Below are 56118 nucleotides of genomic sequence, written 5' to 3' on the forward strand. Positions count from 1 at the left end.
CACCGGCTCGGCGACCACCGGCTCGGCCTCGGCTTCGCCTTCGGCCGAGTCGTTCCCACCCGCACCACCCGTGCGGCTTTCGTTGTCGGCTGCCGGTGGCCCCTGTGGGGTCTCCTCGCCGTCGGCGGCTGCGGGCTCGTCGACGACCGGCTCCAGTTCCGCGACCGGCTCCGCCTCGACCACCGGCTCAGGTTCCACGGCCGCCACCGGTTCCGGGGCTGCCTCTGTCACCGGCTCGGGCTCGGGCTCGATGGCCGGCTCGGCTTCCACTGCCACGGGCTCGGGCTCGATGGCCGGCTCGGCTTCTGCCGTCACCGGCTCGGGGTCGATGGTCGGCTCGGCTTTCGCCGGCACCGGGTCCGGCGTTTCGGTCGTCGGTTCCGGGTTCGGCTCGACCGCCGGTTCCGGTGTTTCTGTCTGCTGCTTCGGGACCGTGACGTTGTCGAAGGCTGCCGCTACCAGCTCATGCTCGTCGTCGTCCGACGACTGGCGGGGTTCGGGGACTGCCGCCGGAGTCGGCGTCGGAGTCGGAGTCGGCGTCGGTTCCGGGGCGGGGGACTGCGTAGGCGTCCTGTCCGCACCCTCTGCCTCGGCCGTGCGGCCCTTTCGGGAGCGGCCGAACGCGTTCCGCAGGAGAGTGAGAATGCCCATGTGCGCAACCCTTCGCATGAGTTGAAGCCCGTCAATCCCTGGCCAGGACGGACACGTAAGGTTAGCCGCCCCGGACGGTGATCTTCGGCCGGGATCCCCCGAGCGGAGTCCCGCGCGTCAACTCAGGTTCCGATACCTCAGGTTCACCCTTCGTTCATCGGTCGTCCCCGCTTTCGCACAAACATCCCCCTACCGTCCGTCACGCTGGATACAAGGGGAAGCAAGGGGAGAACAAAATGCGCATTCCGCTGCCGCTCATCAGAACGTCGTCCGGTTCACATCCCGGCGGCCGTTCCGCCATGACCTGCCGATTCCGGTGTGGTGACGCCTGTTTCCACGAGGTGCCCAACACCACCGACAACCCGTACGTCGGCGACGTCATCGCCGGCGCCCTGAGCCGCCGTAGCGTGATGCGTGCCGCCGCTGTCGTGACCGCCGCTGCCGCCGCCGGTACCGCCGCCACCGTCGCCGCCGCGCCGTCCGCCGAGGCCGCGCCCGCCACCACCGACAAGCCCACCAACAAGGGCGCCCGCGGTCTGCGCTTCACGCCGGTCGCGCCCAACACCACCGACGCCGTCACCGTGCCCGAGGGCTACGGCCAGAACGTCGTCATCCGCTGGGGCGAGCCCATCCTCCGCGGTGCCCCGGCCTTCGACCCGGAGAAGCAGACCGCCAAGGCGCAGGCCCAGCAGTTCGGCTACAACTGCGACTTCCTCGCCCTGCTCCCGCTGCCCGGCGAGTACAACCGGCAGATCCTCGTCGCCAACCATGAGTACACCGACGAGATCCTGATGTTCCGGGGCTACGACGCCGCCAACCCCACCCGCGAGCAGGTCGAGATCGCCTGGGCCGCGCATGGGCTGTCCGCTGTCGTGGTCGAGGGAGAGCAGAAGACCGGGCGTCTCAAGCCCGTTCCCCGGCATCCGCTCAACCGGCGTATCACCGCCACCACCGAGTTCCGGATCACCGGCCCGGCCGCCGGGTCCGACCTGCTCAAGACCTCCGCCGACCCCTCCGGCACCAAGGCCCTCGGCACCCTCAACAACTGCGCCGGCGGCACCACCCCGTGGGGCACCACGCTGCACGGCGAGGAGAACTTCAACCAGTACTTCGCCAACTCCAGCCGCGCCACCGACAAGCGGTACGGCATCGGCACCGGCGCCACCGAGCGCAAGTGGGAGCTCTTCGACAAGCGCTTCGACGTGGCCCAGGAGCCCAACGAGGTGCACCGCTTCGGCTACGTCGTCGAGCTCGACCCGTACGACCCGCACTCCACGCCGCGCAAGCACACCGCGCTCGGCCGCTTCAAGCACGAGGGCGCGACCGTGCGGCTCACCGACGACGGCCGTCCCGTCGTGTACTCCGGTGACGACGAGCGCTTCGACTACTTCTACAAGTTCGTCGGCAGCAAGCGGATGAAGAAGGGTTCCAGCCGCGCGGTGCGCGAGCACAACCTTTCTCTGCTCGACGCGGGGACCCTTTACGTCGCCAAGCTCACCGGTGACTCCCCCGCCATCGAGATCGACGGCACCGGCAAGCTCCCCTCCGACGGTGAGTTCGACGGCTCCGGTGAGTGGATCCCGCTGGCCACCGCCACCGCCGACGGTGCCGTGTCGCACGTCGAGGGCATGACCGCCGAGGAGGTGTTCGTCTTCACGCGGCTCGCCGGTGACAAGGTCGGCGCCACCAAGATGGACCGTCCCGAGGACATCGAGCCCAACCCGCACACCGGCAAGGTGTACGTCGCCCTCACCAACAACTCCAACCGCGGCAAGACCGGCTACGCCGGCGTCGACGAGGCCAACCCCCGCAACAGCAACAAGCACGGCCAGGTCCTGGAGCTGACCGAGCGCTGGAACCGCGCCGACAGCACCAAGTTCGCCTGGAGCCTCTTCCTGGTCGCCGGTGACCCGAACGACCCGGCCACCTACTTCGCGGGCTTCCCGAAGGACCAGGTCAGCCCGATCTCCTGCCCGGACAACGTCGCCTTCGACCCCTACGGCAACCTGTGGATCTCCACCGACGGCGCCCAGCTCGGCTCGCACGACGGCCTGTTCGGTGTAGCTACGCGCGGTGACCGCCGTGGTGAGCTGAAGCAGTTCCTGACCGTGCCGAAGGGCGCCGAGACCTGCGGCCCGATCGTCCAGGACCGCCGGGTCCTGGTCGCCGTGCAGCACCCGGGCGAGATCGACGGCGCGGACGTCGAGAACCCGGCCTCCACCTGGCCCGACGGGCCCGGCACCTACGTCCGCCCGGCCGTCGTGGCCGTGTGGCGCAAGGACGGCTGCGACATCGGCGTCTGACCCTCGCGGGTGAACCGGAGAAGGGCTGGGACCGGCGGTCGTCCACCGTCGTGTTCCAGCCACTTCCGGTGTACGGGGGCGTGCCGCGCCGCCTCCCGAAGGCCGTCCGACAACTCCCTCAGTTGTCCGGCGAAGGTTGCCGCCGCCGTGTGAGCAGCCAGGTGCCGAGCGCCACCGCGAGGCCGACGGCGACCAGCAGCCAGGACACCGTGCGCAGGGTCGCGGTGAGCGCGTCGTACACCGCACCCGCGGCCGGGCGGTGCACGTCCTCGGGCAGGTCGGCCAGGGTCAGTCGGCGGCCGAGGGCGACGGCCAGGGCGAGGAACGCGCCGCCCAGCGCCGTACCGAGCGCGGTCGCGGTCACCGCGCGACGGCGGCAGGCGGCGACGGCGATCCCGGCGACGGCGAGCACCGCGGCCGTGACGGGCAGCCAGAAACCGGCGACCTCCAGCACATGGAACCCCCGTCGCAGTCGGTCCAGTTCATCGGCCGGAAGCACGGCGACCTCGGTGCGCTCGACCGGGATACGGCTCGCGAGCGGCATGTTGTCGGCGGCCAGCCGCTCCTTCACATCGGCGGCGACCGGAGCCAGATCGACCCGCACCTCGCCCCCGCCGCCGTCGCGTACGGCACGCAGGATCGCGTCGTGGACGGCCCGGTTGCCGCTCTCCCAGGCGGTGCGGAAGGCGTCGGTGCCGGTGAAGGACCGCACCGCGTCACGGACGAAGGGCCGCATCCGGGCTCCGGCGTCCGTCTCCCGCACGATCCCGTCCCCGACCGTGTCCACGACCGCCTCCCGCACGGCCGGATCGGTGGCCAGCGGAGCCATCGCGGTGACGTACCGGCCGGTGTCGGCGAGCCCGTACGACGCCCAGGCCGCCAGCGCGCCGAACGGCACCAGAAGGCAGGCCAGCGCGATCAGCGCGGCCGAGAGGGCGTTCCGCGGACGGGAGGACACGCCTTCAGGCAAAACCGCGCCGACCGGGCGGGCCAGTGCTGACGGCCGTATGGCCGAGGGCCCGCACCCCTTGGGGGAACTGGGCTCCCGGCTCTCCGGTGGAGGGTTCACCCGAACGGGTGTTTCCTGGTGCTGGGGAGAAGGAGGCGATCATGCGCACCACTCCGGCCCTGCGGACCCTGGCCGTGGCCCTGCTCACCGGCGGCTCCCTGATCGCCGCCACAGCGGGCGCGACGGCCGCCGCGGCAGCCCCGCCGACCTACGCCGACGGACATGGCGGAGACGGTGGCGGCCATGGCGGTCCGATCTGGGGCACAGTCATTTCCCACACGAAGCTCAACGTCAGGGAGGCGCCGACCACCCACGCGGACGTCGTCACCCGGCTCTCTCCGGGCAGCCAGGACCGCGTGGACTGCAAGGTCCGCGGCCAGAGCGTCAACGGCAACCCGGACTGGTACTGGCTCGTGGGCGCCCAGGGCTGGGCCAGCGCCGTCTTCGTCGACGTCGGCAGAGCGCACGTGCCGACCTGCGCGGACCCCTGTCCGGAATGGAAGGACGGGGCCTGGACCAACTGGGACGAGCCGTTCACCAACGACTCCTGGAGCGCGTCCTCGTCCGGTTCGTGGAGCGCGTCCGGTTCGTGGAGCTGGAGCGTCTCCGGATCGTCGTCCAGCGCCTGGAGCTGGCTGGGCGGCTGGTGAGGGAAAGGTGAGGGAGCGCGTGGGCCCCGGCACTGCCGCCGGGGCCCACGCGTGTGCGTCAGCGGGGCAGCGGATTGCCCACGGCGTCCTCGTGTGTGTAGTAGCGGTAGAAGAACACCGCGAAGATGGCCGCCGTGACCAGCAGACTCATGGTCACGGACCGCAGGACGCTGGCGCCGGTCTGGCTGTAGAGGAAGCCGAAGGCCGCGCCCGCGAAGGCGGACTTCGTCAGCGAGTGCAGCTCCCTCTTCAGCTTGGGCGCCAGCACGGCCACCGCGATGCACAGCACCATGAAGGCGATCGCGGTGACAAAGCCGAACAGGATGTTCCAGCCGGTGATCTCACCGCCGCCGCGCCGGTTGGCGGCGGCCCAGTAGCCGTAGATCAGGCCGAGGACGACCGGGATCCCGAACCGCGCGATGGTGTGGGTGCGCTCGCTGAAAATGTCGGGTGTGACCGTCACTCTGACCGTCGGGCGGCGGCCGGGTGTGGGTGCCGCATGAGCCATGGGAGCACCTCCTCCTTGAGGTCTGTCGCCCCCGACATCCAGAGCACACCCGGGGAAGGTGCCCTGGCAAGTCGGAGATGCGGTGCGCACACCCCCGTGTTTCGCTGGCGGCATGAGCGGGCGAGGACTGAGACCGGTGAACGGTTCCCCGGCCCGCCTGGGACGTCTTCCGGCCCTCGTTCCCCGGGACCGGCTCCAGCGGCACCAGATGCTGCGCGTGGGCGGCCGGAGCGTGGCGTGGGTGCCGCCGTTGCTGCTGCTCATCGCGATCGTGGTGACCGACTGGAACACCACGGAGGACTTCCGGATCATCTCCTGGGTGGTCCTCGTCCCCGGCATCGCCGCGGCGATCTGCGGGGTGTGGGGCACGGCCGCCTTCGCGCTGCTCACGACGGTCACCTATCTCATCGTCGACAGCACCTGGCCCGGGGAGTTCCAGGCCGGGCTCCCCGACTTCGTGCTCTCCGCGATCGGCGGCGTCCTCGCCGTACTGGCCTGCGCGGTCCGGGTGCGCGGCGAGCAGCGCATGCTGCACATGCGGGACGTCACCGACACCATCCGCCGTACCGTGCTGCGCCCGCTGCCGCCCGGCTGGGGCGGCCTCGACCACGCCGCCGTGTATCTCACGGCCGACGTCGAGGCGGCGGTCGGCGGCGACTTCTACGACATCCAGCCCGGACCGCACGGCACGCGCGTCCTCCTCGGCGACGTCCAGGGCAAGGGCCTCGGCGCGGTGGAGGCGGCCGCGGCCCTGCTCGGCACCTTCCGCGAGTCCGCCTACCACGAGCCGGACCTCGCCACCGTCGCCGAACGCCTGGAGACCCGCATGGTCCGGCACGCCCGCCACTGCGCGGCCCTGGGCCGCGACGACGCCGACCGCTTCGCCACCGCCGTCCTGCTGGACTTCCCCGCCCACGACCCAGGCACCCTGGAATCGGTCGTCTTCGGCCACGACCCGCCCCTGGTCGTCGGCCCCTCGGCGATACGACAGCTCCCCCCGGGCGACGCCCTCCCCCTCGGCCTCGGCGAACTCACCGGCACCCCCGACCCGCCCTCGGTCCTCCGCACCCCCCTGGCCCCCGGCGAGACGGTGCTGCTGACCACCGACGGCGTCACCGAGGCCCGGGACGCCATCGGCGCCTTCTACCCCCTCGCCGACGAGGTCACCCGAGCCGTGGCCGCCGACCCCCGCCTCACCGACCCCCACCTCCTGGTCGCCTTCGTCCGCGACGGCACCCTGCGCCACTGCGGCGGCCTGCTGGCCGACGACACCACGGTGTTCGCGGTACGGCGGGCGGGGTGAAAGGGACGTTTGCACTCCTGAGGCTCGCCTTTGCTCTCCTGGGGCCCACCTTTGCAGCCGCAGCGGTTACGGTGCTGCCGTACGTGATCGACGGGGGATGGGGAGGGACCGATGCCCGGAACCGTGCTGCTGCTCGCCGCCTCGCCGGCGGGCAAGGGCTGTCTGGTGGACGCGGCGTCCGTGCTCCCCGTCCTCGCGGCGGTACCGCCCGCGGTGCTCGCGGGAACCGACACGGCGAACGTCGTCGAACTCGCCGACCCCCTCGAACCGCAGGCCGTCCTCACCCGCCTGCGCGCAGCCGCCGCGGCCCCCGGCCCACTCACCGTGTTCATCACCGGACAGCTCCAACTCGACCGCCGCCAAAGGCTGGTTCACCTGGCGCTGGCGCGCACGACCGCGTCGACGGTGCGCTATACGGCGCTGCCGTGGCACTGGGTCCGGGAGGAGCTGCGGCTGCGGGCGCCGGGCACGACGACGCTGGTGCTCGATCTGCACGCGGACGCGGAGACTTGGGAGCTGATGCGGACCCGGCCGCTGGACTCGGGGCGGAACAGCGCCGTTTACGGACGCATCGCGCCGCCGCCGGGACGGCGGACGGTGGCGGCGCCGTCGTACATGAAGGCCGTCGCGACGATTCTGCGCAGCGGACGCCGCCCCGCGCTCGCGGAGTTGCATCAGCAGGCGCTGGCCAGGGTGGGCAGCGAGGGTTACGCGGACCTCGTCCTCGGGGCACCCGGGGCAGCCGCCCCGGACCCCCACTCCGCCATCACCGCCGCCGTGCAGTCCGGACGCCACCTCGACGCCGACGCGCTCGCCGCCCGCCATGAGCAGGCGGCTCTGCAGACCCACGGCCCCGGCTCCTCCGAGGCCCTGCACTGGGCCGAAGTCCGGGCGGATCTGGCGATGTTCGCGGGGGATGCCGTCCGCAGTTGCCGTGCCTGGCTCGGGGTGGCGTCCGCCCGGCTGGCCGCGGGGCAGTCGGCGGCGGACCCGGACGTGGAGTCCGCCGTGGACCGGGCCCACCACCAGTGGGGCCGCATCACCGACCCGGCGCGGGCCCGTGAACTGGGGCCCGCGCTGGCCGAGTTGAGGACGCGGGTGCCGGGGCCGCAGGGTGCGCTGGACCATGTCCAGCGGCAGTTGCAGCGGCTCAGCTAGTGAAGGACAAGAAGGAGAGCGCCCCCGACACCAGGGTCCGCACGCCCGTCGGCACGGTGGCCAGGTCGGGCGCGAACAGGGGGCTGTGGTTGCTCGGCACCGACTCCGACCGGCCCAGCGGATCGTCCCCCGGCGCCGCGTCCCAGATCGCGGGCGGGGTGCTCGTCACGAACCAGTAGGAGTACGGCAGCTTGCCCTCGGCGAGATGCGAGAAGTCCTCGCTGCCCATCGCGGGGCCCGGGTCGAACACGGCGTCGGCGCCGAAGACCTCGCGGTGCGCCTGCGCCACCCGACGGTCGGTGTCCGCGTCGTTCACGGTCACCGGGAACTCGCCGCCCACCGTCACCTCCGGCTCGCGCGGACACCCGGCGGCCAGGCACTCCCCGGCCGCCACCCGCCGGATCGCGGCGACCATCCGGTCCCGGACGCCCTCCGACTGCGTACGGAGATTGAGGGAGATACGGGCGGTGGACGGAATGACATTGGCCGCCGTACCCGCCTCGATCCGTCCGACGGTCAGCACGGCCTGCTCGCGCGGGGCGAGCTCCCGGCTGACGACGGTCTGCAGACGCGTGACGAGAAACGCGGCCGTCACCACCGGATCGACGGTCGTCTCGGGCCGCGACCCGTGCCCGCCCCGCCCGTGCACCACGATCTCGACGTCCGTCGTGGCCGACATGATCAGCCCCGGCACATGCGCGATGCCGCCCACCGGACCCGGCGCCACGTGCTGCCCGAGCAGCACGTCCGGCCTCGGGAACCGGTCGTAGAGCCCGTCCGCGACCATCGCCGCCGCCCCACCACCGGACTCCTCGGCGGGCTGCCCCACCACCATCAACGTCCCCGACCAGGCATCCCGCCCACCCGCGAGCGCCTCGGCGGCCCCGACCAGCCAGGTGACATGCATGTCATGCCCACAGGCATGCATCACACCGGGCACGGTGGAGGCATACGGCAACCCGGTCTCCTCGCCGACCGGCAGGGCGTCCATGTCGGCGCGCACCAGCACGGTGGGGCCCTCGCCGTTCCTCAACAGCCCGACAACCCCGGTACCGCCGACCCCCTCGACGGTGTCGAACCCCGCCGCGCCGAGCCGTGCCGCGAGCCGGGCGGCCGTCCGGTGTTCCTGGAAGGACAGCTCGGGATGCCGATGCAGATCCCAGTACAGATCCTCCAGTTCCGCGACGCGGAGACCGGCGGTGAGTTCCAGCGCGGCGCGGGCTGCGGCAGAGGTCGTCATGGGGCCAGCGTGTCACTAGGAGTTTGGTGATTTCCATCACGTGGATGTAGCGGACTGATTACTCTCGGCTACATGGCTCACATTCGTGAACTGGACCCCAGTGCGTCTCCGTTGGACTACTTCGGCTACGAGTTGCGCAGGAAGCGGGAAGAGGCGGGGCTGACCCAGAAGGAGCTCGGGGACATCCTCTTCTGCACAGGCTCCTTGATCGGCCAGATCGAAACCACGCTGAAAGTGCCGACGCGGGAGTTCGCCGAGCGGGCGGACGCGGCGCTGATGACGGACGGGATGTTCTCGCGGCTGATCGGGCTGGTGCTCCGGTCCCAGTTGCCGAGCTGGTTCCAGCCGTACGCGGAGATGGAGGCGACGGCGACGTACATCTCCACGTATCAGTGCCAGTTGGTGTACGGGCTCTTGCAGACGCCGGAGTACGCGCGAGCGGTGCTCTCCGTCGACCAGGATGATCGGCTCGACGAGATGGTGGCCGCACGGATGGAGCGCCAGCGCATCCTGAGCCGTGACGAACCGCCGGTGCTGTGGGTGGTGCTGGACGAGGCGGTGCTGTACCGGCAGATCGGCGGCCGGGAGGTCATGCACGACCAACTCGCCCACCTTCTCCGGCTGTTCGAGAAGCCGTGGATCCAGATCCAGGTGCTGCCGTTCTCGGTGGGCGAGCATGCGGGGATGATGGGGACGTTCACGCTCCTACGCTTCGCCGATCACCCTGACCTGCACTACAGCGAGAGCTACGACGCCGGGCACATGACGGCCAATCCGCAGGTGATCAGGGAGCGTTCGGTCGGTTACGCTCGCCTGCAGGCCGAGGCTCTCTCCCCGAGGGAATCGGCAGCCCTGATCGCTCGCGTGATGGAGGAACGCTATGAAGAGCAGCCTGGATCTGACCCGCGCTGAGTGGCGTAAGTCCTCGTACAGCGGAAGCAGTGGCGGCGAATGCGTCGAGGTCGCCGACCTGACCCCTCTGGTCGCCATCCGGGACTCCAAGAACCCCGAGGTCGGCATACTCACCCTCTCCCCGGTTTCCTACGCCGCCTTCGTAAGGCACGTGGCCGGAGCCTGAATCGAGTCCCACTTCGCGGCGCGGAAACGTAACAGCACACTCGTTCGAGTGAACGGCTCCAGGTTTCGGATCCGCGGTGCCGGTCTACGCTGGGATCGTCGCGCTGAGCGAAGGAGGTCTGTCATGGCGGTGGCGGAGCCGATCATCATGCCGGGGTATCAGGGCGAGGCCATTCATGGGCCTTACGACGACCCTGACGGCGACAGTGACGCGGACAGCGGCGTGCCCGACAACTCGGACACGAGCGTAGAGGCGGCCTTCGAGCTCTTCGGTGCGGCGGCCCCCCGGGGTTGGCGCGTGGAGCTGATCGAAGGGGAGATCTACGTGACGCCACCGGCCAACGGGGAGCACGAGGAGATTGTGTCGCGGCTCAACCGCCAGATCATCCGGAAGGACCCCGACGACTTCTTGTTCACCTACACGGGCATCGGTCTCACCGTTCCCGGGGCGTCCAAGACGGGTCATGTCATCCCCGACCTCGTTGTCGCACCCGAAGGCAGCTTCGATGACGAGAAGCAGTGGCACGACACTCAGACCGTCCTGCTTGTCGCCGAGGTAACCTCCCCCGGCACCGCTGATCGTGATCGCGAGAAGAAGATCCGCGGCTATGCCCGAGCAGGTATCCCCGTCTACCTACTGATCGACCGCGAGGAAGCGGAGATCACCATCTACTCCGAGCCGTCCGGCGACGACTACGCCCAGGCCCCCAAGTGCAAGATCGGCCTCACTGTCCCGCTGCCCGCCCCCTTCGGGTTCGAGCTGGACACGACGAAATTCTGAGCACACTCGACGTTCTGGACGTCAAGGGCCGCCGCCCTCGCCGGCCCCGCGTTCGCTGCCAGGACCAGCGTGGCCACGGCCACGATCGCGGCAGCGATGCCTCGGGCGTAACGCTCGCTTGTGCTGGTTCGTTCGAGCACGGCGACCTCGCAGCAGCGGTGTATTGACGTGATGTATTAAGCGGGTTGGGTAATCAGGCTTAATTCCCGGTTTAACCTAGAGGCTGTCGGAGTCGAACGGCAAGGGGCACCAGGGGAGTTGGGCAATGTCGGAGCGCGACGACCCGGTGACCATCGGGCGCAGGGTGCAGCAGTTGCGCGGCGAACGAGGGCTGACGCAGAAGCAGTTGGCCGAGCCGGCCTACACGCCCGCCTACATCTCCACTCTGGAGGCCGGCCGGGTGCGGGCCTCCGACGAGGCGCTCAGGCATATCGCCGAGCGGCTCGGGGTGGCCTACGACGAGTTGATCACCGGCCGGTCCGCCCGTCTCGCCACCGAGTTACGGCTCCAACTCACCGGCGCCCAGCGCACCCTGGCCACCGGCGCCACCGAGGCCGCCGCCGAGGCCTTCAGCGCCGTCCTCGGCGAGGCGGAGGCGAACGGACTCGTCGAGGAACGGGTCGCCGCGCTGCTCGGGCTCGGGGAGTGCGGTCTCGACACCGGTGATCTGGACGACGCCCGCTGCCACTTCGAGCAGGCCGAGCGGGAGCTCGCGGCGGCCCCGCTGCCGGTGCGTGTCCCGGCCCTGCGCGGACGCGCCGTCGCCCACTACCTCGCCGGTGAACTCCGGTACGCCGTCTATCTGCTGGAGTCGACTCTTGACGAGCTGAACCGCGGTGGAATGCACGATCCCGACGCGCTGCTCCTCCTCTACGCCAGCGTCATCGGCCCGTACATGGACCTCGGCGCCCACGCCCGCGCCGCCCAGGCTGCCGAGCTCGCCCTCGCTCTCGCGCCGCAGGCCGGGGACCCGGCACTGGTCGCCCGAATGCATCGGTCCGTCGCCCGCACCCTGCTCGCCGAGGGGCGGATCGCCGAGGCCGACGCCTCCCTGGCCAAGGCGGCCGAGCTGTACCGGGGGCTCCAGATCCGTACCGAACTCGCCCACTGTCACTGGATGCGCGGGTACGTCTGTGCGCAGAACGGCGAGCTGGACCGCGCCGAGGCCGAGCTGCGGGAGGCGCGGGCCATGCTGTCCGCCAAGCGCGCCGGCCTCTACACCAGCCAGGTCGCCGTCGAGCTGGCCGACGTACTGCACCGGCGCGGCAAGTCCGACGGGGCCGCCGCCCTCCTGCGCGAGGTCCTCAGCGACCTCAGCCCCGAACGCGGCGCCCTGCACTCCGCCGCCGCCCACCGCCTCCTCGGCATCATCGCGGAGGACGCCCGCGACACCGAGGCCGCCGAGGAGCACTACGTCCGCGCCCTCAGCCTGCTGGAGCGGGCCGGCGCCGCCGGTGACCTGGCCGACCTGTGCCGGCTGCTGGGCGATCTGCTGCGCCGTACCGGACGGGTGGAGGCCGCCCTGGACGCGTACCGGACGGGTCTCGGGCACCGTACGGCCCCCGGCACCACCACCCTCGGACCCGCGCCCGCACAGCCGCCTCTGTGACCGTCCCGGCTCTGCGCACGGCCCCGTACGGTTAGCCTGCCCGTGGCACAAGGCGAGTGGGATCCTGGGGCAGGCGCGTGGCGAATCAACGGACGGTGGTCTACGGCGGCCTGCGCGCGGTCGTGTACGTCGTGGTCGGCGGTGCCGCGCTGCTCGCCGTCGCCACCGTCGCCTCCGTGCTGGGGCCCGCCCTCGCGTTCGACCTGTACACCCCGGCCTTCGCCGCCTGGTGGACCGTGTTCACCGCCATCGCCGTACAGGGCGTGCCCTTCCTGCTGCTCGGCACCGTGGTGTCGGCGGCGATCGGGGCCTTCGTGCCCGAGCGGGTGTTCACCCGGCTCCTGCCGCGCAGTCCGGCGCTCGCCGTGCCGGTGGCCGGTGCGGCCGGGGTGGTGCTGCCGGGGTGCGAGTGCGCGTCGGTGCCGGTGGCCGACAGCCTGATGCGCAGAGGGGTCGCCCCCGCGGCGGCGCTCGCGTTCCTCCTGTCGGCCCCCGCCATCAATCCCGTGGTGCTGGTCGCCACCTCCGTCGCCTTTCCCGGGCAGCCCGAGATGGTGCTGGGCCGGCTCGTCGCCTCGCTGGTCACGGCGGTGGTGATGGGGTGGCTGTGGGTGCGGTTCGGGCGCGAGGAATGGCTCCGGCCGGCCAGGCGCCGCGGGCATGACCACGGCTCCGGTCCCGGCGCCTTCGTCGCCGGGCTCCAGCACGACTTCCTGCACGCGGGCGGGTTTCTCGTGGTGGGCGCGGCCGCCGCGGCCACCTTCAACATCGCCGTACCGCGCTCGCTGCTGGACGTCCCGGGATGGGCGGCCGTCCTGCTGCTCGCGGTGCTCGCCGTGGTGCTGTGCGTGTGCAGTGAGGCGGACGCCTTCGTCGCCGCCTCGCTGAGCGGCTTCTCGCCGACCGCGCGGCTGGCGTTCATGGTGGTCGGGCCGATGGTCGACCTGAAGCTGTTCGCGTTGCAGGCGGGCACCTTCGGGCGGTCCTTCGCGGTCCGGTTCTCGGCGGTGACCTGGGTGGTCGCCGTGGTGTGCAGTGTGCTGGTGGGGTGGTGGCTGCTGTGAGGCGGTACGGACCGGCCGTTGTGTTGCTGCTCATGGGCGGCGCGGTGCTGCGGATCTCGCTGTTCGGCGAGCTGTATCTGCGGTATGTGCAGCCCGGTCTGCGGCCGTACCTGGTCGTGTCGGGGGCGGCGCTGGTGGTGCTGGGGCTGGTGGCGGCGGGACGTCCGGCCCACGCGGGACACGGTCCCCGGGTCGCCTGGCTGCTCACCCTCCCCGCCCTCGCCCTGCTGCTGTTCCCGCCGCCCGCCCTCGGCTCCTACAGCGCCGAGCGCGAGGCCGCCGAACGGGCCGCGCAGGGGATCGGGACCTTTCCGGCGCTGCCCTCGGGGGATCCGGTCGCCCTGACGCTCGGCGAGTTCACCTCCCGGGCGATCTACGACAGCGAACGCTCGCTGAAGGGCCGCACGGTCCGGCTCACCGGGTTCGTCACGCACGACGGCGACGGGAGCTGGTACGTCACCCGGCTGATGGTCTCCTGCTGTGCCGCCGACGCCACCACCAGCAAGGTCGAGATCCGGGGCGCGGACGCCCTGCCGGACGACACCTGGGTCACGGTCACCGGCACCTGGCACCCCGAGGGGGAACTGGGCAGCGACGAGGCCTGGCCGCCCGTCCTCGACGCGGGCTCGGTGCGGCGGGTCGAGCAGCCTGCGAACCCCTACGAGAAGCGGTAGCGGGTTTCGCCCCCTGCGCCCCGGGTAGTCGGGCGGAGTCCGGGGCGGGCGATCCAGGGCCTGGGGCCGCCGAACCCGTGGGACGGTGTGCGCCGCGCTGGAGGTGTGAGGAGGCGGTGACCGTGCGGCCCAGGGACGACCACCGTGGTGCCGTCGGCGGCGACCACCGGTCGAGGGACCGCGAGCAGGACGCGACCGCCGCGCGGGGCATGGGACCCGGTGAGATTCCGCGGCGGCTGTGCGCCGTCGCGGTCGAACTGCTGCCGGTGACCGGGGCCAGCGTCTCGCTGCATGACGACGAGATGCCGATGCGCCTGTGCGCGAGCAGTGCGCAGGCCGCGTATGTGACGGACATCCAGGCCACCTTGGGCGACGGGCCCTGCCACAGCGCGGTGCGCAGCGGGCGGCCCGTGCTCGCCTGCGATCTGACGGAGGGGCAGGACGTGGACCGCTGGCCGGTCTTCGCCGAGGAGGCCACGCAGGCCGGGGTGCGGGCGGTGTACTCACTGCCCCTCGGCGACGAATCGGTGTGCGTGGGCACGCTCGACCTCTACCGTGACACCCCCGGCGTACTCACCGCCGACGAGCTGCGTACGGCGCGGGCCCTGGCCGGGGCCATGACCGTGGCCGTGATGGCGCTGTCCCGGGAGGCGGAGGGCGACGACCGCGACCGGGACCGGCCCGGCTGGCTGGACGGCCTGGCCGCCGACCACGACGGCATCTACCAGGCCATCGGCATGATGATGGCCCAACTCGGCGTCGGCGCCCACGAGGCCCTGGCCCGCCTCCGCGCCCACGCCTTCGCCCACGGCCGCACAGCGGCGGACGTGGCGAGGGACGTGGTGGACCACCGGCTGCGGTTCCGACGGGAGAGCTAGCCTCTTCGCTTGCGGAGCAGAAGATTCCCTGTGTGGCGATTTGGTGTGGAAGCGTGAACTCCACCTGCATTCCCGCAGGTTGACAGGGCATCAGCGACGCGACCACCATGGGCTCAGCGCTGTGGCACATGTGACCAATGAGCCCAGTGTTTCTTCGACCACCACCCCGGCACGGCACGGCCCCGCCGTCGATGCGCGCTGCCCTGCTGCCGTCACCCGGGTTCTGCTCACGTCAAGATGGGGAATCGCATGTCCATAGCGAGACGTGTCATCGCACGACGCCTGCTGGGGACGGGCGCCGCGTCGCTCGCCCTGTGCGCCGCCAGTGTCGCCGCCGCCTCCGGCGCCTTCGCCACGGGTGCTCCGGGCGGCGACGGCTGGAAGTCGGGCGGCCAGTACCAGCCCGGTACCGGGGCGGGCACCGAGACCGCCACCGACCGGTGCCAGTTCTCGCTGGACGGCACGGACTTCTACGACTCCGTCAAGGTCGACGACCAGAACCTCAGGCCGACCGACGACGGCAAGGTCCACATCCAGGTCCGCGTGGCCGGCGACGCCACCACCTGCACCGCCTCCCTCGCCTCCTACCTCGCCCACGGCCCCACGTTCGCCACCTCCGGCGAGCAGGTCTTCGTCGACTTCGACACGGTCACCGTCAAGCCCGGCCAGACCGACACCCTCGACATCGCCGTGCCCGACGCGGGCTGCTTCGCGCAGATCGACCTCTACCGCGGCGCCGTGAAGTTCGACGGCCGGCTCGACGCGAACGACGGCTTCGTCCACGGTGACGTGCCCAAGGGCCCGGACCGCCCGGTCATCAAGGACAAGCTGATCGCGGCATGGAACGGCGGCACCAAGGACTGCACGACCACGGAGTCGAAGCCCCCGGCCACGCCGACCCCGTCCACGCCCGAGGAGTCCGTCCCGGCCACGGAGACCCCGGCGACCGAGCCCCCGGCCGAGGAGACCCCGGCCACGGAGACCCCCTCCGAGCCGACCCCGACCCCCGCCGACTCCACCACCGCCCCGGCTCCCAGCCCGAACGGTGGCGGCGGTGACCTCGCCGAGACCGGCGCCGACAGCAGCACCCTGCCGATCACCATCGGCGCGGCGGTCCTCCTCGGGGGCGGCGGCGCGATCGTGGTGGCGACCCGCAGGCGCCGCGCGGCGCGGTCGTAGGACGACGCAGAAGGGGCGGGCAAATCCCGGAAGAAGACCCTCGCCCGCCCCTCCTCACCGTCCCGCTACTCGCCCTCCACCGCCGACAGCCACAGCTTCACGTATCGCTCGACGTCGACGTCCAACGCCACGTCCACCAGCCGCTGTTCACGCTCCCCGTGGTGGATCTCCGCCTCGCCCGGACGCGGACGCCGGTCGACGATCGTCTGCCCTCGGGTCGGGCCCGGCGCCAACGAGACCTCCACCGGCAGGAGTTCGGTGGTGATGCCGCCCGGGTCGACGACCGCGCAGACCGCCCCCGCGTCACCGAGCCCGCCGGACGGGTCGTCGCCGTCCGGGTCGGGGGCGGAGGGGCGGTGGGCGAGGAGTTCACCGGCCAGCCGCAGCCGCGGCTCCGAACTGGCCCGCAGGCGCTGCACGTCCGCCGCCGGGACGAGAACCCGGCTGAAGACGTCCAGCCCGTACATGGTGATCGGCACCCCGGCGGTCAGCAGGATCGCGGCGGCCTCGGGGTCGTGCCAGACGTTGAACTCCGCGACCGGCGTGGCGTTCCCGACCTCCACCGCGCCGCCCATGAACACGATCCGCTCGATGTTCCGGACCACCTCGGGGTGTGTACGGAGCAACAGCGCGATGTTCGTCAGCGGCGCGGTCGGGATCAACGTCACGGGCCGCGGCGACGCCAGGATCTCCCGCCGCAGCAGCGTCACCGCGTCGACGTCCACCGGGCGCCGGGTCGGCGCGGGCAGGCCCAGGTCGCCCATCCCGTCCTGCCCGTGCACATGCGACGCCGCGCGCACCGGCTCGATCAACGGCCGCTCGGCACCCCGCGCGACCGGGATGTCACCGGCCCCGGCCTGCTCCAGCACGGTCAGGGTGTTGCGTACGACCCCGTCCACGCCGGTGTTCCCGGCCACGCAGGTCACCGCCCGCACATCGAGCCCCGGATGCCGTACGGCGAACAACAGGGCCAGGGCGTCGTCGACGCCGGTGTCGCAGTCGATGATCACCGGGATGGGCTGACCGGTCACGGGCGCTCCCTCTTCGACAGTCACTACGCAACCGACCTTACGCAGCCCCCCACAGTTCGGCCCCGCGAGTCCGCACAGCCGCGTCGATCCGTCGCAGCAGCTCTGCCACGGGCACCGCCCCGACCCGGCTCCCGTCCCTCAGGCGTACGGCCGCCAGGTCGCCGTCGGTCTCCCGGTCCCCGATCACCGCCTGGTACGGCACGAGCCGGGCCGCCCGGATCCGGGCGCCGAGGGTGCCGTCGCCGGGGCCGGAGAGCTCGGCGCGGAGTCCGGCCGCCCGAGCCCGCCGTACGACCTCGTCCGCCTGCTCCACCTGGGCGTCCGCCACCGGTAGCACCATCAGTTGCACGGGGGCCAGCCAGGCCGGGAAGGCGCCGCCGTGGACCTCGATGAGGTGGGCGACGGCCCGTTCCACACTGCCGATGATGCTGCGGTGCACCATGACCGGACGGTGTTTCGCACCGTCGGGGCCGATGTAGTGCAGATCGAAGCGTTCGGGCTGGTGGAAGTCGATCTGGACGGTGGAGAGGGTGGACTCGCGGCCGGCGGGGTCGGTGATCTGCACGTCGATCTTGGGGCCGTAGAAGGCGGCCTCGCCCTTGACCGCTTCGTGCTCGACGCCGTCCAGCGCCTCCCGCAGCAGCGCGGTCGCCCGCCGCCACAGTTCCGGGTCGGCGACGTACTTGCCGCCCTCGCCCGGGAGCGAGAGCCGGTACCGGGACGCGCGGATGCCGAGGTCGGCGTAGGCCCGCCTGATCAGGTCCAGGGCGGCGCGGGCCTCCTGGGCCGCCTGTTCCAGGGTGCAGAAGACATGCGCGTCATTGAGGTGGATCGCGCGCACCCGGGTCAGACCGCCGAGCGCGCCCCACAGCTCGGAGCGGTACATGTCGCCCAACTCCGCCATACGCAAGGGGAGTTCACGGTAGCTGTGGGAGCGGGAGCGGTAGATGAGGGCGTGGTGCGGGCAGAGGCTGGGCCGCAGGACGACCTCCTCCGCGCCCAGCGGCATCGGCGGGAACATGTCGTCGCTGTAGTGCGACCAGTGCCCGGAGATCTCGTACAGCCGACGTTTGCCGAGGACGGGCGAGTACACATGCCGGTACCCGGCGGCGCGCTCCTCCTCGCGGATGTACTCCTCCAGTTCGTGGCGTACGACGGCGCCGTCGGGGAGCCAGTACGGCAGTCCCGCGCCCATGAGGGGGTCGGTGTCGAAGAGGTCGAGTTCGCGGCCGAGTCGGCGGTGGTCGTGCATGTCGTACTCCCTCGCTCAGGGGGGCGAGGAGTCCGGAAACGCTGAAGCCCCGGGGCGCTCGCCCCGGGGCTTCGTTCGCTGCTCAGCTTTCAGCGCGCCGGGACCGGATCCGGCGTCGTCGTGAGAGACATGGGGGCGCGCTGCATGAGGTGACGGTAGCGAGGGGTGACGGGGGCGGGCGAACGTTTTTCGCTGACCCCGCTCACCCGGACGGACCGGCGCACTGGTGGACCGCCCCGCTCGGTGGTGCCTTGAAAGCACGCACTTCGATCATGGCAGCGCCCCCAGGAGGCCACACGATGCCCCGCGTCCCCATCGCCCCGGCCCTCGCCCTGGGCGCCCTGCTGACCGCGACCGCCTGCGGCGCCGGCGGATCGGACACCACGGCCAGGCCCCCGGCATCCGCCTCCCCCACCGCGTCACCGCCCACGTCCGCCCCGTCCCCGGCGTCCGCTCCCGCCCTCACCGAGGCGCAGGCCCGGGCGGCCCTGATCACCGAGGCGGACCTCGGCGAACCCTGGTCGGCGACCCAGGGCGCCGCCACCTGGCGGGACGGCATGCTCAAGGCGAGCACCGACAAGGCCGACTGCCGACGGCTGCTGGACGTCCTCTACACCGAGGAGTTCTTCGGCCCCGACGCCCGCACGCGCGCGGTGACCGGCCTGGACGACGACTGGGACGGGGCCCAGATCCGCTACCAGGTGGTGGCCCACCCGTCCAAGGACGTGGACCGCACCCTGTCCTGGCTGAAGTCCCTGCCGAAGAAGTGCGGTGAGTTCACGGCGGTGACCGGGACCGGGGCTCCGGAGTACGGCGAGGTCTACGAGACGGAACTCCCCGAGGTCGGCGACGCCCGTCAGGGCCTGCGCATCACGCTGAGCGCCGACGACGAGACCACGCTCACGCTGGACGTGGCCGCGGTCCGCGTCGGCGACGACGCGATGGTCCTCACCAACGGCGGCCTCGGTGACGTACCGGCCGACGCGACCTGGGTGGCGACGGAACTCGGGGCAGAGCGGCTGGCGGAGGTGCGGAAGTCGGGGCGCGCGGAGGTCTGACCGCGCCTTGGTGGTTCGGATACGACCGTATGGCTCACCCGAGACGTCCGTACGGCCGAGCCGTACGCGTCAGCGGCGGTGGCGGCCGGAAGAATCGCAGGCAGTTGTGTCGCCCTCCGTTCGAGGAGCTCTGCCGACCATGAACAGGTTCAGCAAGATCGTGTCCGGGCTCGCCCTCGCCGGTGCCGTGCTGTCGGGGGCGCCGGGGCAGGCCGTGGCGGAGGGCGGGCGCGAGCTGTGGGGCGCCGCCACCATCGAGCCCGGTCGGGAAGGCATCGTCGAGGTCGCCGGGTACACCGGGCCCGGCCTCGGCGCCGGATCGGCGCTGACGCTGACGGCACCCGCCCCGGCCGTCGTCACCGGCACGCCCCTCGACGCCCGCGGCTACCGCGGTGCCGTCGCCTCCGGCGGGCGCAGTGGCACGTACACCTTCACCGGGCCCTCGGCGGACGAGTCGTGGCGGGGCCGTGGCTTCCCGTTCGTGCTGTCCGTGCCCGCGAAGGCGGTCCCCGGCACCCGGCTCACCGGCTGCACGATGGTGCTGACGGACGCGAAGGGCGTACCGAAGGAGCGGGGCGCCTGTACGGTCACCGTCGGCCTGCCCGCACCGACGCTGCTGCGGCCGCAGTCGGGCGTACCGCTGACCGCGCGCCCCGAGGCCTCCGGCACCGCCTACCCCGGCGCGCAGGTCAGCGTCAGGGACGCCCTGGAGAACGAGGTCTGCTCCACGACCGCCACCGCCGAGGGCCGCTGGTCCTGCGTCCCGGCGCTCCCCCTCACCCCGGGCCCGGGCCTGCTCCAGGCGACGGCCACGCTGAACGGCGTCGCGGCCGTGAGCGACCAGATCGCCGTGACCATCGAGGGCGCCTGAGCGCGGGCGCTCTCACTCCACGAACGCCATCTCCCGCGAGGTGTTGTTCAGCCGCCGCCCCCCGTCCTCCGTGCACGTCACGATGTCCTCGATGCGCACCCCGAACCGGCCTGGCAGATAGATCCCCGGCTCGATCGAGAAGCACATCCCCGGCACCAGCGGCAGTTGCTCCCCCTCGACCAGGTACGGCGGCTCGTGCGTCGTGACGCCGATGCCGTGGCCGGTGCGGTGCACGAAGTACTCGCCGTACCCCGCGACCTCGATCACCGTCCGGGCCGTCCGGTCGATGTCCTGGCAGGCCACTCCGGGGCGCACCGCCTCGAAGGCCGCCTGCTGGGCCGTGCGCACGATGTCGTGGACCCGGCGTTCCTCGTCCGTCGCCGGGCCGACGTGGACCGTGCGGGTGGTGTCGGAGCCGTAGCCGCCGAGGAGGCCGCCGAAGTCGAGGACGACCATGTCGCCGCGCCGGATGACCCGGTCGCCCGCCTCGTGGTGCGGGTCGGCGCCGTTCGGGCCCGAGCCGACCACCGTGAAGTCGACCTGGGAGTGGCCGTGTGCGCGCAGGAGGCGGGCCAGGTCGGCGGCCACGTCCCGCTCACGGCGGCCGGTGAAGCGTACGGAGAGGATCTCCTCGTAGGCCGCGTCCGCCGCGGCGCCCGCCGCCGCCATGCGGGCCACCTCGTGTTCGTCCTTCACCGCGCGGAGCATCGGCAGCACGGTGGTCAGGGCGCGGTAGGTGGTGAGCGGCAGGGCTTCCTGGAGGCCCAGCAGATGCAGGGCCCAGGTCGAGTCCGAGATGCCGTAGCGGCCCTGCGGGCGCAGCAGTCCGGCCGCCGCCGCGTACGGGTCCTGTCCGTCCCGCCAGTCCGAAAGACGCAGCGCGCCCGCGCCGGGGCAGGCCTCGGCGTCGGGGCGTTCCAGTGCCGGGACCAGCAGCCGGGGTTCGGACTCGGGGGTGAGGACGAGGAGGGTCAGCCGTTCGGTGATCGCGGTCGGGCGGTAGCCGCACAGCCAGGTCAGATCGGGGCCCGGGGTGACCAGCAGCCCCGAGAGCCCGGCGGCGATGGTGTCCCGGGTGGCCCGGTCCATACGGTCCGCGTGGTCCTGCTCGGTGAAGGCCGAGGGTGCCTCGGTCATGGTCCAACCCCGTCGCCGTCGGTTGCGCTGACCTGTCCATTGGAGGCGGGGGCGCGGGGCGCCGCCCAGAGGGGCTCGGCCGTTCGGGTGGTCACCCGTTCGGATCGGCTCGCCCTGCGCGCGCCCGCACAGCCGCAGATCGTGGACGTATCGACGTCATCGGCGGGTCGGCGCGCAGGGTGCCGTCCGCCCCGGACGGAACGGGACGGTTCCATGACTCAGCAGCCGCACGCGAAGCCGCCGACCGCCGAGGAGGGGCAGAAGCCCCCGGTCTGGGAGGAGAGCAACCGCCCGGCCGGACCGGCACCCGGCACCGCCGGCCGGCAAGGTCCCCCGGCCGACACCGCCTGGCAGACCGCCTGGCAGACCGGCGGACTGGTCTTCGCCGGAATCCTGATGCTGGTCAACGGCATCGTGGCGATGCTCCAGGGCATCTCCGCGCTCGCCTCGGACGATGTGTACGACAGGGTCACCGAGTACGTCTACGAGATCAGCCTCACCGGCTGGGGCGTGATCCTGCTGTGCCTGGGCGCGCTGGCCGCGGTGGTGGGCTGGGGCATCCTCAAGGGCATGTGGTGGGCCCGGATGACCGGTATCTTCCTGGCCTCCTTGAACATGGTCGCCCACTTCCTGTTCATGCCGTACTCGCCGGTGTGGTCGGTCCTCATGGTCGCGATCGACTTCTTCGTGATCTGGGCCCTCGCCACGGCTCCCGCCAAGGCGGACGCCTCGAAGCGCCCCGCCGCGTCGGCGGGGCGCTGATCCGGCTTCCCCGGAGTGGGGGCTGCCCCTGATCGGCGGGGCAGCCCCTGGTCGTGGCTCAGACGTGGCCCAGGCCACCGCTGCCGAAGGACCCGCTGGACCCCGGGAGCCAGCGCTTGCGCTTCTGGTCCTTGCCTCGCTTGCTGCCCGCGTGCCGGAGGTCGTACGGCATGAGCCGCTCGCCGCCCTCCGACAGCGGCACTTCGTCCGGCTCCCGCATCTCTCTCATCTCGCGGACCGGCCCGCCCTCGGGCAGCTTCGGCTGCTCCTCGGGGCGAGGATGCGGAAGCTCCCGGTCCATGACCCGCATGCCGTACTGCACGGCCCACACCAGTGCACCGGCGATGAAGAGGCCGCCGGCAAAGGCGGCGATCACGTTGAGTACGTCACTCGACGTGGCCGCTAGTTCAAGCGTTGTCGCACTCATGCACCAATTATCCCCGAAACGGCCGAATGCACGCCCCTTGGGGAGGGCCGGATTCCGTCGCCGTCAGTCCGTCTCGGCCGCCGTGCGCCGGGCGTAGGCACGGGCCGCTCGGGCGCGGTCGCCGCAGCGGGTGGAGCACCAGTGCCGACGGCCGTGCCGCAGCAGATAGCGGGTGCAGGGCGGTGAGCCGCAGGCTGTCAGGCGCTCCGCGTCGGCCCCGGTGAGCAGGTCGGCGGCGTCGGCGGCGAGGGCCGCCAGGGCGTGGTCGAGGATCTGGTCGGTGGGGTGGGCGACGGCCCGGTACAGCCCACGGGTGGCGTCCCAGCGCAGCAGGGGCGCGGCCGGCGCCCGGGTGAGCGCGTCATTGACGGCGGCCAGAGCCCCGGTGGGCGCGGGCGCCCCGTCGAGACGGGCGGCGAGCAGTGCCCGGATCTGCTCGCGCAGGGACCGCAACTGCGCGGCGCACATCTCCCGGATGCCCGCGTCGGCGGGCGCGAGACCGTGCTCCTCCAGCCACTGCCCGGCGCCCTCGGGGGTGCCGAGGAAGTCGATGTAGTGCCCGCCGGGCAGGGCGATGGCGCTGTTGGCGAAGTCGAGCGCCGGGTACTGCTCCGCGCCGGGGGCGGGCGGCAGCGCACTGCCGTCGACGGCAACGGTCTCTCTCATGAGCCTCATGGTACGTCTTGCGCCCATCCGTGAGAAAGGTCTACGGTCTCTCACGGATGGCCTATCTCTTATCCGTGAGGAGCCTTGATCCATGTCCAAAGACCTGCCCGTTCGCGTCCTCGGCGGCCCGACCGCCTTCTTCGAGTACGGCGGCCTGAACTTCCTGACCGACCCGACCTTCGACGCCCCCGGCGAGTACGGAGGACCGGGCCGCCCGACGCTGCGCAAGCTGGCCCCGTCACCGGTCGCCCCCACGGATCTGGGCCGCATCGACGTGGTCCTGCTCTCCCACGACGAGCACGCGGACAACCTCGACCACGCGGGCCGCGCCCTGCTGGCCGACGTCCCGCTCACCCTGACCACGCCCAGCGGCGGCAGCCGGCTCGGCGGCAACGCCAAGGGCATGGCGGACTGGGAGACGGTGCAGCTGGACCGGCCCGGTGGCGGCACGGTGACGGTGACGGCCGTACCGGCGATCCACGGCCCGGGACCCCGGGAGGCGGTGGAGCCGATCACCGGCGAGGTCGTGGGCTTCGTCCTGACCGGCGAGGGCCTGCCCTCGGTCTACGTCAGCGGAGACAACGCGTCCCTGGACGCGGTGAAGGAGACAGCGGACCGGTTCGGCCCGGTCGACACGGCGATCCTGTTCGCCGGTGCCCCCCGCTTCCCGGTCCTCTTCGACGGTGCCCCGCTCGTCCTCGACAGCGCTCAGGCCGCCGAGGCCGCGCGGATCCTCGATGCCCGCCGCGTCGTGCCGGTCCACTGCGACAGCTGGGCCCACTTCACGGAAGGGCGCGAGGACGTGGTGGCCGCGTTCCAGGCGGCCGGTCTCGCCGACCGCCTGGACTGAACCCGGTCACGGCTGAAGCGGCATGCTCCAGCAGTTCGAGTGGGCCGACCTGCCCTTGAGGCGGTCCGTGAGCCAGTCGACCGCGTCGCCCTGGTCGGTGAGCAGCGGCGTGACGTGGTTGAGGAGCGGGCTGCCCGTGTTCGGGATGATCTCGGCGTCGTAGGTCACGTTGACGCCCTTCGCGCACCAGTCCGTCGCCAGCCGGCGGGCCTGGGCGTGGGGGACCAGGTCGTCGCTGACGCCGGTCACCACGCGGACCGGGGTCGTCGGCTTGAGGGTGCCGATGCGCTGGGTGTTCAGGAAGGACGTAAGGGCCGGGGTGGCGGCGATGATGTCACTGACCGAGCGGCCGTCCGTCGTCCACGCCGTGCTCTTGGCCCGGCCGTACTTGAACAGCGCGTCGCCCACGCACATCGTCGACAGGTCGGCCAGCGCCGCCTTGCCCGCCGTGTTCAGGTGGGCGTCCGCGATCGGCTTGAGGGTCGGGTCGGACTGGAGGAAGCCGTTGAGGGACCAGCCGATCGCGCCGGCCAGTTCGCTGCCGTCGATCGCCCGGGTGACCTCGGTCAGGTCGGCGGGCGGGGCACCGGAGTACGTTCCGGCGAGGTTGACGTCGGGGGCGTAGGAGGGCTGGAGTTCGGCTGCGGCCGCGCTCGCTCCGCCGCCCTGGCTGTACCCGAAGAGGCCCACCCGGGACCCGGCGGTCACCGAGGCCCCGTCCACCGCGCGCGCGGCGCGGGCGGCGTCGAGCAGGGCGTGGGCCTCGTCGACGCGGTTGACGTAGGTGTGCAGCCGGTCGGTCGCGCCGAGCCCTGCGTAGTCGGTGACGACGACGGCCGCGCCGGTGGCGAGGAGGCGGTAGATCGCCAGGTCCTCGTAGCCGACGGAGACCGTCTCGCCGTTGAGCTGGAGGGGATGCTCCAGGCCCATGGACGCGGAGCACTGGTCGCCCTGGCCCATCGTGCCGGGGGCGAGCGCCACCAGGGGGCGTGGGCCCTCGCCCTTCCAGGCGGCGGTGGGTTCGATGTAGGCGCCGGTCACGGCGACCGGGCGGCCGCCCGAGTCGGTGGACTTGTACATCAGCCGGGTCGCCCTGCCCGGCAGCGGGCCGTTCAGACTCGGCAGGCTCAGGGCCAGCTTGAGCGGCTCGGTGCGGACGAGGGCGCCGTCCGCGGCGGGCAGGGTGGTGGGCGGGTTGTAGAACGCCGGGATGGTGACGCCTCGGGACACGACCTCGTCGGCCGCCGTGGCGGGGGCGCCGGCGAGAGTCTGGGCGCCGAGACATGCGGCGGCGAGGACGCCCCCGGCCACGAGCCGTCTGCGTGCGGGCATGGCGAACCTCCTGTTGAAGCGGCTGGCAGGAAGGTGCGGTGATACGGCGGCCCGCCGCACGCGCGTCGTCCGGAGCGCGTGCGGGGGCCGCCGGTGAGGGGCTCGCCAGACCGTACCGCCGGTAACCCTCTGGTTGATACCGGCCGGTAGGTTACGGTTCAGTAATTTAAGTTCTCACGAGAACAGCAGACGCCACGTGAGGGGCCCCGGATGCCCGTCGGCGTCGCCCCGCAGCTCCGGCCGCGATTTCTGGAAGTCCCGCACGTTCAGCCGGTCCGCCTCACCCCAGGTCTTGCTCGGGCCGACCTTGTAGTGGTCGCCGAAACCCCGCTTGACCAACTGCTTGCCGAGCCGCAGGACGTGTTCGTTGGAGGCGCCGGCGCGGAAGTACTTGCGGCCGGGGAAGGCCGGAACCTTCGGCTTGGTCTGCTCGGGCTTGGTCTCCTCCGGCTCGTCCCCGTCGTCCCCGAGGTCCAGGTCGGACTTCGCGTGCTTCAGCAGCCGGGCGAAGTCGATCGCGCCCGGGTCGCCGTGCGTGTTGTGGCAGAGCAGACCATCAGCTACGTACGTGTGCGTGTCGGTGGACAGTGAAGCGATCGGCTGCAGGCCGATGTGCTCGACCTGCAGCACTGCCGTATCGCCCGTCGTTTCGCCGACGGCGGCTCCCTCCCACATGCGAGCGGCAACCGGAAGCAGTCGCTCGGGGCGCGGCGTGAAGTCCTTCGGGTTGTTGGCGACGGAGGTGCTCGTGGCGGCCGTCGCCGCCGCGGTCACCCTGCCGGCCTCCTCCCGGGCGCCGTGTCGGCCCCCCGCAAAGGCATGTCCGTCGGCATCGAGGACGCCCGCCATCCACCCGGCGACGCGGGTGTCCTCGGGTACCCATGGGCGGCCGATGCTGACGATGCGGTGCTTGAGCGGGTCGAGATCTTTGCTGGCCACCCAGGCGATTCGGGGGCCGCGATTCGCGTGGGGGAAACGCACCAGCCACGGATGATCGGCCGAAGCCACGACCTCGCCTTCGGTAGTCGTGATGCGATACGAGTCCTTCGTGCCCGGCTCGTTGCGGGTGACGGTGCCCCGCCGGTATCGCCGCCCACCGTTGGCGTTGCCGATCTTTACGGTCTCCTCGTCGAACGACACGATCTCGTCGCCGACTTGGAGATCACCGGCCCGTCGCCACGTCAGATCGCCGCACAGGATTGGAGTGTCCGGGTGGACGCAGTTCTCCGGCACGTGCATGTGCCCGCACACGCCCTTGAACCCCTCCCACTTCGCCCCGGACATCCGCTGACCGCCGCCGTTGGCGTACGACGACGGATACGCCGGCCACGCCCGCGGACCGGACAGCGGCACCCCGTGCTCCTCGTGCATCCACGCCAGGAACCGCGCGACCCCGAGCAGCGCCCACTCCGGCGCCTCGGGCCAGTAGACGTGCGCGTCGCCGGAATTCTTCCACTTGGTGTGGGTCTTGGGGTCACAGGTGCCGACCAGTTCGACCTGGCAGACGTTCAGGGTGTTGGTCTCGACGCCGCCGCCCAGGTTGACCAGCGCCCGGGAGGAGGTCTCCACGTCGAAGTGCTGGTACCACTTCAGCTTCTTCGCCCCGAGATCCGGCACCGCCGTCAGGTTCGGCGCGGAGGTCCCGCCGCCGTAGCCGGGCAGCGAGCGGCCCTCGGTGGTGTGCAGGACGACGACGTTGACCTGCATGGCGTCGCCGCCGAAGTCGTCCTGGTACCAGTTGGCCCGACTCGCGCCCGGGTATCGCTGGGGTCCTGTCTTCGTGCTCATGGCCGCCTCCTGCGTTCGAAGGGCTGTCGTGCCCAACCACGAGGAAACTTAAGGTACTTGGAGGTCGACGCGAGGGCGGCACGAGTATTTCGCCGCCTGTGAATCCAGTCCCCGGGAGGGGCCCGCGAACCGGGGCGTACTGCGTTTTCAGTACGGCGCATTGTCGGCAGCCGCACGACGACACGGCACCCCTCTCCCCGAGAGCCTGGACGCACCTTCGACGTCCAGATGTGGAGACCTCCCCTCGTGGCTACTTTCCTTTATCGATGGGGCCGCCTGGCCTTCCGGCGGCGCTGGTACGTCGCCCTGGTGTGGGCGGCCGTGCTGGCCGCCGTCGGACTCGGCGCCATGAAGGCCCCGGGCGCCGCCGACGAGGAGTTCTCCATGCCGGGGATCGAATCGCAGAAGGCGTTCGACCTGCTGGAGGAGCGCTTCCCCGGCACCACGGCCGACGGCGCGACCGCCCGGGTCGTCTTCGTCGCGCCGGGCGGCGAGAAGGTCACCGCCACCGAGAACAAGGAGGCCGTCGAGGCGGCGGTCGCCGAACTCGGTGACGGCTCCCAGGTCGCGAGCGCCGTGGATCCCTTCCGGGCCGGCGCCGTCAGCGAGGACGGCTCCACGGCGTACTCGACCGTCACCTACAAGGTCGGCCGCTCCGACCTCACCGACGCGAGCAGGACGCACCTGGAGGAGGCGCTCGAACACGCCCAGGACTCCGGGCTCACCGTCGAGGCCGGCGGCGACGCCATGGAGGACACGGGTGGCCCCGGGGGCGCCGCCGAGATGATCGGCATCGCCATCGCCGCGGTCGTGCTGCTGGTGACCTTCGGTTCGCCGGCCGCCGCCGGACTTCCGCTGCTGACCGCCATCATCGGCGTCGGCGTGAGCATGGCCGCGATCCTGGCCCTGTTCAGCGCCCTCGGCCTGTCCACCACCACCGGCACGCTGGCGATGATGCTGGGCCTGGCCGTCGGCATCGACTACGCCCTGTTCGTTGTCTCCCGCTATCGCGAGGAGCGCGCCAAGGGCCGGGCGCCCCAGGAGGCCGTCGCCCTCGCCACCGGCACCGCAGGATCCGCGGTCGTCTTCGCGGGCCTCACCGTCGTCATCGCCCTCGCCGGACTGTCCGTGGTCGGCATCCCGATGCTCACCAAGATGGGTCTGGCCGCGGCGGGCGCGGTCGTCGTCGCCGTACTGATCGCGCTGACGCTGGTCCCGGCCTTCCTCGGCTTCTGGCCGGGCGCCGTGCTCGCCCGCAAGGCCCGCCGCCGCGGCCGTGTCGAGGAAGCCGCCAAGGACAACGGCGGCACCCGCTGGGCCCGGTTCGTGCTGCGCCGCCCGCTGCCCGTGCTGCTGCTCGGCGTCGTGGGCCTCGGCGGCCTCGCGATACCCATGACCGACCTCCAGCTCGGCATGCCCGGCGACGAGGCCAAGTCGACGTCCACCACCGAGCGCCGGGCCTATGACGCGCTCGCCGAGGGCTTCGGGCCCGGCTTCAACGGGCCGCTGACCCTCGTCGTCGACGCCAAGGGCGCCGAGGATCCGAAGGCCGCCGCGGCCTCCGTCTCCGAGGAGATCGGCGGCACCGAGGGCGTGGTCTCCGTGTCCCCCGCCCGCTTCAACGAGGCCGGAGACACCGCCGTCTTCTCCGTCGTACCGTCCACCGCGCCGACCGACGAGAAGACCAAGGACCTGGTGACGACCATCCGCGGCGAGCGCCCCGCCGTGGAGTCCGAGACCGGGGCGACCTTCGAGGTCACCGGCACGACCGCGCTGAACATCGACATCTCCGACAAGGTGCAGTCCGCGCTGGTGCCGTATCTGATCGTCGTGGTCGGGCTCGCCGTCATCCTGCTGCTCGTGGTCTTCCGGTCCCTCCTCGTCCCCCTGAAGGCGGCCCTCGGCTTCCTGCTCTCGGTGCTCGCCTCCCTCGGCGCGGTGGTCGTGGTCTTCCAGCAGGGCCACGGCTCCGAACTCCTGGGCGTGGAGACCACCGGCCCGATCATGAGCCTGATGCCGATCTTCCTGGTGGGCATCGTCTTCGGACTCGCGATGGACTACGAGGTCTTCCTCGTCTCGCGGATGAGGGAGGCATACGTCCACGGCGAGAGCCCCGCCCGCGCCGTGTCCGGCACCTCCGCGAGCTGCGCCGACCCCGGCCTCGCCGCGACGAAGGTGCTGATCCTCACCACCTTCGAGACCGAGGACTACGTCGCCCAGGCGCTGCGGGCCGGGGCGAGCGGCTTCCTCGGCAAGGACGTCACCGCGGACGCCCTGCTGGCCGGCATCCGCACGGTGGCCTCCGGTGACGCCCTTCTCTCCCCGGGCGCCACCCGCACCCTGATCACCCGTTTCCTCACCTCCCCGGCGCCGGGCACCCAGCTCGCGCCCCCGGAGCGGCTGGCCGAACTCACGGGCCGCGAGCGGGAGGTGATGGCGCTGGCGGCGGAGGGCAAGTCCAACGGAGAGATCGCGGAGCTGCTCACGGTGAGCCCGCTGACGGTACGGACGCACATCCACCGGGCGATGACCAAGCTGAACGCCCGTGACCGGGCCCAGCTGGTCGTCATCGCGTATCAGACGGGTCTGGTGCAGGCGGGGCCGCACGGGTGAGGGGACCGGCGTATTCCCGGAGTGCCATTGGAATTCCAATGCCAGGGATAGGAATCCTCATTGGAAATCTATGGGTCGACGGGCCTACCTTCGAGACACCACCGAACCCCCTGGAGCTCACACCATGTCGAAGATCCTCTTCGTACTGACCGGCGTCGACTACTGGACGCTCGCCGACGGCACCCGCCACCCCACCGGCTTCTGGGCCGAGGAAGCCGTCGCCCCCTACCGGCGGTTCAAGGCCGAGGGCCACGAGATCGTCGTCGCCACGCCCGGTGGAGTCGTGCCCACCGTCGACCCGGGCAGCCTCGCCCCGGAGTTCAACGGCGGCCAGGAGGGCGCGGACGAGATCGCGCGGGCGCTCGACGCGATGACCGAGCTGAAGAACCCCATCAGCCTGGCGGACGTCGACCTCGACGACTACGCCGCCGTCTTCTACCCCGGCGGCCACGGCCCCATGGAGGACCTGTCGGCCGACGCCACCTCCGGCCGGCTCCTCGTCGACGCCCTCGACTCCGGCAAGCCGCTCGGCGTGGTCTGCCACGGCCCGGCCGCGCTGCTCGCCGCCACCCGCGAGGACGGCGCCAACGCCTTCGCCGGCTACCGGATCGCCGCCTTCACCGACGCCGAGGAGCTCCAGGCCGGTCTCGGGGACAAGGCGAAGTGGCTGCTGGAGACGCGGCTCGTCGAGGCGGGCGTGAACGTCCAGGCGGCCGAGCCGTGGGCGCCGCACGTGATCGTCGACCGCAACCTGGTCACCGGCCAGAACCCGGCCTCCTCGGCCCCGCTCGCGGCCGAGCTGCTGAAGAAGCTGGGCTGAACGGCCCATACGACCGGATTAGGCTCCTGGGTGTGAGCCATAAGGAACCCAATGGCACAGGCCCGGGAGCCCAGGATCTCAACCTGATCCGGACGTTCCTCGCCGTCTACCGCTCCGGCTCCTTCACCGCGGCCGCGCAGATGCTGGGCATCTCCCAGCCCACGGTGACGACCCAGGTGAAGGCCCTGGAGCGGCAGTCGGGCCGCGAACTCTTCGCCCGCCTGCCGAGGGGCGTCACGCCCACGCCGTACGCCCATGACCTGGCCGCCAGGATCGCGGCCCCGCTGGACGCCCTGCTCGCGGCCACCGGCCACGACCCGGCGGAGGCGGGCCCTCCGGCCCCGGTCCATCTGGCGGGCCCCGCGGAAGTCCTCTGCCTCCGCGTCCTGCCCGCACTGGCCCCCCTGGTCGCGGAGGGCGTACGCCTGAGGGTCACCCCGGGCCTGACGGACCCCCTCCTCGACGAACTCCGGGCGGGCCGCCACGACTTGGTCATCTCGACCACCCGCCCCAGAGGCCGAACCCTGACCGCGACGCCACTGGTGGACGAGGAGTTCGTCCTGGTGGCGGCACCGTCCTGGGCGGCCCGGATCGGCGACCGAGTGACCACGGAGGGCCCAGGCATCCTCCACACGGTCCCCCTGATCGCCTACGCCGAGGACCTCCCCATCCTCCGCCGCTACTGGCGCCATGTCTTCGACCAACGCCTGAACTGCCGGGCGGCGGTCACGATGCCCGACCTACGAGGCGTCCTGACGGCGGTGACCGCCGGCGCGGGCTTCTCGGTCCTGCCCCGCTACCTGTGCGAACAGGAACTGGCCACAGGCACCTTGGTCCCCCTCCACATCCCCGAGGACCCACCCATCAACACGGGCTATCTGGTCCAACGCCCGGGCACTCCGGAGAACCCACACGTCACAAAGGTCCGGGACCAGCTGCTCCGCCTGGGCCCCACCTGGTGACACAGCGGGGCCGATCGGGGTGTGGGCGGTGGCCCACACCCCTCCGTTTCAGAAGTCCTCGGCTTCAGAAGTCCTCAGCGATGATCTTCTCGATGTTGCGCTCGGCGAGCGCGGTGATGGTCACGAAGGGATTGACGGAGACGTTGCCGGGGATCAGCGCACCGTCCATCACATAGAGGCCCGAATGGCCGTGCAGACGGCCGTAGTTGTCAGTGGCCTTGTTGAGGACCGCGCCACCGAGCGGGTGGTACGTGAGATGGTCGCCCCAGATCTTGTAGGCGCCGAAGAGGTCCGTGCGGTAGATGGTCCCCTCGGTGGCGTTGATCCTTTCGAAGATCGACTTGGCCATGGTGATCGACGGCTGCTTCCACGCGGTCTGCCAGTCCAGTTCCACCTTCCCGGTCGACGCGTTCCAGGTGAACCGGCCGCGGTGGGGGTTGTCGGTGATCGACAGATAGAACGACGCCCAGGTCTCGATGCCCGTCGGAAGCGGCGCCACCTCGGCGAACGCACCGCCCGCGGTCCAGTTGTCGATGCCCGCCGTAGGGATCGACGACTGGAGGGCTCCGGTCGGATCCCACAGATGGTTGGCCCGGCCGCACATGACGTTGCCGTTCTCGCCCCAGCCGTTGCCGACCTCGCTGTTGAGGCCGGGCAGCGCGCCCGTGGCCTTCAGCCGGACCAGCAGCTTGCTGGTGCCGACGCTGCCCGCGGCGAAGAACACCCTTTGCGCGCGTACGGACTTGGTGGCCCTGACGGCTCCGCTCGTGTCGAGCTGCTCGACGGTCACGGAGTAGCCGCCGGTCGCGGGCGTCACCGAGGTGACCCTGTGCAGCGGTGAGATGCCGACCCGGCCGGTCGCGCGGGCCTGCGCGAGATACGTCTTCGGCAGGGTCTTCTTGCCGTGGTTGTTGCCGTAGAGGATCTCGCCGGCCAGGGCCGACCTGGGCACGGCTCCCGTGGCCTCCTGCTTCATGTAGTCCCAGTCGTAGACGCTGGGGACGAACATGAAGCGGAAGCCCGACCGTCCCGCGTGTTTGCGGCCGACGCGGGCGTACTGGTAGCACTCCGCCGACTCGAACCAGACGGGGTCGATGGTGGTGGCGCCGAGCGTGCTGTTGGCGCGCGGGTAGTAGACGTCGTACATCTCGTCGACGTCGACGGACGGGAGGACGGCGGGGAAACGGGACCGCTGCGGTGTCACCGCCATCCCGCCGTTGACGAGCGATCCGCCCCCGACTCCCCGCCCCTGGTACACCACGATGCCGCCCATGTCCTCGGCGTCCAGGATGCCCGTGTACCGCGGCACGTCCTTGTCGAGCGGGTAGCCGAGGAAGTTGCTCAGCGGCTGCTTGGTCCGGGTGCGAAGCCAGAAGGAGCGGTAGTCCGGGCTGATGGTGTTGGCGAACACCTTGCCGTCCGTCCCCGGGCTGTCCCAGGCCATACCCATTTCCACCATGTGCACATCCACACCGGCCTGCGCGAGTCGCAGCGCGGTGACGGACCCCCCGTACCCGGTGCCGATCACGAGTGCGGTGACCTGCGCGCCGGGTTCGAGCGCGGCAGCATTCGGCAGATCGAATGCACCCAGTGCTGCGGCGCCAATAATAGAACCAGTTCTACCAATGAATCGTCGGCGGGAAAGACCTCTTCCTTCCAGTGTGATGACAGATCTGGAGCCCATGTAGATCCCCTTTCTCTTACACAATCGAAACGGGTTCTACTAAGAAGCGTGAAACAAGTCACGAGAAACCTACGGGTAACTTGAGAGCTGTTCCGTGGGATTTCCGTCAGTCGCCGGCGATGGAGATCTGGCTCTCCTGCATCGGGTTCTTGTCGGCGTACCGCACCAGGTCGAGGAAGCGCGAGTCGCCGACGACTGCCAGCAGTTCCTCGCTGGTGACCGGGGCGGAGGTCGTGGCGTTTGTGTCCGGGGTGACGGTGAGTGCGACATCGCTGTTCCCGTAGGAGAAATAGACCATGGTGGCCGTGGTCTCCGGTGAGTCGGAGAGCATGCGGTACGAGATCGCCTCGATGCCGCCGGGCAGGGTGGTCCGTTCACAGCTGCCGCCCTTGAGGGCGCCCGGCTCGTCGGGGCAGGGCTTCGGGCCGGAGCCGCCGCCGGACGGCCGTACGGAGAAGATGACGGGGAACACCTTGCCGTCGTCGGTCTCGCCCTGGTAGCGCCGCACTTCGAGGTCGACCGGCCGGATCAGGCCGACCGCGTCCGGCAGCAGCTCGTCGAGGAGGACGGCCACCCGCTGCTGGAAATCCTCCCGCTGTTTCCGCTCGGCGGGCGGCAGGTCGGCCATGGCCGTTTCCTCATCGCTCGTGGGTTCGATGTGCACCGGCGTGCGGTACGCCTCCGGCTCCTGCACCGGGGTGGGCGACTCGCTCGGCTCGGGGGTGCCGCTCGCGGCGGGTCGGACCGTCGTCCCACCGTCGCCCCCGGCCGGCAGCCCCACGGCGCCGACCACTGCTGCCCCGGCCACACAGACGATCCCGGCGGCGATAGCGAGACGGGCACGCGCCCTGCGGCGGCGGCCCTGGGTGACCGCGGTGGGCACCAGGTCGTGCACCGGCGGCAGTTCCGCCACCGTCCGTTCCATCGCGTCCCTGACCAGCAGGGCGTTCCGCTGGTCGTCCTCGGGCATGTTGTCTCCCATGGCGGCTCCTCAGCTCTCCGTGGTGTAGATGTGGGCCTCGCCCAGTTGCGCGCGCAGCTTGGCCAGGGAGCGTGAGCACTGGCTCTTGACCGTGGATTCGCTGCAGTTCAGAAGCTCGGCGACGGACTCGACGCTCTGGTCCTCCCAGTACCGCAGCACGACCATGGCCCGGGCCCTGGGCGGCAGCACGGCCAGTGCCGACAGCAGGGTCACCCGCCGATCGGCGTGCTCGGGCGCGGGCCGGGAGCCGGGGCGGGAGTGCGCCAGCAGATCACGCAGCCGACGCCGCCGCTCGGCCAGATAGGTGCGGGTCAGCACGGTCCTGGCATAGGCCTCGATGTGGTCGGCGGCGCTCGCCCGCCGCCAGTGCTGGAACAGCTTGGCGAGCGTGGTCTGCGTCAGGTCCCGGGCCGTCTCCGGGTCCCCGCACAGCAGGTACGCGGTCCGGTACAGCCGTCTCTGGCGCGCCCGGGCGAAAGTCTCGAAGCTCTCGGGCGCCCGGGAGCGCCCTGGTGCTTCGGAGCCCCGGCCGTTCTCCGGCATCTGTTCTCCTCTCAGAAGCCCTGTCAAGGGGCTCTGTTCCTGTCACCCCTCTTCAGAGCGCTGCCGCACGCCAAAGGTTGAAAGGAGGATTCACTCGGTCCGCCGGCTGCACCGCATGGCGGTCGCACGCACGACACGCCGCCGGATGGTCCATCCGACCTGTTCGCGACCTTTCGGACCATACAGTGCTGAATATGGTGAAATTTCATATTGCCTACCTGGCATGTACCGCAGCGATCATCGGGGCGGCGTTCGGGGCCGCCCCGCCCGTGGGTGCCGACCCAATGATCCATGTGGTCTTTCCAGGGGAGTCGATCCAGAAAGTGGTGGACGCTGCCGAGCCGGGAGACACCGTTCTCCTGACCGCCGGCACATACCGCGAGAGCGTCAATGTGAGCACGTCCGGGATCACCCTGCGCGGCATGGGCCCCAGCACCGTCATCGAACCGGGCACGAAGAAGGACGCCAACAGGTGTGCCGAGGAAGGCAACGGCATCTGCGTGGTCGGGACGAAGGACCGCAACGTCGAGGGCGTCACCGTCGCTTCCCTGACAGTGACCGGCTTCGCGAGCACCGGAGTGTTCGCCCAGGCGACCGACGGGCTGACCGTGCGGAACGTGACCGCGGTGAAGAACGGGGTGTGGGGGATCGCCCAGGAGCGTTCGGTCCGCGGGGTGTTCCGGAAGAACACCGCCCGGGACAACGGCGACGCCGGACTGTTCCTCGCGAACACGATCAAGGCCGAGGAAGGCGCCGCGAACACCGAAGGAGCGGTGGTCGAACGCAACCGCCTGGAAGGCAACCGGATCGGCATCACCGTCCGGCGCCTGCGGAACCTCACCGTCGCGAACAACCACCTCACCGGCAACTGCGCGGGCGTCTTCGTCGTCGGCGACGAGAACAAGCCGAGGGCCGGCGCCCTGACCGTGCGCGACAACCACATCGCGCGCAACAACAAGTCCTGCCCGAAGACCGCACGGCTGGACGCGTTGCAGGGCTCCGGCATCGTGCTGACCGGTGCCGAGGACACCCTGGTGACGCGGAACCTCATCATGGGCAACGTCGGTGCCTCCCGGTTGTCGGGCGGCATCGTCCTGTTCAAGAGCCTCGTGGGCACCACCAGCGAGCGGAACCGGATCACCGGCAACGTGCTGGTGGGCAACGCCCCGGCGGACCTCGTCAACACGGACACCGGCGAGGGCAACACCTTCGAAGGCAACTCCTGCCAGGCGTCCATGCCTGCGGGACTGTGCTGACCGGCCGTGGTCGCTCATGAACTCGAAGAAGGAAGACGGCATATGACGACCGCTCAGACCGCCCCGCCGCCGTCCATGCGGCTCAGGGAGCTCGTGTTCGGGGCGGCCTGTGCGGCCGCCCTCCGCGCGGCCGCCCGGCTGGGGGTCGCCGACGCCCTCGGTGACGGCCCGATGGCCGTGGAGGATCTCGCGGCGGCGGTGAAGACCGAACCGAAGCCGCTGCGGCGGCTGTTGCGTGCCCTGTCCTGCTACGGCGTCTTCGCCGAGCAGCAGGACGGGACGTTCACGCACACCGACATGTCCCGGCTGCTGCGCGAGGACGATCCGAACAGCCTGCGCGCCATCTCCCTGTGGTGCACCGAGCCGTGGACCTGGGGCGCGTGGCCGAGGCTTGACGAGGCGGTGCGCTCGGGCCGCAACGTGGTCGAGGACCTGTACGGCAAGGAGTTCTTCGTCTACCTCAACGAGGACGCCCCGGAGTCGGCCGATGTCTTCAACCGTGCCATGACGACGTCCAGCGTGCAGTCCGCGCGGGATGTCGCCGAGTTCCTCGATCTGTCGGGGAGTTCGTCGGTCGCCGACATCGGCGGCGGTCAGGGACATGTGGTGGCGAGCCTGCTGGAGAAGTACCCCTCGCTCCACGGGAGCCTGCTCGACCTGCCGCGCGTGGTGGAGAACGCCGATCCACGGCTGCGGGCGGGCGGCGTGCTCGCGGACCGGGTGCGCATCGTGCCCGGCGACTGCCGCGAGGCCATCCCGGTCCGGGCCGATGTGTACATCATCAAGAACATCCTGGAGTGGGACGACGACAGTACCGCCCGGACCCTGCGCAACGTCATCGAGGCGGGCGGTCCCGGAGCGCGGGTCGTGGTCATCGAGAACCTCGTCGACGACACACCGTCCATGCGGTTCAGCACGGCCATGGACCTGCTGCTGCTCCTGAATGTCGGAGGGGCCAAGCACACCACCGAGAGCATGGTCGCCCGGCTGACGGACGCGGGCCTGGTCATCGACGGCATCCGCCCGGTCAACCCCTACCTGCACGCGTTCGACTGCACCGTCCCCGGATGACCACGTCCCGGACAGATCCCGCAGACCGCCGGTCGCCGGGCACGCAACCCTCGCGTGCCCGGCGACCGGCGGTCGAACGGCCGGTTCAGGAGGCGGTGTCCCGCTCCCAGCGGTAGAAGCACCGCGCCATCGCGTCCTTCGGCGAACGCCAGGTCGCCGGGTCGTACGCGGTGACGTACGCCGACAGCCGTTCACTGATGTCCCGGAACTCGGGGTGCCCGGCCAACTTCGCGATGGCGGGGCCGGGGTCCTGCTCGGACTCGATGAGGTGCAGATACACGTCGTCGAACTGGAAGAGGCTGCGCCGGGCGACCCCCACGAGGTGCGGCAGCTCTCCCCGGTCCGACTCCTCGAACACCTCGGCGATGTCCTGGGCCGACCCCGGGGCCATACGGGCGACGATCAGGGATTGGTGCATCGTCCTGTCCTCCGTCGGATCAGTCGGACAGTGTCGGCACGGGGCGGCGTTCCCCGGCGACCTGCTCGATACGGTCCCGGATCAGGGCCATCTGGACCTTGGAATTCCGGTTGATGTTGTCCGTCATCCAGTCGTCGTCGACCGGCGCGTCCGGCTTCATCGCGAAGTCCTGCGTCCACACCATCCGCGTGCCCTCGGGCACCTTCCCGTACTGCCACACGATGTTCATGTGGGCGAAGGGCCCGGTCTCGACGCGTCGGGCCCGCACAGTGAGCGTGTCGCGGTCCGTCTCCCGTTCCGAGACCCAGCTCCACACCTTGCCGTTCTCGTCGGGGTGCATGGTGAGCCGGAACGTGGTCTTGTTCCCCTCCTGGGAGAGGATCTCGGCGGTGGCGTACTCGCTGAACAGCCGGGGCCAGTTCGCGACGTCGTTGGTCATCTCCCAGACCAGGTCGACCGGCGCGGCGATGGTGATCTCGTTCTGCGTGTGTCCGGCCATGTCAGGCTCCCGCCAGAAGCGCGCTGTTGGTGAGTTCGAGGAACTGCCGGGGACTCTTGCTCTTCTCCGCGTCCGGCGGCATCGGCGTGCCGTACCTGTTCTCCAGCTCGCCCACGATGCCGAGCAGACCGAGCGAGTCGATGCCGAGGGCGTCGAAGCCGGAGTCGCACCGCTGCTTGAGTTCCTCCGGGGCGACGGTGACCCCGGCGGCCTTCTTCATGAGTTCGGACAGCTCTTCCACGGTGATTCGGTCACTCATGCGGTTTCTCTCCTTGCTTCGTGACAGGTGCTTCGTGATGTGTGCTCGCGATGCCTCGCTACGAGGCGTCGCCGGCGCCGAGCCGTAGCACCAGCGCCGAGTTCGACCCCATGAGTCCTCGGCTGAGGACCAGCGCCGTGCGCGGCTCGGCGGCACGGGCGCGGGTGGTGACGAGGTCGAGGTCGTGGCAGATGTCGAAGACGTTGGGGGTGGGCGGGATCACGCCGTGCTCCATCGCGAGCACCGCCGCCGCCGCGTCCAGCACGGGGGCCGCGCCGTAGCCCCGGCCGATGGCGGTCTTCGGCGCCGTGACGGGGACGCGTGTGCCGTGCGTGCCGAGGGCGTCGGCGATCGCCAGCGCCTCGGCGCGGTCCGCCTCCGGTACGCCGAGGGCGTCCGCGAAGACCACGTCGATCTCCTCGGGGGCGCAGCCGGCCTCGCGCAGGGCGCCCCGGATCGCCTCGGCCAGCCCTTCCCGGGACTGCTCCCAGCGGGAGGCACCGGTGAACGTCGCCGCGTGTCCCGCCAGGACGGCCCGTACGGGCGCGCCCCGTTCCCGGGCCGCCGCCTCGGCCTCCACGACGAGCATGGCGCCGCCCTCGGCCGGCACGAACCCGCAGGCCGCGGCGGTGAAGGGGCGGTAGGCCCGCTCCGGGTCCTCGACGGTGCTCAACTCCCCGTAACCGAGCTGGCAGACCACCGAATAGGGGGCCAGCGGCGCCTCGGTCGCGCCGGCCACCATCACATCGGTGCCGCGCCGCACGGCCCGCGCCGCGTGCGCCAGCGCGTCCAGCCCGCCGGCCTCGTCGGAGGCGATCACCCCGCAGGGGCCCTTGAAGCCGCGGCGGATGGAGATCTGGCCAGTGCTCGCGGCGTAGAACCAGGCGATGGACTGGTACGGCCCCACGAAGCGGCTGCCCTTGGACCACAGCTGTTGCAGCTCACGCTGCCCGAACTCGCCGCCGCCGGAACCGGCCGCGGTGACCACGCCGACGGAGAACGGCGCGGCGTCGGTGGCGGGCCGGTCGAGGCCGGCGTCGTCGAGGGCGAGGTCGGCCGCGGCCATCGCGAAGTGCGTGAACCTGTCGGTCTGGACGAGGTAGCGCTCTTCGATCGCCGACGGCGGGTCGAAGTCCCGGATCTGGCCGGCCACCCGCAGCGGCAGGTGCTCGCATCCTTCGCGGGCGACCCGGTCCAGGACGCTGATGCCCTCCCTGGTGGACTTCCAGAAGGTCTCGGTGCTGGTTCCGTTGGGCGCGACCACGCCGATTCCGGTGACGGCCGCGCGCCTAGGATGCGGTTCGCTCATTCGGTCTTCTCCCTCGGCAGGTTCAGGATCACCGCGGACTGGAAGCCGCCGAACCCACTGCCCACGGAGAGCACGCTGCTCAGTCTTCGCTCGCGAGCGACGCGCGGGACGTAGTCCAGGTCGCACTCGGGGTCCGGGGTCTCGTAGTTCGCGGTGGGCGGGACGACCTGGTGAGTCAGGGCCAGCGCACAGGCGGCGACTTCGATCGCCCCGATCGCGCCGAGGGAATGGCCCACCATGGATTTGATGGAGCTCATGGGCGTGTCATAGGCGTGCGCGCCCAGAACCCGTTTGACCGCGGCCGTCTCGTGCCGGTCGTTCTGCTGGGTGCCCGACCCGTGCGCGTTGACGTAGTCGATCGCGGTGGCGTCGAGGCGGGCCTGGTCGAGGGCGCCCTCGATGGCCCGGGCCATCTCCAGGCCCTCGGTGGTCAGACCGGTCATGTGGTAGGCGTTGCCGAAGGTGGCGTAGCCGCTGATCTCGCAGTACACCTGGGCGCCGCGGGCCAGGGCGTGGTCCAGCTCCTCCAGGACGAGTACGGCGCCGCCCTCGCCCATGACGAACCCGTTGCGGTCCGCGTCGAAGGGGCGGGAGGCGTGGGCGGGATCGTCGTTGTTGGGGGAGGTGGCTTTGATCGCGTCGAAGCACGCCATGGTGATCGGGGAGATCGGCGAGTCCGACGCCCCGGCTATGCAGACGTCGGCCCGGCCCTCCTCGATCGTGTGGAAGGCGTACCCGACCGCGTCGAGCCCCGAGGTGCAGCCCGTGGAGACGGTCTGCACCGGCCCGCGGGCCTCGAACCGCTCCGCCACCGTCGAGGCGAGGGTGCTGGGCGCGAACGCCCGTTGGAGGTGGGGGCCCGCTTCCCGGTGATCCACGTCCCAGCGTTGCCCGTGGCTGCTGACCAGGACGTAGTCGTGTTCCAGCCGGGTGGTTCCGCCGACCGCGGTGCCCAGCGAGACCCCGACCCGCCAGGGGTTCTCCAGGGCGAGGTCGAGGCCGGAGTCCCGTATCGCCTCCTCGCCGGCGACCAGGGCGAACTGGATGTACCGGTCGCACCGGGCGATCTGCTCCGCGTCCAGCCCGTGGGCCGCCGGGTCGAAGTCGCACTCGGCGGCGATCCTCGAACGCAGCCCGGCCGGGTCGAAGAACGTGATGCCGCGTGTCGCCGTGCGACCGCTGGCCAGGAGATCCCAGAACGCCGGGACACCGATGCCGCCCGGGGCGACGATGCCTATGCCGGTGACCGCCACGCGCCTGCTCATGAGCGGACCTGAGGTGGCTCGGCCGCACGGCCCGTACCCGCGTGGGCCGCATCCACCGCGATCGGCACGCCGTTGGCGTCCTCGGTGTCCACATGGCCGAGCGGCGGGCTCGGGGCCAGCGGTCCGAGGTGGAAGACCATGCGGGCCTCCACCCTGCCGACGTTGCGGAAGCGGTGCCGCATATGGGCGGGGATCAGGAGCCCCTGCTCGGGTCGCAGTTCGTGGGGCTCGCCGTTCAGATCCACCTCCAGCTGCCCGCAGATGACGTAGATGAACTCCTCGGAGTACGGGTGGTAGTGCTCCGCGATGCGGTCGCCGGGCTGCACGATGGCCACGCCCATGAAACCGCTGGTGGAGCCGACTGCGGCGGGGGTGAGCATGGCGCGCAGATCGCCGCCGCGCCGGGTGTTGGGCTCGACCTCGCTGAGATCCACTATTGCGGGATGACGTTTGATCACGACGTTCCTCCGAACATGAGCTGCATCGACATGAGGCATGAGGCGTGGCCGGCACGGCGGCCCGGCGCCGCGATTCAGGCGTCGGGCGCGCGGCGGTCGGTGACGAGTTCCATGCGGGCGACCTTGAGCAGGCGAGCGGGGGCGATGTCCTTCAGCGCCGAAGCGTCCGCTCCGAGGGCTCCGCCGTCGAGGAGTTCCGTGAGCTCGGCCGCCGGGCCGCGATCCGTGAGCCCGAGCACCGGGCCGGGGTCGGTGTCGATCCCGCCGCGTACGTCGACCAGTCGCACCACGACGTCGTCGCGCTGGAAGATCGTGCTGCGCAGCACCGGTCCGTGCGGATCGTCCGCCGCCGCCTCGTCCTGACGGGCGAGCAACTCGGCCAGCCGCAGACCGCACCCCTCCCGGGCCGGGTAGTACAGCGCGTGCCGCACAACCTCCGGACTCTCCTGCCCTGCCGTCACATGGTGTACGGCGGGCAGCGCGGCGCGGGTGAAGAAGACCCGGGCGGACTCGGGATCATCGAGATCCCGGTCCTGCTCCAGATAGGGGTTGATGGCTTCCTCGACGGCCCGTACCTCGGGCTGCCGGGCGACGTGGCGCAGCGCGGCGAGCAGGTCGCCCCGCACCTCAATGGCCCGAACCACCCGGTTGCCGTGCATGAACAGCGAGGTGCGGCACAGCCGGGTGGTGTCGTCGACCCGTGGCTCGGGGGAGGTGTAGCCGGCGAGGATCTTCGCGACGGTCTTCTCACTGCCCGGCTTGACCGTGAAGGTGAGCGCATGCCGGATCAGGCCGTCACCGATCCTGGGCGACGTCTGGAGCCGGCGCTTCCCGGCCTCGGCTCCCACCGCCGGGCCGCCGGTCTCGCGGACGATGTGGAAGCGGAGCGACCTGGTGTCCCGGACACAGCTGTGCAGGGGCTTCACCATCTGCACGTGCTCCTCGCTGTTCACCCAGGTGAGGAAGGGCGGGGCGCTCTCCCACTCACTTGTGATGAGCCATTGGGAGGGGTTCTCGATGGACTGGCACAGTTGGTCGCTGACATGCCCGGGCACGGAAGCAACCTGGTTGCACAGATCCTCGTACGCCTCAAGGAACTGCTGCTGGGCTCCGTCGTAGACGTCCACCAACAGGACGACACGGAGCCTGGAGCCGTCGAACACGGACTGCGAGACACGCTGCGACGCCTGTTGCGTAGGCGGTTCCGAAATTCGGTCGGACGTGGTGGTCATCTTGCGTGCATCTCCTTCGTGGGCAGAGGCGGATGAGCGTCGGCCACATGGGGATGACGTCGGCTTGCCTCGATCCTGAGCCCGCCTCCGGAGGCGCGCGACTCGTATGCACCGTGGGGGTGACCCGCCGGCTCGGCAGGCGGGGCCGGCTCAGGCGAGGTGGGCGAAGACCACCAGGTTGTCCGTGTAGTCCTTGGCCGTACGGTCGTAGTCACCCGCACAGGTGATGAGCCGGGCCTGGGCCTGGGCCGTGTCGCCGTACACACGTCGGCTGGGGAAGTGCTCCTTGTCGAACGTCTCCACGCTGTCGACCACGAAGGACGCTCTGCGCCCGTCAGCTCGTTCGACGTGGAAGGCGTCCCCCTTCTTCAGGTTTCTGAGGTTCGCGAACACGGCCGCCGATGTTGCCGTGTCGACATGCCCGGCGATGATCGACGTGCCCGTCTCCCCGGGGGACGCTCCCTTGGCGTACCAGCCGACGAGGTTGACATCGTCGGCGGGAGGAGGATTGAGCTGGCCCGTGCGACCGATGGCGAGATCCGTGAACGGGGCGTCGACCGAGATTTTCGGAATGAGCAGGCGCACGGGCCTCGATCGCGGCAGATGCTTCCCCACCGGCTGCCCGGCCGGCGGAGCCGGCGCGGAGGCGTGTGCGACCCGCGGCGGGAGGGGGGCTTCGGACGGCGAGTCGTTACTGCCGAACAGGCCCACGGTCAGCGCCAGGAGCGCTACGGCGCCCATCATCACCTTGGTGTGGGGTCCCCGCACGGTCGGGGCCGGTTCGTTGCAGCCAAGGTTGTCGGCGGGGGAAGAAGGACGAACTGCCATCGGACACCACCTCACCAGGGCGCGGCAGCAAATCGGACGGACGGGGCACGGGGAAAGCCGGCATGGCCGCCACGCGGCACGCGCGTGGCGGCCACTGCGGCTATCGCATCCGGCATGGGTCAGGCCACACTTCCGGCGCTCTTCTTGCGGCGCGCCACGTACAGCCCGGTTCCGGCCAGTGCCAGGACGGCGAGCCCGCCCGCGTTCACGGCCGGCGAGGCCAACCCGCCGCCCCCGGTGTGCATTCCGCCGCTGGGCTTCTCGTGCTTGCCGCTCCAGGAGTGCTCGTCCTTCTTCGCGCTACCGGAGTCCTCGCTGTCCTTCTCCTTGTAGGTCTCCGGGTCGTACTTGGGGTCCTTCGCGGTGCCCCAGTCGTCCTCGTTCACCATGGTCAGCGCACCACCACCCGTGTGCATGCCACCCCACGGCGACTCGTGGTTGCTGTCCTTGCTGTACTCCTTCTCGGACCCCTCTTCGGACTCCTTGCTGTACTCCTTCTCGGACCCCTCTTCGGACTCCTTGCTGTACTCCTTCTCGGACTCCTTCTCGGACTCCTTGCTGTACTCCTTCTCGGACTCCTTGCTGTGGGAGGAGTCCGTCTGGTCCCATTCGTCCCCGGCCGCGTAAGCACCGGGTGCGCCGAGAACAAGGACGGTCGAAGCCGCCGCAGTGGCCAGGAGCATGCGAGCAGAGTGCATTTGACGTTCCTTCCGTCGGCGGCCGGGCAGCTGATGCTTCGTCAGCTGATATGACCCGCCTCCGACGTGATTCATCGTCAGTCAGCTGTTCTCCCGTCGCCACTCGAGGCGATCACTTGGGTGAACCCGCCCGGATTCCCGGCGGTCCGCAGAGCCTCAACGCATCTGCTCCCCTCTTGAACAGGCTTGTCCGGCAGGCGAGTTCACCCCGGCCGAGGTCGCTGCGACCACCGCCGTCCGAAGGGCGGAGGTCAGACCGTTGCCAGCAGCGTGGTCAGGACGCTGCGCAGTGCCGACTCGGCATCCATGACCTGCCCTGACGATCGCCAGGCCACGAACCCGTCGGGTCGCACGAGTACGGCCCCTTCAGGCGTCGTACCGTGGGCGGCCGACCAGTCCGTATCGTCCTCGGGTGTGAGCTCGGCAGCGGGTCCGTTGCCCACCCGGTACGAAGTCAGCGGGATGGACGTCGCTTCGGCGAGGCGGGTGGCGGCCTTGTGCCAGCCACTCGGGTCATCGGCGTCGCTGAGCAGGACGAATGACCGTTCGTAGAGGTCCAGAGTGGAGATCCGTTCACCCTGGTGCCGCACCGTCAGGTGGGGTGCCCTGCTGCCGGTTTCACCGGACAGGTCGAGGCGGTCCGGGACGACCGGAGCCGCGGGGTCGGCGCCGACGACGGCGCCCTGGGGATAGCGGTAGCCGAGGGCCACGTTGAGGATGCCGCGCTGCGGGCCACCGCCGCCCACGGCCGGAGGGGGAGCGAAACCCGGATGGCTGTGCTCGACCGACCGAGCGGCGGCGCGGGCGCTGGTCGCCTCCGCCACCGGGCGGCGCTCGGCGTCGTACGAGTCCAGCAGCCCTTCCCCGGCCCAGCCGCCGAGCACCGCGGCCAGCTTCCACGCGAGGTTGTGCGCGTCCTGGATGCCGGTGTTGGAGCCGAAGGCCCCGGTGGGGGACATCTCGTGGGCCGAGTCGCCGGCCAGGAAGACGCGTCCTGACCGGTAGCTGCGGGCGACTCGTTGGGCGGCGTGCCAGGGAGCCCTGCCGGTGATCTCCACGTCGAGGTCGGCGACCCCGACCGCGCGGCGGATGTGTGCGACGCACCGCTCGTCGGTGAACTCCTCCAGGGTCTCCCCGTGTTCGGGATGCCAGGGCGCGTGGAACACCCAGTGCTCCCGGTTGTCCACGGGCAGCAGCGCGCCGTCGGCGTCCGGGCTGGTCAGATAGCAGACGATGAAGCGGCGGTCACCCACGACATCGGCCAGGCGGCGGGAGCGGAAGGTGATGCTGACGTTGGAGAACAGATCGCCGGGACCGCTCTGGGCGATGCCGAGCTGCTTCCGGACGGGGCTGCGGGGGCCGTCGGCGGCGACGAGGTAGTCCGCGCGGATGGTGGTGTGCTCGCCCGTCTCGCGGTTCTTGACCAGCGCGGTGACGCCGGAGGTATCGCTGTCGAACGACATCAGTTCGGTGGCGTACCGCAGGTCGCCGCCGAGCTGTGTGGCGTAGTCGAGCAGAACCGGCTCCAGGTCGTTCTGGCTGCACAGGCACCACGAGCTGGGGCTGATCCGGGCCAGTCCGCCGCCCGCGTCGATCTCCCGGAAGAGCCACTCACCCGCGTCGCCGACCAGGGTGGGGGTCTGCAGGATCCCGTGGTTGTCGGCCAGCGTGGCGGCGGCCTGACGGATCATCGGCTCGACGCCGGCTGTCCGGAACACCTCCATGGTGCGGACGTTGTTGCCCCGGCCGCGGGGGTGGATGGAGGTGCCGGCGTGGCGCTCCACCAGGGTGTGCCGTACCCCCAGTCGGCCCAGGAACAGCGAGGTCGACAGGCCGACGAGGGAACCGCCGACGATAAGGACCGGGACCTGATGGGTCTTGTGGTCGGATTGGTCGGCTCTTTGGTTCATCACTCGCCTCCAGCGGGTAGTGTCCGTTGACTCGGCCGGATACGGCCGGGAGCTTCATGCCTGCCCCGCGGTGCGTACGCGGGCTCAAGCTTTCACCCGCTTAACTCGCCCGGTTCGCCGAGTCGGCGGGCACACGGAGGATCACCCGTGCGCGCCGGCCGGATGACGCTGACGCTGGCGTCGGTCACGGCCCCGGCCACAACCTGATCGCGGCCGGGGCCGCGGCGGCCGCCGTCGCCGCGGTACGCGCCCTGCCCACGGAGCACCTGGGGTCCGGTGAAGGCGCCGGTGGCGCCCCGGCCCGAGCGTGGGTCGGGGCGCCTTCCTCACGGAGCGATCGTCAGCAAGTCGCGCTGTTCCTCGGGGAGTTCGACCTTGTCCGCGTACAGGAGCGCGTCGGCGGGCTCGAAGACGAGGGACACCTCCCCGGAGAGGCCGCCGCGGCCGCTGAGGACCTGGACGACCTGGTCGCCGAGGCGGACGTCGTACTCGTAGCGGGAGCCGACGTAGGAGCTGGTGAGGACCTGGGTCGTCAGACGGTTGGTGCCGGATGCCGTACCGGACTGCGGGACGACCTCCAGGCGCTCGGGACGGATCGCCACCGTGACGGACTCGCCGCCCGCGACGCGCTCTTCGCTGTCGACCTGCACCACGTCGGTGCTGCAGTCGAGGAGGATCCGGTACCGCTTGCCCTCCTGCCCGACCACCCGGCCGGTGAGGAAGTTGCAGCGGCCGACGAAGGCGGCCACCGCGGGGGCGGCGGGCCGCTCGTAGATCTCGTGCGGCGTGCCGATCTGGATCATGTTGCCGCCCTCCATGACCGCGATCCGGTCGCTGAGGGCGAGGGCCTCGTCCTGGTCGTGGGTGACGTAGACGGTGGTGATGCCCAGCTCCACCTGTAGGCGCTTGAGCCACGCGCGGGCCTGCTCGCGGAGCTTGGCGTCGAGGTTGGACAGCGGCTCGTCGAGCAGCAGCACCGTCGGGGAGTAGACCAGGGCGCGGGCGAGCGCGACCCGCTGCTGCTGGCCGCCGGAGAGCTGGTGCGGGTAGCGGCCGCTCAGCTCGGCGAGGCCGACCTTGTCGAGCGCGTCGTGGATCAGGGTCTTCTGCTTGTCCTTGGGGACCTTGCGGATGTTGAGGGGCAGCGCGAGGTTCTTCGCGATGGTCATGTGCGGCCACAGCGCGTAGGACTGGAACACCATGCCGAGGTTGCGTTCCTCTGGCGGCAGGAACACGCCGGCCGAGGCGTCGACGAAGGGTCTTCCGCCGACGGTGATGGAGCCCTCGGTGGGCTGTTCGAGTCCGGCTATGCAGTTGAGCGTCGTGGACTTGCCGCAGCCACTGGCTCCCAGGAGGGTGAAGAACTCGCCGTCCTTGATGGTGAAGGTGACGTCGCGCAGGACGGAGTTGTCCCCGAACGTCTTGGCCAGGTTCTTCACGGTCACCTCAGGCATGGTGCTTTCCCTTCATGAGCAGGCCCGCGAGAGCGACGAAGACCGCGGTGATGGCGATCTGGAGGGTCGCCAGAGCGGCGACCGATCCGGCCCTGCCCTGGGTCCAGAGGCTGAGCATGGTGGTTCCGAGGATGTTGTTGTCCGCGGAGCTGAGGAACACCGCGGGGGAGTATTCCTTGAGCATGATCACGAAGGTGAGGATCAGCGCCCCGGCGAACGCCGGGGTGATGAGGGCCCGCAGGACGCGGAAGAACGTCATCACCCAGTCGGCGCCGGAGACCCGGGCCGCGTCGTCCAGTTCGCCGCCGATCTGCATGATCGCCGGCGCGACCGAGCCGAACGCACTGGGCAGGGCGCGCATGCCGAAGGCGATGATGACGGCGTAGATGGTGCCCTGCAGCACCGAGCCGATGCCGAACGGGGCGAGCGCGAAAGCCCAGAAGAAGCCGATACCGATGATGATGCCGGGCAGCGACTGCGGGATCAGCGCGAGGTACTCCACGGCGCGGCCGAAGCGGAAGGTGGAGCGGCGGGCGACTATCACCGCGAGCACCGCGATGGCGCTGATCGTCACCGAGCCGACTCCGGCGACGATGAGGCTGTTCCAGAGGGACTGCACGTAGTTGTCGGAGTCGAAGACGATCTCGTAGTTCTGCGTGGTGACCGTCTTCAGCGGCGACTGGAGCGGGGTGAACACCAGCGTGAAGGAGCGGAGGACCAGGCCGGTGATCGGGATGAGGGCGCCGGCGATGACGTAGAGCCAGATGCAGACGATGCTCACCCACTTCAGCCAGCCGAGATCCAGCTTGCGGGGGCGGGTCACCTTCCCGCGTACGGACACGAAGCGGGCGGCATCCTTGAGCAGCTTGGCCTGCACCGCCACCAGGCTCAGGGTGACGACGAGGATGATCGTGGAGGCGGCGCCCAGCATCGTGTAGTCGGGGTCCACCGACTGCAGGCCGTTGCGGTACAGGAACGTCGAGAACACGTCGATGTTCACCGGCTGGCCGTACAGCAGCGGCACGCTCAGGGTTTCGAGGGAGACGGAGAACACCAGGATGGCGCTGTAGACGATGGGCGGCCGGAGCATCGGGACGACCACCTGCAGCAGGATCCGCAGCGGTCCGGCGCCGCAGACCTGGGCCGCCGACTCCAGGGAGGCGTCCGACTGGCGCAGTGCGCCCGCGCAGAACACGTAGGCGATCGGGGCGAGTGCCACGGCCTCCGTGAGCGCCATCCCGGGAATCGAGTAGAGGTTCCACGGCACGCTGCCGAGGACCTGCTGGACCTTGATGCTGACGAACCCGGCCGGGCCGTACATGATGATCCAGCCGAAGCCCAGGATCAGCGAGGAGATGAAGAACGGCCACTGCATCGCCAGGGCGATCAGCCGGCCGCCCGGCAGCTTCGTGCGGACCACCACGACCGCCATCGGGATCGCGATGGCCAGGCTCAGCAGCGTGGTCAGCCCGGCGAACAGCAGCGTGTTGAGCGCTACGTCGCCGAAGCCCGCGTCGGTGAAGAGCCTGGTGTAGCCGCTGAGGGTGAAGGCGCCGCCTGCTTCGTAGAGCGGGCGGTTGCGCACGCTCTGGTAGAGGGTCGGGACGATCGGGGCCAGGACCAGGAGGGCGAGGAACGCGAGGACTGCGTACTGGACGACCTGGTCCCGTCCGATGCCGAGGGGGCGGCGGTAGCGCGGCGGCTTGAACGTTTTCTCATGTTCGCCGGCCGGTGTGCGGGTCGGCTGGGTCAGGGTTGACATCTGTTCTGGCTCCGATCGTCCCTTCCGGGGCTACTTCTTGAGGAGACCGTTGAACCGGTCGAGCCAGGCGTCGGCGTCGTTCTTCGCGACGGCCGCGTAGTCGACGAGGATGATCTTGTCCTCGCCGACCTCGTCGACGACCTCCTGGTAGGTGTGCAGGCCCTCGCCCTCGACGCCCTCCCGGTAGGACGCCAGGCCGCCCTCGGCGACCGCGCGCTGACCCTCCTCCGAGAGCGCGAAGTCCAGGAAGAGCTTCGAGGTCGCCGGGTGCGGCGCCTCGGCGGCGACTCCGATGCCGCGGGGCAGGACCACGGTGCCGTCCTCGGGGAAGACGATCTTCACCAGCCCGGCGCTGTCCTCGACGACCGGGTACGCGGGCGAGGCGCTGATCAGGAAGCCGGCCGTGTACTCACCGGCGACGATCTTCTCCAGCTGGGTACCGGAGGAGGTCTCGGGACGGGTCAGCGGGAGGATCTTCTCCAGCGAGTCCCATGCCTCGGGGTTGCCCTCGGTGAGCGCACGGGTGACCGTGAAGCCGAACGAGCCCTCCGGGTCGCGGACCGTGACCTTGTTCTTGAACTTGCCCTCGTCGGCACTGACGATCTCGGCCAGGTCGGCGATGCCGGTCGGGGGCTTCTCCATCAGGGCGGTGTTGTAGGCGATCGTCATCGGGTCCTGCGACATCGAGTAGACGCTGGGCAGCAGTTCCGCGGATTCGCCGAGCTCGGACAGCTCCGGGGACTGGTACTCCAGGACCGTGTTCTCGCGCGCGGAGAAGTTCGCCCAGGCGCTCGCCGCGCTGGAGATCAGCACGTCCGCCGGGGAAGAGCCGGCCGCGTTCTCCGAGAGGACCTTCTGGAACAGCTCGTCGCTGTCGAGCTCGTTGACCGAGACGGTCTTGATCCAGTCGTACTTCTTCTTGAAGTCGCGGACGACGGGGGCCATGTTCTCGTCGCCGAGGTTGGAGTAGACGGTGAGCTTGCCGCCCTCCTTCCTGGCCTCCTCGATCAGAGCGTCGTAGTCCGCGGGGTAGTAGGCGGGCTGCTCGCCGGCGACGATCTTGTTCTCCGCCACCTCGGGCGCGTCACTGTCGCCTCCGCAGGCGGTCAGCGCGCCGCCGAGCGTGAGCGCCAGGACGAATGCGGTCGCGGAGCGGTGGGTTCTGGTCATGGTTGTCCTCCTCGTGCGTGCCCGCCGGCACCTGTTTCGGGGAGGCTAGGAGTGACCGGAGCCACACCGGCAGTCTTGTGGGCGCAACCTGCTCTTGTGCTCACAAGCCTCGTTCTGCTCGTTGTGCCGACGCCGTGGCGACGGAAACACGCCACAGGTCTGGGCAGCAGCCTCTCGGGCGCTTACCTTGCGTTCACAACTGCGTCAATCGGATGAATCAGTCCATGAGGCGGCGAGTGGCGTCGGGTGACCAGGAAAGTTGAGGTGGGCAGGTGCGAATCCCCCGGCCCCGGCGTGTCTTTGCCCAGGTGCTGGCCATGCAGCTGGCCATCACCACCGGGGTGACGATTCTGGCCACCGGCCTGTTCCTCGCCCCGTTCGGCTCCCAGCTCGACGACCAGGCGATGCGCCGGGCGCTTGCCATCGCCCAGACCGCCGCCGAGCCGGACGTCGCGCGCGATCTGGTCGCCACCGAGCCGAGCGCGTCGGGGCCTGTGCAACAGGAGGCCGAACGCATACGCGGAGCCACCGGGGCGCTGTACGTCGTCGTGATGGACACCCACGGCGTGCGCTGGTCGCACACCAACCCGGCCGCGATCGGCTACCACGTCTCCACGGATCCCGGTCGTGTGCTCGCCGGAAACGAGGTCATGGAGATCGACACCGGAACGCTCGGCCGCTCCGCCCGCGCCAAGGTGCCGCTGCGCGACGACCGGGGCGAGATCGTGGGGGCGGTCTCGGTCGGCATCGCCTACGGCAGCGTCCGCGACCAGCTGTTCGGCGCGGTTCCCGGGATGCTGCTGTACGCGGGCGCAGCGCTCGCCGTCGGTGTCCTGGCCGCGCTCCTGGTCTCCCGCAGTGTGCGCCGCCGCACCCACGGCGTCGCCTTCGCCGATATCTCCGCCCTCCTCGACGAGCGCGAGGCGATGCTGCACGGCGTCCGGGAGGGCGTCGTCGCCTGTGACCGGCGCGGCAGGATCCGCCTGGTCAACGACGAGGCCAGGAGACTGCTGAACCTCGAAGCGGATGCCACCGGACACACCCCGGACGAGGCCCTGCCCCCGGGCCGAACGGCGGACGTGCTGGCCGGACGCGTCGACGGCGCCGACCTGCTGACCGTCAGCGGCGGCCGGGTACTGGTCGCCAACCGCATGCCGACCCGGGACGGCGGGACGGTGGTGACGCTGCGCGACCGCACCGAACTGGAACTCCTGGGCCGCGAACTGGACAGCACGCAAGGTCTGCTGGACGCGCTGCGCGCCCAGGGCCACGAACACGCCAACCGCCTGCACACCCTCCTCGGGCTGATCGAGATCGGCCGCCACGACCGGGCCGCGCAGCTCATCGCCGATGTCGCCCACACCCACCGCGCGTCCGCCGAACAGATCGCCGAGCGGATACGGGACCCGCTGCTGTCGGCGCTGCTGGTCGGCAAGTCCGCCGTCGCCGCCGAACTCGGCGTACCCCTGCGCCTGTCCCCCGCCGCGCTGCTGGCCGACCGGGTGGTCGACCCGCGGGACCTTGTCACCGTCCTGGGCAACCTCATCGACAACGCGGTGGACGCGGTGGCCGGGCACCGGCCCTCCGATCCCTTCATCGAGGTGGAGCTGCGGGCCGAGGGCACCACCGCTGTTCTGCGCGTGGCCGACAACGGGCCGGGCATACCGCCCGAGATGCGCGAGCGGGTGTTCACCGAGGGCTGGTCCACCAAACCCCCGGACCACCGCCCGCACGGCCGGGGCATCGGTCTGGCCCTGGTCAGGCGACTCGCCGAACGCTACGGCGGAACGGCCGGGGTCACCGCCCGCACCGGCGGAGGCGCCGTCCTCACCGTCGTCCTGCCCGAAGCGCTCGCCGCCGATGTCCCCGCCGACATCGCGGACGACAGCGTCCCCGCAGATCAGCTCGCCGCCTCAGGAGAGTCCCGATGATCGATGTCCTCGTCGTGGACGACGACTTCCACGTCGCCGAGATCAACGCCATGTATGTCACCCAGGTCCCTGGCTTCCGGGTCACCGCCCGCGCCCACACCGCCGCGCAGGCCCTGGCCACCCTTGAGCGCACCCACGTCGACCTCGTTCTCCTCGACCACTTCCTCCCCGACGAGACCGGGCTGACCCTGGTGCGCCGCATGCGGCAACTCGGCCACCACGCCGACGTCATCATGGTGACGGCGGCCAGCGACGTCGCCACCGTCCAGGCCGCCATGCGGTACGGAGCCCTCCAGTACCTCGTCAAGCCGTTCACCTTCGCCGCCCTGCACGCCAAGCTCGACGGCTACAACACCCTCCGCCACGCCCTGGAGGACGTGGGCGGACGCGGCCGGGCGGGCCAGGACCAGGTGGATCAGATCTTCGGCGCCCTGAGATCCACCGCCGAACCCCGCTCCACCCTCCCCAAGGGCTACTCCACCCCCACCATCGACGTCATTCGCCGCGCCCTGAACCAGGCGGGACACCCTCTCTCCGCCCACGAGGTCGCCGAACGCACCGGCATCAGCCGGTCCACCGCCCAGCGCTACCTCAAATACCTCGAACGCGCCGGACGCATCGCCCTCACCCTCAAGTACGGCGAGACCGGCCGCCCCGAGCATCGATACGTATGGGCCGCGGACTAACCCGGAGAGTGGATACGGCGGACACGGGGGCCGGATCGGCGCCGCCTCGCAGGCTTGGGTGTCAGCAGGTCTCGCGGAGGTAGCCGTCCGTACCCCCGGACACGACATCCTGGTCGCGTCGGACGATGCTCAGCGCACTGCCCCAGCCGGAGCACGCGTTCGACAGACCCTCCGCCGTGTATTCGACAACGAGCACATTATTGTCGAACGCTTTGGCGAACTCGCCGCACTCGTTCCACTCGCCGCACTCCTCCACCACGGCGAAGTCCAGGCCTACGGACGCCCGGTCGGGCGCGAGCTCCAGAGTGTTCTTCTGGGCGATGGCCAGGCCCTTCTCGTGGGCGTGCGCCGACAGCAGTTTCATGAACGCCTTGGCCTGACCGGCCGTGAGGTAGTCCGGGAAGCGGGTGAAGGTGTCGTAGTTGTCGGGCTCGACAGCCTGGTATCCCTTGGCCGCACACTCGTCGATCCAGCCGTTCACCTTGGCGGCGACGCGCTGCCGCTTGGCGTCCGTACGAATGTCCAGGACCGCCTCGTTCCAGTCCTCGTCGTAGACGACATCCCCGTTGGCGTCACGCAGCAGCAGGTCGGAGTCCCAGTCGTCCTCCTCGTGCTCCTGCGCCTGGAGGGCGTTGAAATTGCAGATGTTGTACGCACCCGGCGCGGACGGGTCTTCGTGGCTGCGGCTGACCACCCGCACCCCGGCCGGCAGGGTGTACGCGCCGCCGATCTGGTAGTCCCACCGTGCGTGCTTCGGCGGTGTCGTCACCGCTGTTTTCCCTGCCGATTCCGCTGCTGTTTTCCCCGCCGTTTTCACTGCCGCGATGCCCAGCCCGGTGAGGACCAGGGCCGCGGTGAGGCCGATGAGGATGCGCCGTCCTCGGCGTCCGTGACGGGCAGGGCGTGCGTCGGAATCCTCGTGGCCGGGTTTCACCGTTTCCGCCGGGACGGCCGCTCCCGGGGTGACCCGGGTGACCGGGGCGACCGAGGTGGTGGAATCCGGCAGCGTCAGGACCATACGGTGCAGGTCGGCGAGTCGGGGGCGGGCGGCCGGGTCCTTGGCCAGGCAGCGTTCGGCGATGCTCCGGAGCGGTTCGGCGACGCCGTCCAGGAACGGAGCCTCGTACATCACCTGATAACCCGTCAGGTAGGGGCTGCTTCCGTCGAACGGACGGTTACCGGTGGCCGCGTACACCAGCACCGACCCCAGTGAGAACACGTCCGAGGCGGCGGTGACTTCGCGTGGCGAGGCGAACTGCTCCGGCGACATGAAGGGCGGCGTGCCGATCAACCGCCCCGTCACGGTGAGGGCTTCGTTGTCGACGGCATGCGAGATGCCGAAGTCGATGACGCGGGGCCCGTCCTCGGCCATCAGGATGTTGCTCGGCTTCAGGTCACGGTGCACCACGCCCACCCGGTGAATGTCCCGCAGCGCCTCGACAAGGCCCAGCGCGAGCGTGCGCAAGTCACGTCCGCTCAGCGGGCCGTCCTGGGCCACGACATCAGACAGGGTGCGGCCCGGCACATACAGCGTCGCCATCCACGGCTGCTCGGCGTCCGGATCGGCGTCCACCACCGGGGCCGTGAACGCCCCGCTCACCTGGCGTGCCGCCGCGATCTCCTGCCTGAAGCGCGTCCGGAACTCCTCGTCCTGCGCGTACGGCGGGTGCACGACCTTGACCGCGACCTGCCGTCCCGAGGCCGAGCGCCCCAGAAAGACGATGCCCATGCCGCCACTGCCGAGCCTGTCGGTGAGCGCGTAGCCGCCTATGGATTCCACATCGCCGGGTCTCAGGGGCATCACCCGTCACCTTTTCCATGTGCCGCGCCGCCGAAAGGTAGTTCAACGGCAGACTAGTCCGGGGCTCTCCGGGCGAGGCGGCCTTCGCGAGTGGCGCTGATCTCTCTTTGCGGGAATGGGAGCCACAGGCCACTTGGGCAGAGGCTCGTCACCGGCGTGACCCGGTTGTTTCTGGGGCATCTTCACCCTGCTTCGAGTCAGGGCGGCGGAGGCAGGAGGCCGCGACCACGAAGGGCCACAGGGACTGGAGGGATGTCACAAGGCGTTCAGCGACCCCGGCGGCACCGTGTCGATGCATCTCAATCATGAACCAGGCTGCTCCGGCACCCATCACAGCAGTCGCCGCAAGGGAGGGCACGGGCCGCAGTCCCCACGGTGCCGCTCCGCTGCGATCGGCGGCCAGAACCGGCCAGACCGCCAGGAGCGCGAAGGCGACCCCGGCGGCTGAACCGTGGAGCAGGGAGCCCCCACTGCTCGGCGGCGGGAGCAGTGCCACCACCAACGCCGATACTCCACCGCCGCCCAGCGCCACACGTCCGGCGAGCGCGGCCGCACGTAGCCCCCAGGCGGTCAGTAAGTGGCAGACACCCAGGGCGAGCAGCGCTCCGGTCATCACCCAGAATCCCGCTGCCTCGTAGGCCGCCAGGACACTGATCGTCTCAGTGGCAGGGTCGTATGCGGGCCCCTCAAGGTGCGCCGCGATCGTCCAGCCTCCGATCAACAGGACAGGCGCGCACCCCGACGAAAGCAAGGCCCACCTGGGCACAAGTCGCACCGGTTCACCGTAAGACGCTCCGGTACTCCGCACGGCGGCGCCGCGCCCACCGGGGCGTTGCCTCAGCTCGTTTTCCGCTCCCGCTGCCCGTCTGTGCCGTACAGCTTTGCCGAGGCGTTCACATGGGCCAGCCTCCGCAGCGCGCTGAACATCGCCTCACCCAGTACGGTCCCGACCACCACGGCCTCCACCATGTCCTCGACCGCCACCCGCCGGTCCACGTAACGGAGGTCGGCGCGGGCGACCTGCTCGGCTGCGTCGGCGTAGTCGTCGAGCACTTCGACAAACGCCCCGTGGCCCAACCGGCCCATGGCGGCGAGGACCTTGGACAGGTCGGCGGCGGCGGGGTTCGACTCGTGCGTCCGCCAACCGCGCCGGGAGATGAGGTCGGCGACGACGGCCCGGGCGGCCGCCGACTCGGCGTCGTCGTGCTCGACGTCCCCGCTGCCGAGGTGGTCCGCGGCGGCGCCGAGC

General features: G+C 70.7%; 52 protein-coding genes and 1 pseudogene (1 of these 53 only partly in view). 23 read left to right on the top strand and 30 right to left on the bottom strand.

What is annotated here, in order from left to right:
- Positions 1-651, bottom strand: a pseudogene (locus tag H4N64_RS27690) (VWA domain-containing protein); the annotation flags it as partial.
- 236 nt (positions 652-887) lie between these two features.
- Between H4N64_RS27690 and H4N64_RS27695 the strand changes: the two are divergent.
- Entirely contained in the window at positions 888-2954 is a 2067-nt protein-coding gene (locus tag H4N64_RS27695) for a PhoX family protein (protein ID WP_186285155.1), read from the top strand.
- A 118-nt stretch (positions 2955-3072) separates the two neighbouring features.
- On the opposite strand, the gene H4N64_RS27700 is transcribed toward H4N64_RS27695, so the two are convergent.
- Entirely contained in the window at positions 3073-3912 is an 840-nt protein-coding gene (locus tag H4N64_RS27700; protein WP_186285156.1) for a hypothetical protein, read from the bottom strand.
- Between the two features lie 152 nt (positions 3913-4064).
- On the opposite strand from H4N64_RS27700, the gene H4N64_RS27705 reads away from it, so the two are divergent.
- A complete protein-coding gene (locus tag H4N64_RS27705) occupies positions 4065-4613 on the top strand; it encodes an SH3 domain-containing protein (protein WP_186285157.1) in 549 nt (182 codons plus the stop codon).
- Positions 4614-4671: 58 nt separating this feature from the next.
- On the opposite strand, the gene H4N64_RS27710 is transcribed toward H4N64_RS27705, so the two are convergent.
- The gene (locus H4N64_RS27710; protein ID WP_186285158.1) at positions 4672-5121 is read right to left on the bottom strand and encodes a hypothetical protein; all 450 of its coding nucleotides are present in this window, start codon (positions 5119-5121) and stop codon (positions 4672-4674) included.
- A 112-nt stretch (positions 5122-5233) separates the two neighbouring features.
- Between H4N64_RS27710 and H4N64_RS27715 the strand changes: the two genes are divergently transcribed.
- Both H4N64_RS27715 and H4N64_RS27720 read left to right on the top strand, forming a co-directional pair.
- Positions 5234-6424 (top strand): PP2C family protein-serine/threonine phosphatase, encoded by a 1191-nt coding sequence (locus tag H4N64_RS27715; RefSeq protein ID WP_186285159.1) that lies wholly within the window; start codon positions 5234-5236, stop codon positions 6422-6424.
- Between the two features lie 111 nt (positions 6425-6535).
- Positions 6536-7582 (top strand): hypothetical protein, encoded by a 1047-nt coding sequence (locus tag H4N64_RS27720; RefSeq protein ID WP_186285160.1) that lies wholly within the window; start codon positions 6536-6538, stop codon positions 7580-7582.
- Here the strand turns inward: H4N64_RS27720 and H4N64_RS27725 are convergent.
- Positions 7575-8822, bottom strand: coding sequence for an amidohydrolase (locus H4N64_RS27725; RefSeq protein WP_186285161.1), 1248 nt, complete (start codon positions 8820-8822; stop codon positions 7575-7577). The two genes, H4N64_RS27720 and H4N64_RS27725, sit on opposite strands and share 8 nt — an antisense overlap.
- A 72-nt stretch (positions 8823-8894) precedes the next feature.
- Between H4N64_RS27725 and H4N64_RS27730 the strand changes: the two genes are divergently transcribed.
- From H4N64_RS27730 to H4N64_RS27765, 8 genes are all read left to right on the top strand, one after another.
- Entirely contained in the window at positions 8895-9734 is an 840-nt protein-coding gene (locus H4N64_RS27730; protein ID WP_186285162.1) for a helix-turn-helix domain-containing protein, read from the top strand.
- Positions 9703-9900, top strand: a complete 198-nt coding sequence (locus H4N64_RS27735) for a DUF397 domain-containing protein (RefSeq protein ID WP_186285163.1) — start codon at positions 9703-9705, stop codon at positions 9898-9900. The genes H4N64_RS27730 and H4N64_RS27735 overlap by 32 nt, the downstream gene beginning before the upstream one ends.
- Before the next feature lie 123 nt (positions 9901-10023).
- On the top strand, positions 10024-10680 hold the full coding sequence (locus H4N64_RS27740) for a Uma2 family endonuclease (RefSeq protein WP_186285164.1): 657 nt from the start codon (positions 10024-10026) through the stop codon (positions 10678-10680).
- 265 nt (positions 10681-10945) lie between these two features.
- Positions 10946-12289, top strand: a complete 1344-nt coding sequence (locus H4N64_RS27745) for a helix-turn-helix domain-containing protein (RefSeq protein ID WP_186285165.1) — start codon at positions 10946-10948, stop codon at positions 12287-12289.
- A 77-nt stretch (positions 12290-12366) separates the two neighbouring features.
- A complete protein-coding gene (locus H4N64_RS27750; RefSeq protein WP_186285166.1) occupies positions 12367-13353 on the top strand; it encodes a permease in 987 nt (328 codons plus the stop codon).
- A complete protein-coding gene (locus tag H4N64_RS27755) occupies positions 13350-14027 on the top strand; it encodes a TIGR03943 family putative permease subunit (protein WP_186285167.1) in 678 nt (225 codons plus the stop codon). Before H4N64_RS27750 ends, H4N64_RS27755 begins: the two co-directional genes overlap by 4 nt.
- Before the next feature lie 122 nt (positions 14028-14149).
- A complete protein-coding gene (locus H4N64_RS27760) occupies positions 14150-14905 on the top strand; it encodes a GAF and ANTAR domain-containing protein (RefSeq protein ID WP_418896297.1) in 756 nt (251 codons plus the stop codon).
- Between the two features lie 249 nt (positions 14906-15154).
- Positions 15155-16084, top strand: coding sequence for an LAETG motif-containing sortase-dependent surface protein (locus H4N64_RS27765; protein WP_186285168.1), 930 nt, complete (start codon positions 15155-15157; stop codon positions 16082-16084).
- 65 nt (positions 16085-16149) lie between these two features.
- On the opposite strand, the gene H4N64_RS27770 is transcribed toward H4N64_RS27765, so the two are convergent.
- Positions 16150-17115 carry a nucleoside hydrolase gene (locus H4N64_RS27770; protein WP_186285169.1) on the bottom strand — a complete coding sequence of 322 codons (966 nt, stop codon included), beginning with the start codon at positions 17113-17115 and terminating at the stop codon, positions 16150-16152.
- A 37-nt stretch (positions 17116-17152) separates the two neighbouring features.
- Entirely contained in the window at positions 17153-18367 is a 1215-nt protein-coding gene (gene thrS / locus H4N64_RS27775; protein WP_186285170.1) for a threonine--tRNA ligase, read from the bottom strand.
- A 299-nt stretch (positions 18368-18666) separates the two neighbouring features.
- On the opposite strand from thrS, the gene H4N64_RS27780 reads away from it, so the two are divergent.
- Positions 18667-19425, top strand: coding sequence for a hypothetical protein (locus H4N64_RS27780; protein WP_186285171.1), 759 nt, complete (start codon positions 18667-18669; stop codon positions 19423-19425).
- 139 nt (positions 19426-19564) lie between these two features.
- Positions 19565-20296, top strand: a complete 732-nt coding sequence (locus H4N64_RS27785; protein WP_186285172.1) for an Ig-like domain-containing protein — start codon at positions 19565-19567, stop codon at positions 20294-20296.
- Between the two features lie 12 nt (positions 20297-20308).
- Here the strand turns inward: H4N64_RS27785 and H4N64_RS27790 are convergent, their stop codons facing one another.
- Complete coding sequence (locus tag H4N64_RS27790; RefSeq protein WP_186285173.1) at positions 20309-21433, bottom strand: aminopeptidase P family protein; 1125 nt, start codon at positions 21431-21433, stop codon at positions 20309-20311.
- A gap of 213 nt (positions 21434-21646) precedes the next feature.
- Between H4N64_RS27790 and H4N64_RS27795 the strand changes: the two genes are divergently transcribed.
- Positions 21647-22195, top strand: a complete 549-nt coding sequence (locus H4N64_RS27795; RefSeq protein WP_186285174.1) for a DUF7144 family membrane protein — start codon at positions 21647-21649, stop codon at positions 22193-22195.
- 58 nt (positions 22196-22253) lie between these two features.
- Here H4N64_RS27795 and H4N64_RS27800 read toward each other — a convergent pair whose 3' ends face one another.
- Positions 22254-22622 carry a DUF6479 family protein gene (locus H4N64_RS27800; protein WP_186285175.1) on the bottom strand — a complete coding sequence of 123 codons (369 nt, stop codon included), beginning with the start codon at positions 22620-22622 and terminating at the stop codon, positions 22254-22256.
- Positions 22623-22685: 63 nt separating this feature from the next.
- Positions 22686-23297 (bottom strand): CGNR zinc finger domain-containing protein, encoded by a 612-nt coding sequence (locus H4N64_RS27805; protein ID WP_186285176.1) that lies wholly within the window; start codon positions 23295-23297, stop codon positions 22686-22688.
- 82 nt (positions 23298-23379) lie between these two features.
- Between H4N64_RS27805 and H4N64_RS27810 the strand changes: the two genes are divergently transcribed.
- Positions 23380-24138, top strand: coding sequence for an MBL fold metallo-hydrolase (locus H4N64_RS27810; protein ID WP_186285177.1), 759 nt, complete (start codon positions 23380-23382; stop codon positions 24136-24138).
- Between the two features lie 6 nt (positions 24139-24144).
- Here the strand turns inward: H4N64_RS27810 and H4N64_RS27815 are convergent, their stop codons facing one another.
- Both H4N64_RS27815 and H4N64_RS45565 read right to left on the bottom strand, forming a co-directional pair.
- Positions 24145-25470, bottom strand: a complete 1326-nt coding sequence (locus H4N64_RS27815; RefSeq protein ID WP_186285178.1) for an alpha/beta fold hydrolase — start codon at positions 25468-25470, stop codon at positions 24145-24147.
- Between the two features lie 174 nt (positions 25471-25644).
- The gene (locus tag H4N64_RS45565) at positions 25645-27258 is read right to left on the bottom strand and encodes a peptidoglycan-binding protein (protein WP_260860005.1); all 1614 of its coding nucleotides are present in this window, start codon (positions 27256-27258) and stop codon (positions 25645-25647) included.
- 246 nt (positions 27259-27504) lie between these two features.
- Here H4N64_RS45565 and H4N64_RS27830 point away from each other — a divergent pair, with 246 nt between their 5' ends.
- The 3 genes from H4N64_RS27830 to H4N64_RS27840 all read left to right on the top strand — a co-directional run bounded on the left by H4N64_RS27830 (position 27505) and on the right by H4N64_RS27840 (position 31653).
- The gene (locus H4N64_RS27830) at positions 27505-29871 is read left to right on the top strand and encodes an MMPL family transporter (RefSeq protein WP_186285179.1); all 2367 of its coding nucleotides are present in this window, start codon (positions 27505-27507) and stop codon (positions 29869-29871) included.
- A 124-nt stretch (positions 29872-29995) separates the two neighbouring features.
- Positions 29996-30691: a type 1 glutamine amidotransferase domain-containing protein gene (locus tag H4N64_RS27835; RefSeq protein ID WP_186285180.1), complete on the top strand. Its 696-nt coding sequence runs from the start codon at positions 29996-29998 to the stop codon at positions 30689-30691.
- Positions 30692-30723: 32 nt separating this feature from the next.
- Positions 30724-31653, top strand: coding sequence for a LysR substrate-binding domain-containing protein (locus H4N64_RS27840; RefSeq protein WP_186285181.1), 930 nt, complete (start codon positions 30724-30726; stop codon positions 31651-31653).
- A gap of 64 nt (positions 31654-31717) precedes the next feature.
- Here the strand turns inward: H4N64_RS27840 and H4N64_RS27845 are convergent, their stop codons facing one another.
- From H4N64_RS27845 to H4N64_RS27855, 3 genes are all read right to left on the bottom strand, one after another.
- Positions 31718-33337 (bottom strand): GMC oxidoreductase, encoded by a 1620-nt coding sequence (locus H4N64_RS27845; RefSeq protein WP_186285182.1) that lies wholly within the window; start codon positions 33335-33337, stop codon positions 31718-31720.
- Positions 33338-33443: 106 nt separating this feature from the next.
- On the bottom strand, positions 33444-34319 hold the full coding sequence (locus H4N64_RS27850; protein WP_186285183.1) for a hypothetical protein: 876 nt from the start codon (positions 34317-34319) through the stop codon (positions 33444-33446).
- Positions 34320-34328: 9 nt separating this feature from the next.
- Positions 34329-34862 (bottom strand): SigE family RNA polymerase sigma factor, encoded by a 534-nt coding sequence (locus tag H4N64_RS27855; protein WP_186285184.1) that lies wholly within the window; start codon positions 34860-34862, stop codon positions 34329-34331.
- 194 nt (positions 34863-35056) lie between these two features.
- Between H4N64_RS27855 and H4N64_RS27860 the strand changes: the two genes are divergently transcribed.
- Together H4N64_RS27860 and H4N64_RS27865 are read left to right on the top strand one after the other, a co-directional pair.
- The gene (locus tag H4N64_RS27860) at positions 35057-36118 is read left to right on the top strand and encodes a right-handed parallel beta-helix repeat-containing protein (RefSeq protein WP_186285185.1); all 1062 of its coding nucleotides are present in this window, start codon (positions 35057-35059) and stop codon (positions 36116-36118) included.
- A 42-nt stretch (positions 36119-36160) separates the two neighbouring features.
- A complete protein-coding gene (locus tag H4N64_RS27865) occupies positions 36161-37189 on the top strand; it encodes a methyltransferase (RefSeq protein ID WP_186285186.1) in 1029 nt (342 codons plus the stop codon).
- Between the two features lie 85 nt (positions 37190-37274).
- Here H4N64_RS27865 and H4N64_RS27870 read toward each other — a convergent pair whose 3' ends face one another.
- The 13 genes from H4N64_RS27870 to H4N64_RS27930 all read right to left on the bottom strand — a co-directional run bounded on the left by H4N64_RS27870 (position 37275) and on the right by H4N64_RS27930 (position 50451).
- Entirely contained in the window at positions 37275-37607 is a 333-nt protein-coding gene (locus H4N64_RS27870; RefSeq protein ID WP_186285187.1) for a TcmI family type II polyketide cyclase, read from the bottom strand.
- 19 nt (positions 37608-37626) lie between these two features.
- Positions 37627-38106 (bottom strand): SRPBCC family protein, encoded by a 480-nt coding sequence (locus H4N64_RS27875; protein ID WP_186285188.1) that lies wholly within the window; start codon positions 38104-38106, stop codon positions 37627-37629.
- Position 38107: 1 nt separating this feature from the next.
- Complete coding sequence (locus tag H4N64_RS27880; protein ID WP_186285189.1) at positions 38108-38365, bottom strand: acyl carrier protein; 258 nt, start codon at positions 38363-38365, stop codon at positions 38108-38110.
- Between the two features lie 58 nt (positions 38366-38423).
- Positions 38424-39674, bottom strand: a complete 1251-nt coding sequence (locus tag H4N64_RS27885; RefSeq protein ID WP_186285190.1) for a beta-ketoacyl synthase N-terminal-like domain-containing protein — start codon at positions 39672-39674, stop codon at positions 38424-38426.
- Positions 39671-40939, bottom strand: coding sequence for a beta-ketoacyl-[acyl-carrier-protein] synthase family protein (locus H4N64_RS27890; protein ID WP_186285191.1), 1269 nt, complete (start codon positions 40937-40939; stop codon positions 39671-39673). The genes H4N64_RS27885 and H4N64_RS27890 overlap by 4 nt, the downstream gene beginning before the upstream one ends.
- Positions 40936-41397, bottom strand: a complete 462-nt coding sequence (locus H4N64_RS27895) for a cupin domain-containing protein (RefSeq protein WP_186285192.1) — start codon at positions 41395-41397, stop codon at positions 40936-40938. The genes H4N64_RS27890 and H4N64_RS27895 overlap by 4 nt, the downstream gene beginning before the upstream one ends.
- Positions 41398-41471: 74 nt before the next feature.
- Positions 41472-42629, bottom strand: coding sequence for a SchA/CurD-like domain-containing protein (locus H4N64_RS27900; protein ID WP_186285193.1), 1158 nt, complete (start codon positions 42627-42629; stop codon positions 41472-41474).
- A gap of 150 nt (positions 42630-42779) precedes the next feature.
- On the bottom strand, positions 42780-43457 hold the full coding sequence (locus tag H4N64_RS27905) for a class F sortase (protein WP_186285194.1): 678 nt from the start codon (positions 43455-43457) through the stop codon (positions 42780-42782).
- 119 nt (positions 43458-43576) lie between these two features.
- Positions 43577-44140 (bottom strand): hypothetical protein, encoded by a 564-nt coding sequence (locus H4N64_RS27910; protein ID WP_186285195.1) that lies wholly within the window; start codon positions 44138-44140, stop codon positions 43577-43579.
- 266 nt (positions 44141-44406) lie between these two features.
- Entirely contained in the window at positions 44407-46065 is a 1659-nt protein-coding gene (locus tag H4N64_RS27915; RefSeq protein WP_186285196.1) for an FAD-dependent oxidoreductase, read from the bottom strand.
- Between the two features lie 326 nt (positions 46066-46391).
- Complete coding sequence (locus tag H4N64_RS27920; protein WP_186285197.1) at positions 46392-47519, bottom strand: ABC transporter ATP-binding protein; 1128 nt, start codon at positions 47517-47519, stop codon at positions 46392-46394.
- A complete protein-coding gene (locus H4N64_RS27925) occupies positions 47512-49281 on the bottom strand; it encodes an ABC transporter permease (RefSeq protein WP_186285198.1) in 1770 nt (589 codons plus the stop codon). The genes H4N64_RS27920 and H4N64_RS27925 overlap by 8 nt, the downstream gene beginning before the upstream one ends.
- 30 nt (positions 49282-49311) lie before the next feature.
- The gene (locus H4N64_RS27930; RefSeq protein ID WP_186285199.1) at positions 49312-50451 is read right to left on the bottom strand and encodes an ABC transporter substrate-binding protein; all 1140 of its coding nucleotides are present in this window, start codon (positions 50449-50451) and stop codon (positions 49312-49314) included.
- A 317-nt stretch (positions 50452-50768) separates the two neighbouring features.
- On the opposite strand from H4N64_RS27930, the gene H4N64_RS27935 reads away from it, so the two are divergent.
- Positions 50769-52382: a sensor histidine kinase gene (locus H4N64_RS27935; RefSeq protein ID WP_186285200.1), complete on the top strand. Its 1614-nt coding sequence runs from the start codon at positions 50769-50771 to the stop codon at positions 52380-52382.
- A complete protein-coding gene (locus H4N64_RS27940; protein WP_186285201.1) occupies positions 52379-53068 on the top strand; it encodes a response regulator in 690 nt (229 codons plus the stop codon). Before H4N64_RS27935 ends, H4N64_RS27940 begins: the two co-directional genes overlap by 4 nt.
- A 61-nt stretch (positions 53069-53129) precedes the next feature.
- Here the strand turns inward: H4N64_RS27940 and H4N64_RS27945 are convergent, their stop codons facing one another.
- The 3 genes from H4N64_RS27945 to H4N64_RS27955 all read right to left on the bottom strand — a co-directional run.
- Entirely contained in the window at positions 53130-54869 is a 1740-nt protein-coding gene (locus H4N64_RS27945; RefSeq protein ID WP_186285202.1) for an endo alpha-1,4 polygalactosaminidase, read from the bottom strand.
- A 148-nt stretch (positions 54870-55017) separates the two neighbouring features.
- Positions 55018-55644 (bottom strand): DUF998 domain-containing protein, encoded by a 627-nt coding sequence (locus H4N64_RS27950; protein ID WP_186285203.1) that lies wholly within the window; start codon positions 55642-55644, stop codon positions 55018-55020.
- Positions 55645-55706: 62 nt separating this feature from the next.
- Positions 55707-56118 carry the 3' portion of a MerR family transcriptional regulator gene (locus tag H4N64_RS27955; protein ID WP_186285204.1) on the bottom strand. The gene runs 242 nt beyond the window's last position, so the window shows 412 of its 654 coding nt (coding positions 243-654); its start codon lies off the right edge, out of view — the gene reads right to left on this strand; the stop codon is at positions 55707-55709.

This window comes from Streptomyces cupreus, from assembly GCF_014257025.1.
Lineage (GTDB): Bacteria > Actinomycetota > Actinomycetes > Streptomycetales > Streptomycetaceae > Streptomyces > Streptomyces cupreus.

Coding starts and splice junctions, on each gene's coding strand:
- H4N64_RS27730 (WP_186285162.1), top strand. CDS start 8,895: ATGGCTCACATTCGTGAACTGGACCCCAGTGCGTCTCCGTTGGACTAC.
- H4N64_RS27880 (WP_186285189.1), bottom strand. CDS start 38,365: ATGAGTGACCGAATCACCGTGGAAGAGCTGTCCGAACTCATGAAGAAG.
- H4N64_RS27810 (WP_186285177.1), top strand. CDS start 23,380: ATGTCCAAAGACCTGCCCGTTCGCGTCCTCGGCGGCCCGACCGCCTTC.
- H4N64_RS27720 (WP_186285160.1), top strand. CDS start 6,536: ATGCCCGGAACCGTGCTGCTGCTCGCCGCCTCGCCGGCGGGCAAGGGC.
- H4N64_RS27695 (WP_186285155.1), top strand. CDS start 888: ATGCGCATTCCGCTGCCGCTCATCAGAACGTCGTCCGGTTCACATCCC.
- H4N64_RS27850 (WP_186285183.1), bottom strand. CDS start 34,319: ATGGGAGACAACATGCCCGAGGACGACCAGCGGAACGCCCTGCTGGTC.
- H4N64_RS27890 (WP_186285191.1), bottom strand. CDS start 40,939: ATGAGCAGGCGCGTGGCGGTCACCGGCATAGGCATCGTCGCCCCGGGC.
- H4N64_RS27765 (WP_186285168.1), top strand. CDS start 15,155: ATGTCCATAGCGAGACGTGTCATCGCACGACGCCTGCTGGGGACGGGC.
- H4N64_RS27875 (WP_186285188.1), bottom strand. CDS start 38,106: ATGGCCGGACACACGCAGAACGAGATCACCATCGCCGCGCCGGTCGAC.
- H4N64_RS27935 (WP_186285200.1), top strand. CDS start 50,769: ATGCAGCTGGCCATCACCACCGGGGTGACGATTCTGGCCACCGGCCTG.
- H4N64_RS45565 (WP_260860005.1), bottom strand. CDS start 27,258: ATGAGCACGAAGACAGGACCCCAGCGATACCCGGGCGCGAGTCGGGCC.
- H4N64_RS27845 (WP_186285182.1), bottom strand. CDS start 33,337: ATGGGCTCCAGATCTGTCATCACACTGGAAGGAAGAGGTCTTTCCCGC.
- H4N64_RS27705 (WP_186285157.1), top strand. CDS start 4,065: ATGCGCACCACTCCGGCCCTGCGGACCCTGGCCGTGGCCCTGCTCACC.
- H4N64_RS27790 (WP_186285173.1), bottom strand. CDS start 21,433: ATGACCGAGGCACCCTCGGCCTTCACCGAGCAGGACCACGCGGACCGT.
- H4N64_RS27870 (WP_186285187.1), bottom strand. CDS start 37,607: ATGCACCAATCCCTGATCGTCGCCCGTATGGCCCCGGGGTCGGCCCAG.
- H4N64_RS27885 (WP_186285190.1), bottom strand. CDS start 39,674: ATGAGCGAACCGCATCCTAGGCGCGCGGCCGTCACCGGAATCGGCGTG.
- H4N64_RS27795 (WP_186285174.1), top strand. CDS start 21,647: ATGACTCAGCAGCCGCACGCGAAGCCGCCGACCGCCGAGGAGGGGCAG.
- H4N64_RS27805 (WP_186285176.1), bottom strand. CDS start 23,297: ATGAGGCTCATGAGAGAGACCGTTGCCGTCGACGGCAGTGCGCTGCCG.
- H4N64_RS27925 (WP_186285198.1), bottom strand. CDS start 49,281: ATGTCAACCCTGACCCAGCCGACCCGCACACCGGCCGGCGAACATGAG.
- H4N64_RS27920 (WP_186285197.1), bottom strand. CDS start 47,519: ATGCCTGAGGTGACCGTGAAGAACCTGGCCAAGACGTTCGGGGACAAC.
- H4N64_RS27945 (WP_186285202.1), bottom strand. CDS start 54,869: ATGCCCCTGAGACCCGGCGATGTGGAATCCATAGGCGGCTACGCGCTC.
- H4N64_RS27900 (WP_186285193.1), bottom strand. CDS start 42,629: ATGACCACCACGTCCGACCGAATTTCGGAACCGCCTACGCAACAGGCG.
- H4N64_RS27710 (WP_186285158.1), bottom strand. CDS start 5,121: ATGGCTCATGCGGCACCCACACCCGGCCGCCGCCCGACGGTCAGAGTG.
- H4N64_RS27715 (WP_186285159.1), top strand. CDS start 5,234: ATGAGCGGGCGAGGACTGAGACCGGTGAACGGTTCCCCGGCCCGCCTG.
- H4N64_RS27800 (WP_186285175.1), bottom strand. CDS start 22,622: ATGAGTGCGACAACGCTTGAACTAGCGGCCACGTCGAGTGACGTACTC.
- H4N64_RS27855 (WP_186285184.1), bottom strand. CDS start 34,862: ATGCCGGAGAACGGCCGGGGCTCCGAAGCACCAGGGCGCTCCCGGGCG.
- H4N64_RS27780 (WP_186285171.1), top strand. CDS start 18,667: ATGCCCCGCGTCCCCATCGCCCCGGCCCTCGCCCTGGGCGCCCTGCTG.
- H4N64_RS27815 (WP_186285178.1), bottom strand. CDS start 25,470: ATGCCCGCACGCAGACGGCTCGTGGCCGGGGGCGTCCTCGCCGCCGCA.
- H4N64_RS27745 (WP_186285165.1), top strand. CDS start 10,946: ATGTCGGAGCGCGACGACCCGGTGACCATCGGGCGCAGGGTGCAGCAG.
- H4N64_RS27930 (WP_186285199.1), bottom strand. CDS start 50,451: ATGACCAGAACCCACCGCTCCGCGACCGCATTCGTCCTGGCGCTCACG.
- H4N64_RS27910 (WP_186285195.1), bottom strand. CDS start 44,140: ATGCTCCTGGCCACTGCGGCGGCTTCGACCGTCCTTGTTCTCGGCGCA.
- H4N64_RS27835 (WP_186285180.1), top strand. CDS start 29,996: ATGTCGAAGATCCTCTTCGTACTGACCGGCGTCGACTACTGGACGCTC.
- H4N64_RS27740 (WP_186285164.1), top strand. CDS start 10,024: ATGGCGGTGGCGGAGCCGATCATCATGCCGGGGTATCAGGGCGAGGCC.
- H4N64_RS27915 (WP_186285196.1), bottom strand. CDS start 46,065: ATGAACCAAAGAGCCGACCAATCCGACCACAAGACCCATCAGGTCCCG.
- H4N64_RS27905 (WP_186285194.1), bottom strand. CDS start 43,457: ATGGCAGTTCGTCCTTCTTCCCCCGCCGACAACCTTGGCTGCAACGAA.
- H4N64_RS27860 (WP_186285185.1), top strand. CDS start 35,057: ATGGTGAAATTTCATATTGCCTACCTGGCATGTACCGCAGCGATCATC.
- H4N64_RS27785 (WP_186285172.1), top strand. CDS start 19,565: ATGAACAGGTTCAGCAAGATCGTGTCCGGGCTCGCCCTCGCCGGTGCC.
- H4N64_RS27865 (WP_186285186.1), top strand. CDS start 36,161: ATGACGACCGCTCAGACCGCCCCGCCGCCGTCCATGCGGCTCAGGGAG.
- thrS (WP_186285170.1), bottom strand. CDS start 18,367: ATGCACGACCACCGCCGACTCGGCCGCGAACTCGACCTCTTCGACACC.
- H4N64_RS27725 (WP_186285161.1), bottom strand. CDS start 8,822: ATGACGACCTCTGCCGCAGCCCGCGCCGCGCTGGAACTCACCGCCGGT.
- H4N64_RS27940 (WP_186285201.1), top strand. CDS start 52,379: ATGATCGATGTCCTCGTCGTGGACGACGACTTCCACGTCGCCGAGATC.
- H4N64_RS27735 (WP_186285163.1), top strand. CDS start 9,703: ATGAAGAGCAGCCTGGATCTGACCCGCGCTGAGTGGCGTAAGTCCTCG.